58 protein-coding genes and 4 pseudogenes are annotated in these 53608 nt (G+C 68.6%); 22 read left to right on the top strand and 40 right to left on the bottom strand.

All coding sequences use genetic code 11. The features are described 5' to 3' along the window. The 4 genes from AC1DSO_RS10660 to AC1DSO_RS10645 all read right to left on the bottom strand — a co-directional run. The coding region (locus AC1DSO_RS10660; protein ID WP_477068799.1) for a DUF5117 domain-containing protein at positions 1–806 on the bottom strand (806 nt) is incomplete at its 3' end. 199 nt (positions 807–1005) lie between these two features. Beyond that, positions 1006–1170, bottom strand: coding sequence for a DUF1902 domain-containing protein (locus tag AC1DSO_RS10655; protein WP_477068798.1), 165 nt, complete (start codon positions 1168–1170; stop codon positions 1006–1008). Between the two features lie 15 nt (positions 1171–1185). After that, positions 1186–2988, bottom strand: coding sequence for an arginine--tRNA ligase (argS, locus tag AC1DSO_RS10650; protein WP_477068797.1), 1803 nt, complete (start codon positions 2986–2988; stop codon positions 1186–1188). Beyond that, a complete protein-coding gene (locus tag AC1DSO_RS10645) occupies positions 2985–3695 on the bottom strand; it encodes a Tat pathway signal sequence domain protein (RefSeq protein ID WP_477068796.1) in 711 nt (236 codons plus the stop codon). The genes argS and AC1DSO_RS10645 overlap by 4 nt, the downstream gene beginning before the upstream one ends. Before the next feature lie 143 nt (positions 3696–3838). Between AC1DSO_RS10645 and ispH the strand changes: the two genes are divergently transcribed. Further along, positions 3839–4810 (top strand): 4-hydroxy-3-methylbut-2-enyl diphosphate reductase, encoded by a 972-nt coding sequence (gene ispH / locus AC1DSO_RS10640; protein WP_477068795.1) that lies wholly within the window; start codon positions 3839–3841, stop codon positions 4808–4810. Positions 4811–5003: 193 nt separating this feature from the next. Here ispH and AC1DSO_RS10635 read toward each other — a convergent pair whose 3' ends face one another. Both AC1DSO_RS10635 and AC1DSO_RS10630 read right to left on the bottom strand, forming a co-directional pair. Then, positions 5004–5456: a hypothetical protein gene (locus AC1DSO_RS10635; RefSeq protein WP_477068794.1), complete on the bottom strand. Its 453-nt coding sequence runs from the start codon at positions 5454–5456 to the stop codon at positions 5004–5006. 54 nt (positions 5457–5510) lie between these two features. Beyond that, on the bottom strand, positions 5511–5666 hold the full coding sequence (locus AC1DSO_RS10630) for a hypothetical protein (RefSeq protein WP_477068793.1): 156 nt from the start codon (positions 5664–5666) through the stop codon (positions 5511–5513). Between the two features lie 88 nt (positions 5667–5754). On the opposite strand from AC1DSO_RS10630, the gene thrB reads away from it, so the two are divergent. Then, positions 5755–6708: a homoserine kinase gene (gene thrB / locus AC1DSO_RS10625; RefSeq protein ID WP_477068792.1), complete on the top strand. Its 954-nt coding sequence runs from the start codon at positions 5755–5757 to the stop codon at positions 6706–6708. Next, positions 6705–7154, top strand: a complete 450-nt coding sequence (rnhA, locus tag AC1DSO_RS10620) for a ribonuclease HI (protein WP_047411834.1) — start codon at positions 6705–6707, stop codon at positions 7152–7154. The genes thrB and rnhA overlap by 4 nt, the downstream gene beginning before the upstream one ends. A 115-nt stretch (positions 7155–7269) precedes the next feature. Here rnhA and AC1DSO_RS10615 read toward each other — a convergent pair whose 3' ends face one another. After that, positions 7270–7704 (bottom strand): rhodanese-like domain-containing protein, encoded by a 435-nt coding sequence (locus tag AC1DSO_RS10615; RefSeq protein ID WP_477068791.1) that lies wholly within the window; start codon positions 7702–7704, stop codon positions 7270–7272. Between the two features lie 86 nt (positions 7705–7790). On the opposite strand from AC1DSO_RS10615, the gene ftrA reads away from it, so the two are divergent. After that, positions 7791–8759, top strand: a complete 969-nt coding sequence (gene ftrA / locus AC1DSO_RS10610) for a transcriptional regulator FtrA (protein WP_477068790.1) — start codon at positions 7791–7793, stop codon at positions 8757–8759. Here ftrA and AC1DSO_RS10605 read toward each other — a convergent pair. Continuing rightward, entirely contained in the window at positions 8756–9187 is a 432-nt protein-coding gene (locus tag AC1DSO_RS10605; protein ID WP_477068789.1) for a winged helix-turn-helix transcriptional regulator, read from the bottom strand. The two genes, ftrA and AC1DSO_RS10605, sit on opposite strands and share 4 nt — an antisense overlap. 74 nt (positions 9188–9261) lie before the next feature. On the opposite strand from AC1DSO_RS10605, the gene AC1DSO_RS10600 reads away from it, so the two are divergent. Both AC1DSO_RS10600 and AC1DSO_RS10595 read left to right on the top strand, forming a co-directional pair. Further along, positions 9262–10116, top strand: a complete 855-nt coding sequence (locus tag AC1DSO_RS10600) for an SDR family oxidoreductase (protein WP_477068788.1) — start codon at positions 9262–9264, stop codon at positions 10114–10116. Between the two features lie 88 nt (positions 10117–10204). Further along, complete coding sequence (locus AC1DSO_RS10595) at positions 10205–10666, top strand: recombinase family protein (RefSeq protein ID WP_477068787.1); 462 nt, start codon at positions 10205–10207, stop codon at positions 10664–10666. Between the two features lie 190 nt (positions 10667–10856). Here AC1DSO_RS10595 and AC1DSO_RS10590 read toward each other — a convergent pair whose 3' ends face one another. The 5 genes from AC1DSO_RS10590 to AC1DSO_RS10570 form a co-directional block, all read right to left on the bottom strand. Beyond that, the gene (locus AC1DSO_RS10590; RefSeq protein ID WP_477068786.1) at positions 10857–11618 is read right to left on the bottom strand and encodes an ABC transporter permease; all 762 of its coding nucleotides are present in this window, start codon (positions 11616–11618) and stop codon (positions 10857–10859) included. After that, a complete protein-coding gene (locus tag AC1DSO_RS10585; RefSeq protein ID WP_477068800.1) occupies positions 11615–12562 on the bottom strand; it encodes an ABC transporter ATP-binding protein in 948 nt (315 codons plus the stop codon). The genes AC1DSO_RS10590 and AC1DSO_RS10585 overlap by 4 nt, the downstream gene beginning before the upstream one ends. A 108-nt stretch (positions 12563–12670) precedes the next feature. Then, a complete protein-coding gene (locus AC1DSO_RS10580; protein WP_477068785.1) occupies positions 12671–13132 on the bottom strand; it encodes an NfeD family protein in 462 nt (153 codons plus the stop codon). Positions 13133–13135: 3 nt separating this feature from the next. After that, complete coding sequence (locus AC1DSO_RS10575; protein ID WP_477068784.1) at positions 13136–14098, bottom strand: SPFH domain-containing protein; 963 nt, start codon at positions 14096–14098, stop codon at positions 13136–13138. 33 nt (positions 14099–14131) lie between these two features. Further along, positions 14132–14575 carry a TIGR02301 family protein gene (locus AC1DSO_RS10570; RefSeq protein ID WP_477068783.1) on the bottom strand — a complete coding sequence of 148 codons (444 nt, stop codon included), beginning with the start codon at positions 14573–14575 and terminating at the stop codon, positions 14132–14134. A gap of 177 nt (positions 14576–14752) precedes the next feature. Between AC1DSO_RS10570 and AC1DSO_RS10565 the strand changes: the two genes are divergently transcribed. Next, the gene (locus AC1DSO_RS10565; RefSeq protein ID WP_477068782.1) at positions 14753–14980 is read left to right on the top strand and encodes a hypothetical protein; all 228 of its coding nucleotides are present in this window, start codon (positions 14753–14755) and stop codon (positions 14978–14980) included. 4 nt (positions 14981–14984) lie between these two features. On the opposite strand, the gene AC1DSO_RS10560 is transcribed toward AC1DSO_RS10565, so the two are convergent. Beyond that, positions 14985–15527, bottom strand: a complete 543-nt coding sequence (locus AC1DSO_RS10560; RefSeq protein ID WP_477068781.1) for a hypothetical protein — start codon at positions 15525–15527, stop codon at positions 14985–14987. Positions 15528–15635: 108 nt separating this feature from the next. Here AC1DSO_RS10560 and AC1DSO_RS10555 point away from each other — a divergent pair, with 108 nt between their 5' ends. Next, positions 15636–16394 carry a Crp/Fnr family transcriptional regulator gene (locus tag AC1DSO_RS10555; RefSeq protein WP_477068780.1) on the top strand — a complete coding sequence of 253 codons (759 nt, stop codon included), beginning with the start codon at positions 15636–15638 and terminating at the stop codon, positions 16392–16394. On the opposite strand, the gene AC1DSO_RS10550 is transcribed toward AC1DSO_RS10555, so the two are convergent. The 9 genes and pseudogenes from AC1DSO_RS10550 to AC1DSO_RS10510 all read right to left on the bottom strand — a co-directional run bounded on the left by AC1DSO_RS10550 (position 16391) and on the right by AC1DSO_RS10510 (position 22382). After that, on the bottom strand, positions 16391–17356 hold the full coding sequence (locus AC1DSO_RS10550; protein WP_477068779.1) for an NAD(P)H-dependent flavin oxidoreductase: 966 nt from the start codon (positions 17354–17356) through the stop codon (positions 16391–16393). The genes AC1DSO_RS10555 and AC1DSO_RS10550 overlap by 4 nt on opposite strands. A gap of 77 nt (positions 17357–17433) precedes the next feature. Further along, the gene (locus tag AC1DSO_RS10545) at positions 17434–17571 is read right to left on the bottom strand and encodes a hypothetical protein (protein ID WP_477068778.1); all 138 of its coding nucleotides are present in this window, start codon (positions 17569–17571) and stop codon (positions 17434–17436) included. A gap of 185 nt (positions 17572–17756) precedes the next feature. Then, on the bottom strand, positions 17757–18518 hold the full coding sequence (locus AC1DSO_RS10540) for a site-2 protease family protein (RefSeq protein ID WP_477068777.1): 762 nt from the start codon (positions 18516–18518) through the stop codon (positions 17757–17759). A 49-nt stretch (positions 18519–18567) separates the two neighbouring features. After that, positions 18568–18686 (bottom strand): annotated as a pseudogene (locus AC1DSO_RS10535) (hypothetical protein); the annotation flags it as partial. 29 nt (positions 18687–18715) lie between these two features. Next, a complete protein-coding gene (locus AC1DSO_RS10530) occupies positions 18716–19147 on the bottom strand; it encodes an NUDIX hydrolase (protein WP_477068776.1) in 432 nt (143 codons plus the stop codon). Next, positions 19144–20205 (bottom strand): patatin-like phospholipase family protein, encoded by a 1062-nt coding sequence (locus AC1DSO_RS10525; protein WP_477068775.1) that lies wholly within the window; start codon positions 20203–20205, stop codon positions 19144–19146. The genes AC1DSO_RS10530 and AC1DSO_RS10525 overlap by 4 nt, the downstream gene beginning before the upstream one ends. 55 nt (positions 20206–20260) lie before the next feature. Continuing rightward, positions 20261–21058 carry a 3-hydroxybutyrate dehydrogenase gene (locus tag AC1DSO_RS10520; protein WP_477068774.1) on the bottom strand — a complete coding sequence of 266 codons (798 nt, stop codon included), beginning with the start codon at positions 21056–21058 and terminating at the stop codon, positions 20261–20263. Between the two features lie 111 nt (positions 21059–21169). Continuing rightward, positions 21170–21937 (bottom strand): peroxide stress protein YaaA, encoded by a 768-nt coding sequence (yaaA, locus tag AC1DSO_RS10515; protein WP_477068773.1) that lies wholly within the window; start codon positions 21935–21937, stop codon positions 21170–21172. A gap of 46 nt (positions 21938–21983) precedes the next feature. Then, positions 21984–22382 carry a DUF1801 domain-containing protein gene (locus tag AC1DSO_RS10510; protein ID WP_477068772.1) on the bottom strand — a complete coding sequence of 133 codons (399 nt, stop codon included), beginning with the start codon at positions 22380–22382 and terminating at the stop codon, positions 21984–21986. 242 nt (positions 22383–22624) lie between these two features. On the opposite strand from AC1DSO_RS10510, the gene AC1DSO_RS10505 reads away from it, so the two are divergent. Next, a complete protein-coding gene (locus AC1DSO_RS10505) occupies positions 22625–23743 on the top strand; it encodes an epoxide hydrolase family protein (RefSeq protein ID WP_477068771.1) in 1119 nt (372 codons plus the stop codon). Positions 23744–23782: 39 nt separating this feature from the next. Here AC1DSO_RS10505 and AC1DSO_RS10500 read toward each other — a convergent pair whose 3' ends face one another. Then, entirely contained in the window at positions 23783–24457 is a 675-nt protein-coding gene (locus AC1DSO_RS10500) for a helix-turn-helix domain-containing protein (RefSeq protein WP_477068770.1), read from the bottom strand. Positions 24458–24565: 108 nt separating this feature from the next. Between AC1DSO_RS10500 and AC1DSO_RS10495 the strand changes: the two genes are divergently transcribed. Beyond that, positions 24566–24880, top strand: coding sequence for a hypothetical protein (locus tag AC1DSO_RS10495; RefSeq protein ID WP_477068769.1), 315 nt, complete (start codon positions 24566–24568; stop codon positions 24878–24880). Here AC1DSO_RS10495 and AC1DSO_RS10490 read toward each other — a convergent pair. The 5 genes from AC1DSO_RS10490 to AC1DSO_RS10470 all read right to left on the bottom strand — a co-directional run bounded on the left by AC1DSO_RS10490 (position 24877) and on the right by AC1DSO_RS10470 (position 29801). Then, a complete protein-coding gene (locus tag AC1DSO_RS10490) occupies positions 24877–26286 on the bottom strand; it encodes an FAD-binding oxidoreductase (RefSeq protein ID WP_477068768.1) in 1410 nt (469 codons plus the stop codon). The two genes, AC1DSO_RS10495 and AC1DSO_RS10490, sit on opposite strands and share 4 nt — an antisense overlap. 271 nt (positions 26287–26557) lie before the next feature. Beyond that, positions 26558–26875, bottom strand: a complete 318-nt coding sequence (locus AC1DSO_RS10485) for a 1-deoxy-D-xylulose-5-phosphate synthase (RefSeq protein WP_477068767.1) — start codon at positions 26873–26875, stop codon at positions 26558–26560. Between the two features lie 4 nt (positions 26876–26879). Further along, a complete protein-coding gene (locus AC1DSO_RS10480) occupies positions 26880–27857 on the bottom strand; it encodes an L-threonylcarbamoyladenylate synthase (protein ID WP_477068766.1) in 978 nt (325 codons plus the stop codon). Continuing rightward, entirely contained in the window at positions 27788–29062 is a 1275-nt protein-coding gene (locus AC1DSO_RS10475; RefSeq protein WP_477068765.1) for a YceI family protein, read from the bottom strand. Before AC1DSO_RS10475 ends, AC1DSO_RS10480 begins: the two co-directional genes overlap by 70 nt. A gap of 106 nt (positions 29063–29168) precedes the next feature. Further along, a complete protein-coding gene (locus AC1DSO_RS10470; protein ID WP_477068764.1) occupies positions 29169–29801 on the bottom strand; it encodes a YceI family protein in 633 nt (210 codons plus the stop codon). Positions 29802–30027: 226 nt separating this feature from the next. Between AC1DSO_RS10470 and AC1DSO_RS10465 the strand changes: the two genes are divergently transcribed. After that, positions 30028–31785: an acyl-CoA dehydrogenase gene (locus tag AC1DSO_RS10465; protein WP_477068763.1), complete on the top strand. Its 1758-nt coding sequence runs from the start codon at positions 30028–30030 to the stop codon at positions 31783–31785. Between the two features lies 1 nt (position 31786). On the opposite strand, the pseudogene AC1DSO_RS10460 reads toward AC1DSO_RS10465, so the two are convergent. Both AC1DSO_RS10460 and AC1DSO_RS10455 read right to left on the bottom strand, forming a co-directional pair. After that, positions 31787–31905: pseudogene (locus tag AC1DSO_RS10460) on the bottom strand (hypothetical protein); the annotation flags it as partial. A gap of 29 nt (positions 31906–31934) precedes the next feature. Further along, positions 31935–32912, bottom strand: a complete 978-nt coding sequence (locus AC1DSO_RS10455; protein ID WP_477068762.1) for an alpha/beta fold hydrolase — start codon at positions 32910–32912, stop codon at positions 31935–31937. Between the two features lie 125 nt (positions 32913–33037). Here AC1DSO_RS10455 and AC1DSO_RS10450 point away from each other — a divergent pair, with 125 nt between their 5' ends. Then, complete coding sequence (locus AC1DSO_RS10450) at positions 33038–33481, top strand: MarR family winged helix-turn-helix transcriptional regulator (RefSeq protein ID WP_477068761.1); 444 nt, start codon at positions 33038–33040, stop codon at positions 33479–33481. Between the two features lie 143 nt (positions 33482–33624). On the opposite strand, the gene AC1DSO_RS10445 is transcribed toward AC1DSO_RS10450, so the two are convergent. Then, positions 33625–34107, bottom strand: coding sequence for a redoxin family protein (locus AC1DSO_RS10445; protein ID WP_477068760.1), 483 nt, complete (start codon positions 34105–34107; stop codon positions 33625–33627). 127 nt (positions 34108–34234) lie between these two features. On the opposite strand from AC1DSO_RS10445, the gene AC1DSO_RS10440 reads away from it, so the two are divergent. After that, a complete protein-coding gene (locus tag AC1DSO_RS10440) occupies positions 34235–34837 on the top strand; it encodes a YqgE/AlgH family protein (RefSeq protein ID WP_477068759.1) in 603 nt (200 codons plus the stop codon). A gap of 139 nt (positions 34838–34976) precedes the next feature. Here the strand turns inward: AC1DSO_RS10440 and AC1DSO_RS10435 are convergent, their stop codons facing one another. Then, the gene (locus AC1DSO_RS10435) at positions 34977–35222 is read right to left on the bottom strand and encodes a GlsB/YeaQ/YmgE family stress response membrane protein (protein ID WP_477068758.1); all 246 of its coding nucleotides are present in this window, start codon (positions 35220–35222) and stop codon (positions 34977–34979) included. Between the two features lie 83 nt (positions 35223–35305). Between AC1DSO_RS10435 and AC1DSO_RS10430 the strand changes: the two genes are divergently transcribed. Continuing rightward, the gene (locus tag AC1DSO_RS10430) at positions 35306–36466 is read left to right on the top strand and encodes an aminotransferase (RefSeq protein ID WP_477068757.1); all 1161 of its coding nucleotides are present in this window, start codon (positions 35306–35308) and stop codon (positions 36464–36466) included. A gap of 173 nt (positions 36467–36639) precedes the next feature. Here AC1DSO_RS10430 and AC1DSO_RS10425 read toward each other — a convergent pair whose 3' ends face one another. Together AC1DSO_RS10425 and AC1DSO_RS10420 are read right to left on the bottom strand one after the other, a co-directional pair. Then, positions 36640–39207 carry a hybrid sensor histidine kinase/response regulator gene (locus AC1DSO_RS10425; protein ID WP_477068756.1) on the bottom strand — a complete coding sequence of 856 codons (2568 nt, stop codon included), beginning with the start codon at positions 39205–39207 and terminating at the stop codon, positions 36640–36642. Between the two features lie 80 nt (positions 39208–39287). Then, entirely contained in the window at positions 39288–40052 is a 765-nt protein-coding gene (locus tag AC1DSO_RS10420) for an SDR family oxidoreductase (protein WP_477068755.1), read from the bottom strand. Positions 40053–40243: 191 nt separating this feature from the next. On the opposite strand from AC1DSO_RS10420, the gene AC1DSO_RS10415 reads away from it, so the two are divergent. Both AC1DSO_RS10415 and AC1DSO_RS10410 read left to right on the top strand, forming a co-directional pair. Next, complete coding sequence (locus tag AC1DSO_RS10415) at positions 40244–40726, top strand: SRPBCC family protein (RefSeq protein ID WP_477068754.1); 483 nt, start codon at positions 40244–40246, stop codon at positions 40724–40726. A gap of 11 nt (positions 40727–40737) precedes the next feature. After that, positions 40738–40859, top strand: a pseudogene (locus AC1DSO_RS10410) (hypothetical protein); the annotation flags it as partial. A gap of 17 nt (positions 40860–40876) precedes the next feature. Here AC1DSO_RS10410 and AC1DSO_RS10405 read toward each other — a convergent pair. Continuing rightward, entirely contained in the window at positions 40877–41629 is a 753-nt protein-coding gene (locus AC1DSO_RS10405; RefSeq protein ID WP_477068753.1) for an extensin-like domain-containing protein, read from the bottom strand. 160 nt (positions 41630–41789) lie between these two features. Here AC1DSO_RS10405 and AC1DSO_RS10400 point away from each other — a divergent pair, with 160 nt between their 5' ends. Both AC1DSO_RS10400 and AC1DSO_RS10395 read left to right on the top strand, forming a co-directional pair. After that, positions 41790–43166 (top strand): MFS transporter, encoded by a 1377-nt coding sequence (locus AC1DSO_RS10400; protein ID WP_477068752.1) that lies wholly within the window; start codon positions 41790–41792, stop codon positions 43164–43166. Between the two features lie 43 nt (positions 43167–43209). Then, positions 43210–43350, top strand: a pseudogene (locus AC1DSO_RS10395) (hypothetical protein); the annotation flags it as partial. A 19-nt stretch (positions 43351–43369) separates the two neighbouring features. Here AC1DSO_RS10395 and AC1DSO_RS10390 read toward each other — a convergent pair. Continuing rightward, entirely contained in the window at positions 43370–45355 is a 1986-nt protein-coding gene (locus tag AC1DSO_RS10390) for a methylmalonyl-CoA mutase family protein (protein ID WP_477068751.1), read from the bottom strand. 534 nt (positions 45356–45889) lie between these two features. Between AC1DSO_RS10390 and ccrA the strand changes: the two genes are divergently transcribed. Continuing rightward, positions 45890–47164, top strand: coding sequence for a crotonyl-CoA carboxylase/reductase (ccrA, locus tag AC1DSO_RS10385; RefSeq protein WP_477068750.1), 1275 nt, complete (start codon positions 45890–45892; stop codon positions 47162–47164). A 164-nt stretch (positions 47165–47328) separates the two neighbouring features. Here ccrA and AC1DSO_RS10380 read toward each other — a convergent pair whose 3' ends face one another. Then, entirely contained in the window at positions 47329–48513 is a 1185-nt protein-coding gene (locus tag AC1DSO_RS10380; protein WP_477068749.1) for an MFS transporter, read from the bottom strand. Positions 48514–48547: 34 nt separating this feature from the next. Beyond that, positions 48548–49891, bottom strand: coding sequence for a M1 family metallopeptidase (locus AC1DSO_RS10375; RefSeq protein WP_477068748.1), 1344 nt, complete (start codon positions 49889–49891; stop codon positions 48548–48550). 107 nt (positions 49892–49998) lie between these two features. On the opposite strand from AC1DSO_RS10375, the gene AC1DSO_RS10370 reads away from it, so the two are divergent. Then, complete coding sequence (locus AC1DSO_RS10370) at positions 49999–50220, top strand: hypothetical protein (protein WP_477068747.1); 222 nt, start codon at positions 49999–50001, stop codon at positions 50218–50220. Position 50221: 1 nt separating this feature from the next. On the opposite strand, the gene AC1DSO_RS10365 is transcribed toward AC1DSO_RS10370, so the two are convergent. After that, positions 50222–50551 carry a hypothetical protein gene (locus AC1DSO_RS10365; protein WP_477068746.1) on the bottom strand — a complete coding sequence of 110 codons (330 nt, stop codon included), beginning with the start codon at positions 50549–50551 and terminating at the stop codon, positions 50222–50224. A gap of 329 nt (positions 50552–50880) precedes the next feature. On the opposite strand from AC1DSO_RS10365, the gene AC1DSO_RS10360 reads away from it, so the two are divergent. Together AC1DSO_RS10360 and AC1DSO_RS10355 are read left to right on the top strand one after the other, a co-directional pair. Continuing rightward, on the top strand, positions 50881–52359 hold the full coding sequence (locus AC1DSO_RS10360; protein WP_477068745.1) for a M20 family peptidase: 1479 nt from the start codon (positions 50881–50883) through the stop codon (positions 52357–52359). 90 nt (positions 52360–52449) lie between these two features. Continuing rightward, positions 52450–53583, top strand: coding sequence for a Rieske 2Fe-2S domain-containing protein (locus tag AC1DSO_RS10355; protein WP_477068744.1), 1134 nt, complete (start codon positions 52450–52452; stop codon positions 53581–53583). The last annotated feature ends 25 nt before the right edge of the window (positions 53584–53608 follow it).

Genomic DNA, 53608 nt, shown 5'->3' with positions numbered 1-53608 from the left:
GAATAGTCGGCCACCGTGTGGTCGATGACGCCGACGCGCGGATCGTTCTGACGCGGCTGGTAGCCGGGCTCGGGCAGGGCCACGAACGAGTGGTGCAGGGCCAGGGTGACATTGCGCGGGTCGGGGACGATGCCGCGAACCTCCGAACCCGGATCATCGCCGACGAAGGTCTCGACCGCTTCGAGCTCGACGTTCAGCGGGAAGACGTTCACCGCCCCGGTGTCGGCATAGGACAGGCCGTCGTTCAGGCGGAAATCGCCCCGCTTGCTGCGCTTGAGGCTCTTGGCGATCCCCTGGGCGTCGCGGACCAGGAACGAGGTCACGTCGACCAGCAGGCCGCCGTCGGGCGCCTCGGCCTCGACCGTGTTCGACCAGACGCTGGAGACCGGGAACGAGTCGGCCACCGCCTTCTGCTCGTCCAGCGAGCCGCGCGCGGCGTTGAAGCCCCAGTTCTCGAACTGGGCGAGCACCTTGCCGCCCACCCGGCGGAAGGCGATGATCTGGGTGTCGCCGGGGGCGGAGCGGTCGAGACCCGTCGGGTTCGAGCCGAGGCCGGCCCGCAGGTAGGTCTGGTAGAGGTAGCGTCCGGCGATCCCGTCCGCGCCCGGCTTGGGCAGCAGCAGCAGGACCTTGCCGTCCTTCTTGTCGACGAAGACCGGAACCAGGCCGTCCTTGCGCTCGAGCCCCGCGGTGGCCTCGGCGAACTTGTCCTTGGCCGGGGCCTTGGCCTTTTCGGCGAAGGCCGGCGCGGCGACCGCGCCCAGGCAGACGCTGGCCATCAGCATGGCGATCTTGGACTTGTTCATACGCTACCCCGACCCGAATGAGCCGCGACTGTCGGGCTGGTCGTTTGGGATTGCAACGGGCGAGCGGCGGCGCGAGTCCACTTGCCTAGCAACTAAGCGCCCCAACACCGACCTCCCCGGCGAAGGCCGAGGCCCAGATGAAACCCACTAGACGCTCAGGCTGAATCTGGGTCCCGGCGTTCGCCGGGAAGGTCGGGAGTTAGTGTGTGTTCGCGGCCAGCAGTTCAGGCGCGAGCGCACTCGCGATCTGGAAGAACTCTGGCAAGGTCGAGGCCTCGACAACCAGGCCCGCTATGTTGCTTTCCGAAATCCAAACGCCGGCTTCGGCGTCCCACTCGGCGGCGACATAAAACGGATCAGGCATTCCAGGCCTCGCCTTTTACATCCGCTCCGGCGCTTCGATGCCCAGCAGATCCAGCGTCAGCTCCAGCTGCCGCAGCGTCGTCTCGGCCAAGGCCAGGCGCGAGCCGCGCAGCTCTTCGGTTTCGGCGACCACGATCGGGCAGGCGGCGTAGAACTTCGAGAAGGTCTGGGCCAGCTTGTAGGCGTGCTCCGCCACGAAGTTGGGGGCCTTCTTGTCGTAGGCCTCCTGCAGGGCGCCCTCGAAGGCGTCCAGCAGCATGGCCAGGTCGCGCTCGGCGGCCTCGTGGATCACGATCCGGCCGGCGGTGGCGCCGGCCTCGGCGGCCTTGCGCAGCACGCTCTTGATGCGCACCGACTGGTACAGCAGGTACGGGCCGGTCTTGCCCTCGAAGCTGGTGAAGCGGTCGAGGTCGAACACGTACGAGGTGCCGCGGAAGTTCTGCAGGTCGGCGAACTTCAGGGCGGCGACGCCGACCTTGTGGGCGGTGTCCTCGAACTGCTCTTCGGAGAGCTCGGCGCCGAGACCAGCCTCATGCAGGCGCTCGCGGGCCTTTTCGCGGGCCATCTCGATCAGGTCGTGCAGCTTCAGCACGCCGCCGGCGCGGGTCTTGAACGGCTTGCCGTCGGCGCCGTTCATGGTGCCGAAGCCGATGTGCTCCAGCGAGCCGTCGGCGGCGTAACCAGCCAGGTAGGCGGCGCGGAACACGGTCTCGAAGTGCAGGGCCTGGCGCTGGTCCACGCAGTAGAGGATCAGGTGCGGGTCGAACGACTTGCGGCGATCCAGGATCGTCGCCAGGTCGGTCGTGCCGTACATGGCCGAGCCTTCCGACGAGACCACCAGCAGCGGCGGCACGTCCTGCTTGTCGCCCTCGCGGGCCACGCGGACGATGCGGGCGCCCTGGTCCTCGACCAGCAGACCCTTGTCCTCCAGCTGACGGACCATCGGCTCGATCAGGTCGTTGACGTCGCTCTCGCCCTTCCAGAGGTCGAAGTCGACGCCCAGGGCATGGAACTCGCGCTCCAGGGCCACGCGGCTGACCTTGACGAAGTGGCGCCACAGCAGGCGATAGCCGAAGCGGCCGTTCTGCAGCTCGGCGGTGGCCTTGCGGGCCCGCTCCTTGAACGCCGGATCTTCCTTCTGGCGCACCGAGGCGGCCGGATAGATGCGGTCGAGGTCGGCCAGGCTGATCCGGCTCTCGAACTCGGCCATCACCTTGGCCTCGTCGGCCGCCGAGAAGCCGCGCGGCGCCTCCGGCAGCTTCTCCATCAGGGCATTGATGAAGGCGTCCTCGTCCATGATGGCGCTGATCAGCAGGCCCATCTGGAAGCCCCAGTCGCCGAAGTGGGCGTCGCCCACCACGTCGTCGCCGCGGAAGCGGTACAGGCGCTTGACCGACTCGCCGATGATCGAGGCGCGCAGGTGGCCCACGTGCATCGGCTTGGCGACGTTGGGACCGGCGTAGTCGATCAGCACCCGGCGCGGGCTTTCCAGCAGCTGGGCGCCGGTGCGGTCGTCGGACGCGATCTCGCGGGCGCGGGCCGACAGGGCCTCGTCGCTGACGCGCATGTTGATGAAGCCGACCCCGGCGATCTCCACCGAGGCCAGGCGCGGGTCGCCCTTCAGGATGTCGACGACCTGTACGGCGATTTCGCGCGGGTTGCGCTTGGCGCTCTTGGCCGCCGCGAGGGCGCCGTTGCACTGGAAATCGGCCAGGTCGGGGCGGTCGGAGGCGGTGACGCGCCCGAACTCGGGAGGAAGTCCGGCGGCCTGGAAAGCGGCCGCGGCCGCTTCGCTCAGGGACCGCTTCAAATCGTTCATTGCTTGGTAGGCGTCCCTGCTGGGGCTTGGCTCGGCTGGGCTTGGGCCGTCTGGCCCGCATTGACCCGGAAGCGCTTGCCCTCACGGTTGAAGGCGGCCATTTCCGGCGTCACGTCGAAGCCGAGCAGCACTTCGAAATTGCCGCCGCTGACCTTGGAGTCGGCGCGCGGAATGGTGATCTGCTCGATGGTGTCACGCGCATAGGCGCGGTCCTGGCCGGCGGCGAAGCTCACCGGCAGGTCGAAATATTCCTTGGCGATCACGGCCTGGTTCCGCTCGGTGACGGCCACCCAGTAGCGATAGACGTGCTTGTCGCCCTGGGCCTGCGGGCCGCGGCCCAGCTGGAACAGCGCCTCGATGCGGATCTTGATCGGCTCGTCGCCCTTGTAGGCGCAACCCGAGGCGATGCTCTGGATCTCGCCGGTGAAGCCGGCCTGGGCGGCCGATTCCTTGGCCTCCTTGAACTCGACATAGCGGCTGGCGTCGTACAGCACCTTCACATACGGGCACGGGCCGGCGTTGCGCAGTTGCTGCAGCGGAGCCTTGGGCTGGTTCCACTCCTCGTCGCGCTTCTTCTTCTTGGCGCCCTGGTCGTCGTCGCCGCCCTGGTCGCCGCGGCCGGGCCCTTGGGCGTAAACAGTCGTCGCCGTCGCGGCGATCGAGACGGCCATCACGGCGCTGAGAGCGAACGAAAGAGTGCGGCGCATGAAACGTCCGGTCCGAGAAAGAAAGAGCCAAGCGGGACCACAGCGCCCCGTCGGCGTCATGCAGCCTGATAAAGGCATATGCGTGACGTCGCAACGCCGCAGACTCCTGGCGCCGAGCCGTCCGAGCGACTAGTTTCCGCGCCATGAACGCCCATACGCCCGTCCCTACGCCGGTTCGCCGCCCGATCTCGCTCGTGCTGGCCAGCCCGCGCGGCTTTTGCGCCGGCGTCGATCGCGCCATCCAGATCGTCGAGCGCGCTGTCGAGAAGTTCGGCGCGCCGGTCTATGTGCGTCACGAGATCGTGCACAACCGCCACGTGGTCGATCGCCTGAAGGCGTTGGGCGCGGTGTTCATCGAGGAGCTGTCCGAGGCCCCCGACGACCGTCCCGTGGTGTTCTCGGCCCATGGCGTGCCCAAGTCGGTGCCGACCGAGGCCAAGTCGCGGCAGATGATCTATCTGGACGCCACCTGCCCGCTGGTCTCCAAGGTCCATGTCGAGGCCCAGAAGCACTTCGACGCCGGTCGCGAGATCGTGCTGATCGGCCATGCCGGCCATCCCGAGGTGATCGGCACCATGGGCCAGCTGCCCGAGGGCGCGGTCACCCTGATCGAGGACATTAAGGACGCCGCCGCCTGGGTTCCCAAGGACGCGGCCAACGTCGCCTTCCTGACCCAGACCACCCTGTCGGTCGACGACACCGCCGACATGGTGGCGCTGCTGCGCGAGCGCTTCCCGGGCATCGCCGCCCCGCACAAGGAAGACATCTGCTACGCCACTACCAACCGCCAGGACGCGGTCAAGCACCTGGCCGAACAGGCTGAGCTCGTCTTGGTGGTCGGCTCGAAGAACTCGTCCAACTCGGTGCGCCTGATGGAGGTCGGCCTGAAGGCCGGCGCCACCGCCGCCCATCTGATCGACGACGCCAACGGCGTCGACTGGAGCTGGTTCGAGGGCGTGCAGCGCGTGGGCCTCACCGCCGGCGCCTCGGCCCCGGAAGACCTGGTGCAGGGCGTCATCGACGCCATCTCCGCCCGCTTCGACACGACCGTCGAGGAACTGGTCGAGGCCCGCGAGACGATCACGTTCAAGCTGCCGAGGCTGCTGACGGCTTAGGGGTGGCGGACCACTCGCAATCTGCCTCCCGACGAAGGCCGGGCAGGTCGGAGGAGCGGAAGAGGACCGTCGGGATGTCCGCTAAGGGTGGTTAGCCGCCGTGAGCGCCAGCCAAGATTTATCGAGGCTGGCGCAACACCAAGGCGAGCTACTCGCGCGCCATTGACGACTGGCCCAGATCGCGGGCGGAGTCTCAGAATTTCTTTGCGGGCATTGGCGTATATTTCGCCGGCTCGCACTCGGCGGTCACCCAACTCGGAAGGTAGGGATTTTCATCCTTCCCAGAGAGACCACCCGTCGTGCGGTTTATCTCGTAGCCGTTCCAGAACGCTATCCGGGTCTCTGTGGCAACGATATCGAATTGACTCTGGGCGCCAACGACCCAAGCCTTCGATCCTTTGAAATCCATCGAGAAGGCGCGCTCCCACGGCTCTTCCTTCTTTCCCGAGGATGATGAGATAGTGGTCTGCGTCCCTTTGCAAACCAAGCCGATTTGCGTAGGCGCCGCGGCCTTTGCAGAAGCCGCCATAGCGATTACGGACAGTGTGATTGCGAACAAATTTGCCTCCCGAATTTGCGCCAGTCTGGCGTTCGGAGAGCAGGGCTTCAAGCCTACTTTCTTCGGAAGCGCGCGAACCGTCGCCAACCAGCGAGGTCTGCAATGGGTCGAAAGCCGACCTTGGTCGGTGCGTTCTGCCGCTCACTTCGCCAGCGCCTCGAACGTCTCTCGATAGCGCTCAAGGATTTCGAGGCCGAGCTTAAACTGTCGCTCCAACTCGGCGTCGCACGGGGAGACATCGGTGTTCGCTTCCGGACTCGGCAGCGCGGATGTCGGCTTGTCTTCGGGCTCGTCCATGCCGGGTCTCCTTCGTCGCCACCATAACATGCCCACCACACCTTCGCGCCCCCTTGACCGCCAGCGCCTCCTCCCGCATCCCGGCGCCATGGCCGTCTATACCGACATCACCGACCAAGAACTCGCGACCTTCCTGGAAGGCTACGACCTGGGGGCGCCGCTGGCGTTCAAGGGCATCGCCGAGGGCGTGGAGAACTCCAACTTCCTGCTGGAGACGGAGAACGGCCGCTACATCCTCACGGTCTACGAACGGCGGGTGAAGGCCGACGACCTGCCCTATTTCCTCAACATGTTGACCTGGCTGGCCGACAAGGGCTTTCCCAGCGCCCGGCCGATCCCGGACCGCAAGGGCGCGACGCTGGCCAGCCTGCGCGGCAAGCCGGCGGCGATCGTCGAGTTCCTGCCGGGCCTGTCGGTGCGCAAGCCGACCGTCGCCCATTGCCGCGAGGCCGGCGAGGGCCTGGCCTGGCTGCACCTGGCCGGCGAGGGCTATCCCGGCCGCCGCGCCAACGACTTGGGACAACAGGCCTGGTCGCCGCTGTTCGCCAAGCATCGCAAGGCGGCCGAGGACCTGAAGCCGGGCYTGTCGGCGACGATCGACAACGACCTGGCGCAGCTGGCCCTGATGTGGCCCCGGAACCTGCCGACGGGCGTGATCCACGCCGACTATTTCCCCGACAACGTCTTCTTCCAGTCGAACGGCAAGTTCGCCGCGGCGATCGACTTCTATTTCGCCTGCGACGACGCCTACGCCTACGACGTGGCCGTGACCCTGAACGCCTGGTGCTTCGAGCCCGACGGCAGCTTCAACATCACCGCCGCCAAGGCCCTGCTGAACGGCTACGAGCGCCGGCGGCCGCTGAGCCCAGCCGAGAAGCAGGCCCTGCCGATCCTGGCGCGCGGCGCGGCGATGCGCTTCTTCCTGACCCGCTTGGCCGACTGGGGCGCGACCCCGCCTGGCGCGCTGGTCCGACCCAAGGACCCGCTGGAATACGAGCGCAAGCTGGCCGTCCACCGCGAAGGGCTCGTGCTGTTCGCATGACGCCCAAGGTCACGATCTACACCGACGGCGCCTGCAAGGGTAACCCGGGCCCGGGCGGCTGGGGCGCCATCCTGTTCTACGGCGACAAGAAGAAGGAAATCTGCGGCGGCGAGCCGGCGACCACCAACAACCGCATGGAGTTGATGGCCGCCATCCAGGCCCTGGAGCTGCTGAACCGCCCCTGCAAGATCGAGCTGCACACCGACAGCCAGTACGTCATGAAGGGCATCCAGGAGTGGATCCGGGGCTGGAAGGCGCGCGGCTGGAAGACGGCCGACAAGAGCCCGGTCAAGAACGACGACCTGTGGAAGCGGCTCGACGCCGCGCGCGATCGGCACGACGTCGACTGGCGCTGGGTCAAGGGCCACGCCGGCCATCCGCTGAACGAACGGGCCGACGCCCTGGCCAATGAAGGCCTGCGCAAGGCCAATCCGCGCTTCGGCTAATATCCAAATGTCTTCCCGGACGGCCCGAAGGGTCGATCCGGGACCGCCGGAAGCTCTGAGCTCGCCGCGGTCCCGGCTCTCCGCTACGCTACGGCCGGGATGACATCCGTGAGGGCTAAGCCGCCGAGGCGGACGCCACGAGGCTTCCGGGCTGATCGCCGGTCGCGAACGGCAGGCCTTCGTAATGCCAGCCCGTGATGCCGCCGATCATCAGCTTCACCGGCCGGCCCAGCTGGGCCAGCTTCAGCGCCGCGCGGTCGGCGCCGTTGCAGTGCGGGCCCGCGCAGTAGACGACGAACAGCGTGTCGGCCGGCCATTGCGCCATGCGCTCGGCGGTGATCTCGGCATGGCGCAGGTGGATGGCGCCGGGCACGTGCCGGCGGGCATAGGCTTCCGGCTGGCCGACGACGTGCAGCAGCACGAAATCGACCTCGCCTGCCCGCAGGGCCGCGGCGACGTCGGCGCAGTCGGTCTCCAGCGCCAGCCGCGCGGCGAAATGGTCGGCGGCGATCTGCGCGGACGCGGCGGGGATTTCGGATACAAAGCTCATGACGGCCTCCGTGGATGACGGCGGCAGACTTGCCCCACCGGGCCTGCCCGCGTTAGCAGGCCAGACCGACAGCGACCGTAAAGATCATGCCAAACCCTCCACCCAAGGGCCGCCTCGTCGTCGCCCTGGCCTATGACGGCCTCTGCACGTTCGAATACGGGGTGGCGGTCGAGCTGTTCGCCCTGCCGCGGCCGGAGATGGGCCCGGACTGGTACCGCTTCGCCACCGCCGCCATCGAGCCGGGCGAGCTGAAGGGCCTGGGCGGGGTGCGGGTCGTCGGCGATGGCGGGCTGGAGCTGCTGGAACAGGCCAGCGTCATCGTCGCGCCGGGCTGGCGCGGCCCGGACGCGCCCGTGCCGCCATCGCTGGTCGAGGCCCTGCTGGCGGCCAATGCCCGTGGCGCGCAGCTGATGTCGATCTGCTCGGGCGCCTTCGTCCTGGCCGCCACTGGTCTGCTGGACGGCCGCAGGGCCACCACCCACTGGCGCCATGCCGACGCCCTGCGCGAACGCCACCCGGCGGTCACCGTCGAGCCGGACCTGCTGTATATCGACGAGGGGGACGTGATGACCTCGGCTGGCAGCGCCGCGGGCATCGACCTGGGCCTGCACCTGATCCGCCGCGACTTCGGGCCCGAGGCCGCCAACAGCGTCGCCCGCCGCCTGGTGACGCCGCCACATCGCGACGGCCGCCAGGCTCAAGTGGTGCAGCAGCCGGTGCCCAGCGTCCACGAGGCCGCGCGCCTGGGCCCGATCCTCGACCGCATGCGCGCCGACCTGTCGCGCGCCCACACGATCAAGGCCCTGGCCGATACGGCCGGGATGAGCGAGCGGACCTTCCTGCGGCGGTTCGAGGCGGCCACCGGCGACACGCCGGCCCGCTGGCTGCTGGCTGAGCGGCTGAACCGGGCGCGCGACCTGCTGGAGAGCTCGACAGCCGGGATCGCCCAGGTGGCCGAGGCGGTGGGCCTGGGCGCGCCGGCCTTGCGGCATCACTTCCGCCGCCAGTTCTCGACCACGCCCGGCGCCTATCGCGCCAGATTCGCACGCGGCTAGGGGACGGGCGGATATTTCGCCCGATCGGCCTCGCTCCAGTGCGGCAGGATGCGGTCGAGATTGAGCTCGATCCAGTCGGCCAGGCCGCGCACCCGCTCGGCCACCTCCAGGCCTGTGGGCGTGAGGCTGTATTCCACGTGCGGCGGCACGACCTGAAACGCCACGCGCTTGACGAAGCCGTCGCCCTCCAGCTGTTGCAGGGTCTGGGCCAGCATCCGCTCGCTGACGCCGCCGATGCGTCGCCGCAGGGCGCTGAACCGGCAGGTGCGCGTCTCCAGCGCCATCAGCACCAGCACGCCCCAGCGGCTGGTGACGTGGTTGAGCACCTGGCGCGACGGACAGCCGGCGGCCATCAGGTCACCGCGCTCCACCCGCTCGGAAAGCGCGATGGGCGGCGGGGCGGCGGCGATTTCGAGCTCTTCTTCCATACTTACATTCATGTACGTACTTACTAAAAGTAAGCAAGAGCCCTAGATCGCTTCCGTCATCACGGAGAACGATCATGACCATCGCCATCACGGGCGCTGCCGGCCAGTTGGGCCGCCTCGTCGTCGAGAAGCTGAAGGCTCGCGTCCCCGCCGGCGAGATCATCGCCCTGGCGCGCGATCCGGCCAAGGCGGCCGACCTGGGCGTCGCCGTCCGGGCGGCCGACTATGGCGACCCCGAAACCCTGGCGGTCGCGCTGCGCGGCGTCGACACCCTGCTGCTGATCTCGGGCAATGCGGTCGGCCAGCGCCTGCCGCAGCATCGCAACGTGATCGAGGCGGCCAAGGCCGCCGGCGTCAAGCGGATCGCCTATACCAGCGTCCTGCGCGCCGACACCTCGCCCCTGGCGCTCGCCGAAGAGCACAAGGCCACCGAGGCGCTGATCAAGGCCTCGGGCCTGACCTACGCCCTGCTGCGCAACGGCTGGTACACTGAGAACTACACAGGCGCGCTGCCGGGCGCGATCGCCGCGGGCGCGCTGATCGGCGCCTCCGGCCAGGGCCGGATCTCCGCCGCCGCGCGCGAGGACTACGCCGAGGCCGCCGCCGTCGTGCTGGCGACGCCGGATCAGGAGAACCGGATCTACGAACTGGCCGGCGACACCGCCTTCGCCGGCGCGGATCTGGCCGCCGAGGTGTCGCGCCAGGCCGGCAAGGCCCTCCCCTATAACGACCTGCCCGAGGCCGAGTACGCCCGGATCCTGGAGAGCTTCGGCCTGCCCGGCCCGTACGCGGCGATCATCGCCCAGTCCGACGCCTCCGCCGCTCGCGGCGCGCTGTTTGATGACGGTCGCCAGCTGTCGGCCTTGATCGGTCGCCCGACAACGCCGCTGTCGACCGTCGTGGCGGCGGCGCTGAAGGCCGCTGGCTAGAGCCCGCGGGCGCCGGCGGCGCGACGAAGCTGTGGGCGGCGGGAGAAACCCTCTCGCCAAGCCCGCCCGGCTTTGCCAAGCACCTCCAATGAACCTCGTCGGCTACTATCGCGTGCCCCCGGTGCGCGGCGTCTTCTTCAGTCCCGCCCAGGAGGAGCGCCTGCTGCTGATGGGCTGCCAGGAGGTGTTCAGCGACCGCTGCCTGCCGGCTGGCGTGGTCCGGCCCGGCCTCGAGCGGGCCCTGGCGGCGCTGGAGGACGGCGGGACCCTGGCCGTGCTCAGCCTGCACGCCCTGGCGGGCACGATGGTCGACCTACTGGAGGTCGTGCAGAGGCTGAAGGCGCGCGGCCTGCAGCTGGTCGTGGCCCAGCCGGAAATCGACACCCGCACCGACGCCGCCTTCTTCGAGGCCTGCCAAACGCTGGCCAGCTTCAACGGCGAGCGGGCCCTGGTCCGGGCGGCCGAGGCGTCGCTGGTCGCCAACGGCGTCCGGGGCGGCGGCCTGCAAGGGCTGAAGGCGGCGGCGACGGAGGCCAAGGAGGAGGACTAGGGGCCGCGCTCAAATCGGCTTCAAAGCTTCAAATTCCTCGTCATCCCGGAAGCCTCGAAGAGGCTATCCGGGACCCAGGGGCGCCCGCAGTACGCCGCCCCCTGGGTCCCGGGTCTTCCCCCGGCTTTCGCCGGGGTACGCCCGGGATGACGACAAAATGGGTGGTAGGGGCGGGACTCGCCGAAACCCCCTAGACCTTCAGGCGATAGCCCGTCTTGAAGATCCACGCGACGGCCGTCAGGCAGACGGCCAGGAACACGGCGGTCATGCCCAGGCTGACGCCGACGCTCACGTCCGACTGTCCGTAGAAGCTCCAGCGGAAGCCGCTGATCAGATAGACCACCGGATTGAACAGGGTGATCTTCTGCCAGATCGGCGGCAGCATCTTGATCGAATAGAAGCTGCCGCCCAGGAAGGTCAGCGGCGTCACGACCAGCAGCGGCACGATCTGCAGCTTCTGGAAGTCGTCGGCCCAGACCCCGATGATGAAGCCGAACAGGCTGAAGGTGATCGAGGTCAAAACCAGGAACAGCAGCATCACGAACGGGTGGGCGATCTCGAACGGCACGAAGATCCGGGCCGTGGCCAGGATCAGCAGGCCCAGGCAGATCGACTTGGTCGCCGCCGCCCCGACATAGCCGGCCACCGTCTCGATCCAGGCCACGGGGGCCGAGAGCAGCTCGTAGATCGTGCCGGCCCATTTGGGCATGTAGATGCCGAACGAGGCGTTGGAGATGCTCTCGCCCAGCAGCGACAGCATGATCAGGCCCGGCACGATGAAGGCGCCGTAGCTGACCCCGTCGATGGCCTGCATGCGCGAGCCGATCGCCGAACCGAACACCACGAAATAGAGGCTGGTGGACAGAACCGGCGACACGACGCTCTGGGCCAGGGTGCGGAACCAGCGCGCCATTTCGAAGCGATAGATGGCCTTGATCGCGAACAGGTTCATTGCGGGGCCCTCACCAGGCTGACGAAGATGTCCTCCAGCGAGCTCTGGTCGGTCTTCAGGTCCTTGAAGTCGACGCCGTGCTCGGCGAGGCGTTTGAGGAGGTCGGCGATGCCGGTGTCCTCGGCCTGGGCGTCGAAGGTGTAGACGAGGTCGGCGCCGTCATTGGCCAGGCTCAGCGACGGCTGGGCCAGGCCGGCCGGCAGGGCCGTCAGCGGCTCGCGCAGGTGCACGGTCAGCTGCTTCTTGCCCAGCTTGCGCATCAGGACCGACTTGTCCTCGACCAGGATGATCTCGCCCTTGTTGATCACCCCGATCCGGTCGGCCATCTCCTCGGCCTCCTCGATATAGTGGGTGGTCAGGATGATGGTGACGCCGCTGGCGCGGAGCTGGCGGACCATCTCCCACATGTCGCGGCGCAGCTCGACGTCGACGCCGGCGGTCGGCTCGTCCAGGAACAGGATGGTCGGCTCGTGGCTCAGGGCCTTGGCGATCATCACCCGGCGCTTCATGCCGCCGGACAGGGCCATGATCTTGCTGTCCTTCTTGTCCCACAAGGACAGGTCGCGAAGGATCTTCTCGATCAGGGCGTCGTTGGCCGGCTTGCCGAACAGGCCGCGCGAGAAGCGCACCGTGGCCCAGACGGTCTCGAAGGCGTCGGTGTGCAGCTCCTGCGGCACCAGGCCGATCTTGGTCCGGGCGGCGCGATAGTCGCGCACCACGTCGTGACCGTCGGCCAGGATCGTGCCCTGGCTGGGATTGACGATGCCGCAGATGATGCTGATCAGGGTGGTCTTGCCCGCCCCGTTCGGGCCCAGCAGCGCGAAGATCTCGCCCTGCTTGATGTCGAGGTCGATGGTCTTCAGGGCCTGGTGGCCCGACGCATAGGTCTTGGTCAGACCCTTTACCGAAATGATGGAGGTCACGCGCTCTCCCCTAAGCGCGATGTCGAGGCATCGCGCGCCCTTTGCAGAAACATGGCTTATTCGCGCCTCAAATGGTGTGGCTGAGCCGGGATAACAGGGGCGCGGCGCGAACTTGTCAGCAGAGCGCCGTCAGGTGGGGATCTTGCGCACCTTCAAGACCGCGCCGTCGACCCCGATCACGACCACCTCCTGGCTGATCGCCGGGATCGGCTCGTCCGTTTCGGCGGCCCAATCCTTGCCGTCGACGAAGACCCGCCCCCGACCCTGCTCGAAGGTCGAGAGCACCTGGCCGCGCTGGCCGATCAGGCGCTTAAGCGGGTCGTTGAGGTCGGGACTGTTCGGCTCCAGCACCGGCCGCAGGAAGCGCCGGGCCAGATAGGTGGTGGCGATGGTCAGGACCGCGAACAGGCCCAGCTCGATCACCAGACCCGGATGCAGCGCCTGGGCGACCACGGCGACGATGAAGGCGCTGGCCGCCGGCCACAGCAGCCAGCCGCTGCCCGTGCCGACCTCGATGGCCAGGAACAGGGCCGCGATCGCCAGCCACAGCCAGAGCGGATGCATCGCGTAGAAGCCTCCCAGGGCGTCCATGGATCAGGCTCCGCGCTTGCCGCCGGTCGGCGTGGTGGTCGCCGCGGCGCGCTGGGTGTCCGAGCCGAGGCTCTTGATCAGCTCGGTGACGCCGGCGACCGTTCCGGTCAGGCCGGCGAAGTCGGCGGGCACGATCACGGTCTTCTGCTGCGGGCTGCGAGCCAGCTCGCCGAACGCCTCGACGTATTTCTGGGCGATGAAGTAGTTGATCGCGTTGACGTCGCCCTTGGCGATGGCTTCCGACACGAAGGTGGTCGCCTTGGCCTCGGCCTCGGCTTCCCGCTCGCGGGCTTCGGCGTCGCGGAAGGCGGCTTCGCGGCGGCCCTCGGCCTGCAGGATGGCCGACTGCTTCTGGCCTTCGGCGCGGGCGATCTGGGACTGCTTCTCGCCCTCGGCCTCGGTGACCACCGCGCGCTTCTCGCGCTCGGCCTTCATCTGGCGCGCCATGGCGTTGGTGATGTCCGGCGGCGGCGTCAGGTCCTTGATCTCGATCCGCGCCACCTTGACGCCCCAGGGGCCGGTGGCGTGGTCGATCGTCGACAGCAGCCGGGTGTTGATGGCGTCGCGCTGGCTCAGCACCTCGTCCAGCTCCATCGAACCCACCACGGTGCGCAGGTTGGTCTGGGCCAGCTGGGTGATGGCGTAGATCAGGTTGTCGACCCGGTAGGCGGCGGCGGCGGCGTCCATCACCTGGATGAAGACGATCGCGTCGACCTTCACCGACACGTTGTCCTTGGTGATGACCTCCTGCTGCGGGACGTCCAGCACCTGTTCCATCATGTTGACCCGCCGGCCGATCGTCTCGACGAACGGGGTCAGGATGCTGATGCCGGGCTTTAGGGTCCGGGTGTAGCGGCCGAACCGCTCGACGGTGAACTCGCGCCCCTGAGGCACGATCTTGATCACGCTGATCACCAGCACGAAGGCCAGGATCAACAGCACCAGAACGACGATCGACGTACCCAAGACGCCCTCCCCTCACAAACCTTGTGGTTGAGGTTAGCGCGCCCCTTCGCCTTCCGCCACGGAATCCGGAGCCGGACCGACAGGGTGGGCCGGACGCATCGACTGCGACAGCTTCCGGGCCAGGGCCTGGCCCTTGCGGGCGGCCTGCTGCTCGGCCTTGCGGCTGGCCTCGTCGCAGATCGGATATTCGCTGCGGCGCGCGGCGAAGCCGGTGTTGAACCGCTCGCGCAGCTGGACGTCGAAGGCCTGGTCGGCCTGTTCGACCTCGGTCAGCCGCACCATGCGGGCGCGCCAGTACTGGTCGCCCTCGCCTTCGCAGGCCTGGCGCAGGGCGTGGCTCTCGCCCAGCGTATAGGCGATGTCCAGCAGGCGCTGGCGCTCGCCGGCGTCCCGCTCCTGGGCCAAGGCCATGGGAGCCAGAACGGGCGAGGCGACGAGGGCGGCCAGGGCGACGCCGATGAGGAACGGACGCGACATGGCGCTGTTATCGCCAAAGCCCGCCGCCCTGTCACGACCCCGCGCCCAACGGGCGAGCGGCGGGGCTGGAAGCTTGGGGATAAAATGTCTCTCGGTGTCAGAAAAGCCTGAACAATAAAGGCCTTGCGATCGCCACGGATCGGGCGTTCCCTGTGGATACTGCAAGGAGGTCTGCTCATGACTGAGGTGCATTATGGCGCCGAGGTGCATTACGGTGTGGTGCGCGTTGGTGATCGCTGGTCCATCATCGGCGACAACCTGCGCTTCGGCGCCTACGAGACGCGCGGCGAAGCCCGCGCGGCGGCCCGCCGCCTGGCCGAGCATCCGGCCGGCCTGGGCCTGTCGGTGATGCTGCACGAACAGCAAGACGACTGGGTGCTGCCCCGTCCGATCGCGCTGAGCTAAGGCTCTAGCCCGCCTCCTCGAGCTCGTCGCCCGCGTACAGCCACGGCTTGACCACCCGCCACACCTGCAGCACCGAGGCGACCGCGCCGACGATCGAGGCGACGACCTGGAACGCCTGCCAGACGAAGCTGATCAGCGGATCCTCGCCCAGCATGGCGACCAGCGGATAGATCAGATTGCTGACCGCGATGCGGAACTCCGCATAGGCGCGGGAGTACTCGACCGACGCACCGTCTAAGGCGGCCGTGACCACCACGGCCAGGACCGGGGCCCACAGCAGCGGCAGGATCAGCAGCAGGGCCAGGGCGGTGACCAGGGACTTGGTCGACAGGCCGACATCCTGGCTCGCGGTGATCCCGACACCCGCCACCACCGCCAGGCCCAGCAGGGCGAAGGCGGCCGGCAGGGCCAGGTCGGCGGTGTCGGCCAACGGCAGGCGCGCGGCGAACACCGCCAGCGACATGACCGCCAGGGTCACGACGAACGCGCCCAGCCAGAGCGCGCCATATTGGCTGAGCCGCCGCCGCAGATGCCGTCTCGCGATCATCGCCGATCTCCCCTTCGCTTTGAGGGTGCTTCGGAAGACTCTCGCCGTCCACGGGAAACTAAGCCGTGCGCCGTGCGCTTAGACTCACGAGCCTTACGGGAGAACCGCATGACCGTCTTCGCCCGCATCATCCGCGGCGCCGCCGAAGGCGAGGACGCGCCGTCCTATTCGGCCAATCGCCTGCTGGCCGCATTGCGCCCGGACGCCCTGGCCGAACTCTCGCCGCACCTGGTGCTGGTCGACCTGCCCCAGGACGCGGTGCTGTTCGACGCCGGCGACGATGTCGAGCACACCTACCTGCCCTGCGGCCCGACCCAGGCCTCGCTGCTGGTCGTCACCTCGGACGGCCAGGAGATCGAGGCCGCCAGCATCGGCTTCGAGGGCGCGATCGGCGGCGTGGTCAGCGCTGGCTTCAAGCCCGCCTACGGCCGCGCCGTGGTGCGCGTGGCCGGCCGGGCCTTCTGCATCCCGACCAGCCGGCTGGAGGAGGTCAAGGCCCATCACACCGCCGTGGGCGACCTGTTCGATCGCGCCGCCGACGTGTTCATCGCCCAGATGATGCAGGTGGCCGCCTGCAACGCCCTGCATCCGATCGAGCAGCGCGCCTGCCGCTGGTTGCTGTTCGCCCACGACCGCTCCGGCGACGAGTCGATCCGCCTGACCCAGGAGACCTTGGCCCAGATGCTGGGCGTGCAGCGCACGACGATCAGCGCCGTGGCCCGCGCCCTGCAGGACGCCGGCATCATCCATATCGGCCGCGGCCGGGTGACGGTGCTGGACCGGCCGGGCCTGGAAAAGCGGGCCTGCGAGTGCCACGACGCGGTCGAGGCCCACTTCCGCAAGGTGCTGCCGAAGGTCGTCGACTAGATGACGTAAGCGCTCGCCTTGGCCAGCGCCCCTTCCGCCTCGGCCACCAGCCGCGCGACGATCTCGCCGGCCGGCAGGATCTCTCGGACGCCGCCGGCGCTCTGGCCCATGGCGAAGCAGGACCTGGCGGGATCCAGCCCCTCGACCTGGCCGCCGATGCCGCCCATGGCCCCTGCCTGGATCGAGACCAGGGCCTGCTGGGGGAACGGCTGGATGTCGCCGGGTCGGGCTTCCCAGTCGCCGACATAGGGGTTCTTGCGCACCCGCATCGGCTTGCCCGAATAGCAGCGGGTGCGGACGGTGTCCTCGTCGGCGGCCTCGACCACCGCCTGGCGATAGAGCTCGCCCGCATGGGCCTCATGGCTGGCGATGAAGCGGGTGCCCATCCAGACGCCCTGGGCGCCCAGCGTCAGGGCCGCCGCCAGGCCCCGGCCGTCGTACAGGCCGCCGGCGGCGATGACCGGGATGCTCACCGCCTCCACGGCCTGGGCCACCAGGGGCAAGGTTCCGACCAGACCCGTATGGCCGCCGCCCTCGCCGCCTTGGCAGATCACCGCGTCGCAGCCGGCCTGCTCGGCCTTGACCGCGTGTTTCACCGCCCCGCAGACGACCATCACCTTCAGGCCCGCGGCCTTGAGCCGTTCGATGATCGACAGCGGCACGCCCAGGCCGGCGACGAAGGCCGAGGCGCCCTCGGCGATGATGACCTCGACGCTGGCGGTCAGGGCGTCGGGCGTGGCGGCTAGCAGGTCGACGCCGAACGGCCTGTCGGTGAGGCTTTTGACCTCGCGCATCTGGGCGCGGATGAAGTCCGGCGAGGTTCCGGCCATGCCCAGCACGCCGTAGCCGCCGGCCTTGGACACCGCCGCCGCCAGCGGCGCGTAGGACACCCCGCCCATGCCGGCCAGCAGGATCGGATGCTCGATATGCAGAAGATCGCAGAGCGGCGTGCGCAGCCCCATGGCCCTTCCTCCCTCGTTTCCAGGAGGATGCTGGGCGCGCGTCCAGGCCCGCAAGCCTGCCGCGAGGTCAGTCGAACCTAGCGGTGCTTGACCAGCTCGGCTTCGACGTCCGCTTCGCAGGTCCAGAAGCAGCTGGCCATGGCCGTCAGGACCAGGGCGACCAGCATCATGAAGCCGCGGGGCGGGGCCAGGCCGATAACGTCTTGAGGCGTCATCTTTTCGTTTCCTCGTCGGCGCCCGGATCTGATGTCCGGACTGCCGTAAGGAAAAGCTTCTCACCCCCGAAGCGGTTCCGCAAGAGGCTGTTTTAAATGGGTTTTTATTGGACTTCAGAGTCCAGGAAACGCACCGTTAGAAAATCGGGTATCCACCCCTGGTGACAAGGACGGCGCGGTCAAGGTCAAGAGCCCCAAAAGTGGAAGGTCTGCCAGCCCGCGCCAATGGCCGATCGCGAGACGCCCAGCAGGTCGGTGACGAACAGGGCCGCGGCGAAGATCAGGCGGCTGACGCCCGGGACCCAGAAGATCAGAGCGAACAGCAGCAGAAAGCCGACCCGCTCGACCTTGACCATCTTGGCCCGCACGCCGTCCGGCAGGAACGGCCGGATCACGCCGTAGCCGTCCAGGCCGGGGATCGGCAGCAGGTTGAGGACCAGGGCGCTGGCCTGCAGGAAGGCCAACATGGACAGAGCGTTGCGCAACGCGGCCGAGGCGACCGCCGGCAGGGCCAGCGCCAAAACGAGCAGCACCAGCAGCGTTCCCAGCGGCCCGGCCAGCGAGGCCAGCGACCGCCAGCCCCTGGTGCGCATCAGGTCCTCGCGCAGATAGACCGCCCCGCCCGGAAAGCCGATGCCGCCCAGGGCCAGGGCCAGCAGCGGAAAGAGGATGGTGGTGACCAGGTCGGAATATTTCAGCGGGTCGAGGGTCAGATAGCCCTTCTCGACGATGGTCGTGTCGCCGGCCTTGTGAGCGACGAAGGCGTGGCCGAACTCGTGAACCCCGACGCTGAGCACCCAGGTCGCGGCGACGAAGGCGAAGGTCAGCACGCCGACCGGCGGCAGCTCCGCCGCCACCGCCCAGCCGAGGGCGACGCAGGCGGCGATCAGGATCAGGGCGTTGGGGCTGATCGGGCTGCGCGGGGCGCGGGTTTCGATGACGGTCATGACTGTGTTGTTGGGGAGCTTCGGCGGAAGGGCAAGCATGCCTTCATCCTCAAAGCTCCAAACCCTTGTCATCCCGGAAGCCTCGCAGAGGCTGTCCGGGACCCAGGGCCGGCGCAGTGCGGTGGCCCCTGGGTCCCGGCTCTCCGCTGCGCTACGGCCGGGATGACAAGGAAAGGCGGTGACCCGGGCAGGCAAAGTCATCGAGGTTCAACACCCCCGAACCGCCCATAAGTCTCCGCGATCACCCGCCGCGTCTCGTCCCACTCGACCAGCGCCATCGCCTCCTCCCGCGAGACGAACCGCGCCTCGGCCGCSTCGTCGCCGGCCACAGGCTCGCCGGCGGTCCAGCGCGCGGCATAGTCGATCAGCACGTAGTGGCGGGTGATCTCGCCGCCCGGCCTCGCGGGAAAAACCCCGTCGACCACGTCGATCAGGCCCAGCAGCTCGGCCTCGACACCGGTCTCTTCTTTGAGCTCACGCAAGGCGGYGACCTCCAGCGTCTCGCCCCATTCCAGGCGGCCGCCCGGCAGGCTCCACTGGTTCAGCCGAGGCGGCGTGCCGCGGCGGATCAGCAGCACCTCGTCGCCCCGCAGGCAGACGACGCCGACGGTCGGTACAGGATGACTCACGGAAAACCGACCTTCAGATCGACGCTGGACTTGACCCCGATACACGTCCCGCAGTCGGCCAGCCAGGCTTCCGCCGCCGCTCGGCCGCGGTCCTTCAGGTCCAGCAGGAAGCTCCATTCGGTGTTGAACTTGGTGGACAGCGACAGGTCGGCCAGCGGCTTGTCGGCGGTGATCGCGTGGACCAGCATCCGGCGATAGCGGCCCCGGGCGGTGTCCTTCAGCAGCCCCTCGTCCAGCAGCTTCTGCACGAAGCCGATGGCCCGCAGCTCCGAGGCCAGAGAGGCGTTGAAGGTGATCTCGTTCAGCCGGTCCATGATCTCGCCCGGCGACTTGGGCGTCTCGTCGCGGACAAACGGGTTGAGGGTGATCACCAGGATGTCGTCGGGGGTGTCGTCGTAGAACAGCGGCCACAGCGGCGGATTGGCCAGAAAGCCGCCGTCCCAATAAGGCTCGCCGTCGATCTCCACGGCCTGGAACAGCTGCGGCAGGCAGGCGCTGGCCATGATGTGGCGGGCGGTCAGCTCGGTCTCGCGGAAGACCTTGGCCTTGCTGGTCCGGATCGCCGTGGCGGCGATGAACAGCTTGATCGGACTGTTCTCGCGGATCTGGCTGAAGGTGATCTCGGCTTCCAGCGTGTCGTGCAGCGGGTTCAGGTTGAACGGGTTGAACTCGTACGGGCTGAAGGACAGGGCCAGGGTCTCGGCCATCCGCCAGCCTGGGGTGTTCTTGATCCAGTCGGCCCCGCCGCCGAACGCGCTGGTCCAGATCGAGGTGTCGCCGAACACGTTGCGGCCGCCCTGGCGGTTGACCTGCCGCCAGAACGAGTCGAGCCGCTGGCGAGCGCCCTCGCGGCCGTTGTCGATCAGGCCTTGCGCCAGGCAGACGGCGTTCATCGCCCCGGCCGAGGCGGCGGTGACCGCGCGGATCTCGATGTCCTGCTCCTCGAGCAGGCGGTCGAGGATGCCCCATTCGAAGGCGCCATGGGCGCCGCCGCCCTGCAGGGCCAGGCTCAGGCCCTTGGGCCCGGACTTCTTCTTGGTGAAAGGCGGGATCGGCATGGGACGAAGCTCTCCTGAAGGGAGCCCTTCGGCAAGCGCGCTTCCTCCGGTCGGCCTATTGCGCGACCCAACCGCCGTCGATCTGGAACGCCGCGCCGTTGGCCGAGGCCCCGGCGTCGGAGACCAGATAGAGCAGCATGCCCGTCAGCTGGTCGAAGGTGACGAACTGCTTGGTCGGCTGGGCGGCCAGGATCACGTCCTTCATCACTGCCTCTTCCGAGATGCCGCGCGCCTTGGCCTGGTCGACGATCTGGGCCTCGACCAGCGGGGTCTTCACGAAGCCCGGGCAGATGGCGTTGCAGGTGATGCCGTGGGTGGCGACCTCGAGGGCGACGGTCTTGGTCAGGCCCAGGATGCCGTGCTTGGCGGCCACATAGGCGGCCTTGAACGGCGAGGCGACCAGGCCGTGGGCCGAGGCGATGTTGACGATCCGCCCGCGCCCCTGCTCCTTCATGATCGGCACCGCCGCCTTGGTGGCGTGGAAGGCCGAGGTCAGGTTGATCGCGATGATCAGGTCCCACTTGTCGTCCGGGAACTCTTCGATCGGGGCCACGTGCTGGACGCCGGCGTTGTTGACCAGGATGTCCAGCTCGCCGAACTCGGCCTTGGCGGCGCGGACCATGTCGGCGATCTCGATCGGCTTGGTCATGTCGGCGCCGTGATACAGCACCTCGACGCCGTGCTTTTCGGCCATCTCGGCCCGGGCCCGCTCGATGGCGTTCATCTCGCCCAGGCCGTTCATGACGATGTTGCAGCCCTGGGCCGCCAAGCCGTCGGCCAGGGCATGACCGATGCCGCTGGTCGAGCCGGTGACGATGGCGACCTGCCCCTGCAAACCGAAATCGACGGCCATCTACGCGCTCCTGGCTGACGCCCTAATGTTGCTGCCCAAAGATATTGCAATGCAGCATATAGCTCGCCCATGCGAGAGGCGAGCGCTTATTAAATTCATCACTAGATGAATTCACGGTTGCGGGCGAGCGAAAACCCAGTCGGCCGGCGTCGACAGCGCCGGCTTGAAGCGATAGCCGTCCAGATCGAAGCCCTTCAGCGCCTCGGCCCGGTCGACACGGTTGTCGATGATGTAGCGGGCCATCCGGCCGCGCGCCTTCTTGGCGAAGAAGCCTAGCACCCGCAGTTCGCCGTTCTTCTCTTCCTTGAAGTGGCAGGTGACGACCGGCAGCTTCAGGGCCTTGGCGTCGACGGCGCCGAAATATTCCTGGCTGGCCAGGTTGACCAGGGTCGGGTCCGCATGGCCCTCGGCGGCAACGTTGAGGGTCTTGGAGATCGTCTCGCCCCAGAAATCGTAGAGATTATGGCCGCGCTTGGTCTTCAGCCGCGTACCCATCTCCAGGCGATAGGGCTGCAGGGCGTCGAACGGGCGCAGCACGCCGTACAGGCCCGACAGGATCCGCAGATGGTCCTGCGCCCATTCCAGCGCTGGGCGGTCCAGTTCACGCGCCGCCAGGCCGCCATAGACGTCGCCGTTGAAGGCGATCACTGCCTGCAAGCCGTCCTCGACGGCGGCGTCGAAGGCCTGGAACCGCTCGCGGTTCAGCTTGGCCAGGGCGTCGGAGATGTGCATCAGCCGCTTCAGGTCAGGCGCCGTCAGCTTGCGGGTGACCTTGGCCAGCTCGGCGATCTGGGTTTTGAGCTCGGGCGTCGTGAGCGGCAGCACCGCCTCGGGGGCGGTGAAGTTCAGCGACTTGGCGGGCGAGATGACCATCAGCATGGGCGGGGAGATAGAGGGTTCGGCGGGGCTTCGCTAGCGGTGCGCTTCACGCGCCGGCGTCGACGCGCGTCCGCATGTCCCGATAGGCCGCCAGGATAAGGGCGCCGAGCGCGGCCTCGTCGACGGGCCGCCCCCAGTGGAGCTTGACGTGGCGCATCCGCTTGCCGGCGCCTTCGAGCAAGCCGGCTGGATCGTCCAGCGACGCGCCCTCGAAGAACCCGACGTTCACGTGGGCGCTGAAGGCGTCGACATAGGCGAAGGCGGCGGTGTCCACGCAGGCGGTCGGGTGGCCGTCATGCAGCAGCTCGCGGACATCGTCGCCGGCGCCGCGCATCCGCTCGAACCACGCCAGGGCCAGAGCGCGCAACGGCTCGGCCCGGGAGAACCAGGCCTCGACCTCTGGGTGGCGCCGTTGGGCGCTCGGGAAGTGGAAGAGCGAGCTCATCGGCGGAGAATGGCCGCTTCTCCGGCGATGTCGAGGTCGAGGTCGAGGTCGAGGTCGAGCGGGCGGTCCTGCTTTTTTCGCTTTCTTACAATTCGCGCCGAGGCCGCGCCGATAGCCTGATCTCACTCAACAAGACGAGGAGCAGGGACATGAACCGGCGCGAATTTGGCAAGAACCTTCTCGCGGCGAGCCTCCTGAGCGGCCTTGTCAGCCAACCCGCACACTCAAAGGAAAGCCGCGCCATGCAACAGCCGATCCCTTTCAAGATCGCCTTTTCCGACGAACAACTGGCCGACCTGAAGTCGCGCCTTCAGCGCACCCGCTGGCCGGACGAACCGGCCGACGCGGCTTGGATGTTCGGGACCAATCTCGACTACATGAAGTCGCTGACGGACTACTGGCTGACCCAGTATGACTGGCGGGACGCCGAGGCGCGCCTGAACGCCATGCCGAACTACAAGGTGCGGATCGGCGAGGTCGACCTGCACTTCGTCCACAAGCCCTCAAGGAAGAGGGACGCCCCCGCCCTGCTTCTGCTGCATGGCTGGCCGGACAGCTTCTATCGCTATCACAAGGTCATCGACGCCCTGGCCGAGGACTTTCACGTCGTCGTGCCGTCCATCCCCGGGACCGGCTTCTCGGGCCGGACCGCGCAGCCGGCCGACAAGGTCGCCGACATCTTCGCCGAGCTGATGGGGACCGTGTTGGGACACGAGCGTTTCATCGTGGCCGGCGGCGATCTGGGCGCGGTCATCGCCATGGCGCTGACGCAACGCCATCCGGAGATGCTGCTCGGCAGCCACCTGACCGATGTCGGTTACCCCGACCAGACCACCGATTTCAGCGTTCTCAGCGGGGCCGAGCAGGCCTATGCCGGCGCCATTCAGCAATGGTTCTTCACGCACGGCGCGTTCAACCTCGCCCAGGCGACCAAGCCGCAAAGCCTGGCCTTCGCCATGAACGACTCGCCGGTCGGTCTAGCCGCCTGGATCATGAGCTTCATGGCCGGCATGGGGATCGGCGACGAGGCGGACGCCCGCTTCGGCCGCGACGAGCTCCTGACCAACATCATGATCTATTGGCTGACAGAGACGGCCGCCTCGTCCTTCCGCATCTACAATCAGAACGCCATGCAGCCGCCGACGATCAAGGGCAAGAACACCAAGGTTCCGGTCGCGGTGGCGACCGAGGCGCCGATCCCCGGCGGGGTGCGCCTGCCCCGCGAATGGGCGGACCGGCAGACTGCGGGCAATGTCGTGCAGTTCCACGACATGGAGAAGGCAGGCCATTTCGCGCCCTGGGAGGATCCTCGGTTCTACGTCAAGGACATCAACGCCTTCGCCGCGCTGCTGGCCAAGTAAGATCGACGCCACGACCGCCGGGCGACCCTCGCTCGGCGGTCAGATCTTGTGAACGGCGTCGAGATTCGAGGGCAAGGCGCCCATGATCTTCTTGATGGATTTGATCATGTGCGGCTGGTCCGTGTAGCCCAGATCGACCGCCACCCCCGCCRGGGCCTCGCCCGCCTTCAGCCGCCGCACCGCTTCCTGCGCGCGGCGGATCATCTGGAAGCTCTTCTGGGTGATCCCCGTCGTCTGCTTGAAATGTTGCTGCACCGAACGCCTGGAAGCGGCTTTCGGAGTCTCGCCAAAGGCCTTGGCGACCAAGTCGTTGGAGAGCAACAGACCGGCCGCGATCATCGTGTCGACCAGCGGCTCGACGTTTTCAAAGGTCGGCAACGGCAGTTCCACACCGTCCAGCACGAAGACCGCGCCCCGCACGGGCAGCATTCGGGTCTCGGGACCGATCCTCGGCGCCCTGTCTCCGGTCAGATGGACGTGGGCGGCGAACGAGAGGACGACCGAGCTCTCCCCCTCTAGATACGGCACCTCGACCGGTTCGGTGGCCTGGCCGCTCAGGAACACCACGGATTGGCCATCCGGCGCGATGCTGCGGATCAGATCCCACGAGCCGTCCGGCGTGGCCGAATATAACCCGTCGCTGAGGCAGACCGTCTGCCAGACCGTGTCGATCCAGGGGTGAGGCGATGACCGGCTCGTGTGCTTCTGAACCATGATCGTCGATCAGTCCCTTCGCGGCGGCGCTCGGCATCGTGGTTCAGTTCCGACGCCGGTGAAACCCCGCATCTCGACCTTCGCCGCGTCGCCAGCTATCCAGCCCGAATGTCCAACACCCTAGGCCTCGCCGCCGCCCTCGCCTGGCCGATCCCGATGATCGCCGCCCTGTTCCTGGTGGCCCGCGACCGAACGCTGAAGTTCCGTGTCGTGTGGGCGGTCGTCTGCTTCGCTGGCGTCGGGGCGTTCTGGATGCAGCGGAGCACGGGCCAGTGGGGCTTCATCCCCCTGGCGTTCAACCTGCTGGGCCCGGGCTCGCAGCCGGGCTTCTACAAGGCCACGATCCCCGCCGGCGCGATCGTCGTGCTGACCCTGCTCTGGCTGCGCGCCCGAAGGCTCCGCGCCTTGAAGGCCGCCGCCTAGAACAGAACCCGAGGGTTCATGATCCGCTTGGGGTCCAGCGCTCCTCGGATGGCGCGCAGGGCCGCGACCTCGATCGGGTCCTTGTAGGTCAGAGCCTCCAGCGTCTTCATCGTCCCCAGGCCGTGCTCGGCGCTGATCGAGCCCGAGAACGTGGCGGTGATGTCGTGGACGATCTTGGCGCCCGCCTCGCGCAGGGCGTCRTGGGCGTCGTCGTCGCCGCCGACCGGCCGCAGCACGTCATAGTGGACATTGCCGTCGCCGACATGGCCGAAGGCGACGATCCGGGTCCCCGGAAAGGCCTTCTCGATCGCGGCGTTGGCCTGACCGATGAAGGCCGGGATCTTCGAGACCGGCACCGAGACGTCGTGCTTCCACACCGCGCCCTCGGGCTTCTGGCCAGCCGAGTGGCCTTCGCGGATGTGCCAGAAGGCCTTCATCTGGGTCTCGGTCTGGGCCACCGCCGCGTCGGCGATCAGGCCGCCTTCCAGGGCCCCGGCCAGCAGCCGTTCCAGCGCCGCCTCGGCCGCGCCGGGCTCGCCGCTGGCGACCTCGATCAGCACGTACCAGGGATGAACCTGCGGCAGCGGATCGCGCAGGCCCGGCACGTTGCGGACGGTCAGCTCGAAGCCCAGGCGGCCCATCAGCTCGAAGGCCTCGACCGCGCCGCCGGTCTCGTCCTTGGCCCGGGCCAGCAGCCGGATGGCGTCGGCCGGCGAGGCCAGGCCGACGATCGCCACGGCGCGCGAGGCCAGCAGGGCGTGCAGCTTCAGGCTGGCGGCGGTGACCACGCCCAGCGTGCCCTCGGCCCCGATCAGCAGCTGCTTGAGGTCGTAGCCGGTGTTGTCCTTGCGCAAGCGCTTGAGGCCATTCCAGATCTCGCCATTGGGCAGCACCGCCTCGAGGCCCAGCACCTGCTCGCGCATCATGCCGTAGCGCAGCACCGCCGTGCCGCCGGCATTGGTTGAGACCAGGCCGCCGATCGTGCACGAGCCTTCCGAAGCCACGCCGACGGTGAAGCGGCGGCCGACCTTGGCGGCCTGCTGGTGGGCTTCGTAGAGCGTCACCCCGGCTTCCAGCACCATGGCGTCATCGATCGGATCGACGTCGCGGATCGCCTTCAGCTTCTCGGTGGACAGCAGGATCTCGCCGTGCGGGATCTGGCCGGCGACCAGGCCGGTATTGCCGCCCTGGGGGGTGATCGCCACGCCCTCAGCCGCGCAGATGCCGACCACGGCGGCGACCTCGGCGGTCGAGCGCGGGGTGACCAGCAGCGGCGTCTCGCCCTTCCAGCGGCCCCGCCACTCGACCAGCTTGGGCGCGATCACGTCGGGATCCTGGCTCCAGCCGCCCTCGCCGAGCACGGCCTTCAGGCGGGAGACGACATCAGCGGGAACGGGCTTGGTCATGACGGCAGAATACGCCTCGTGCGGGGTTGATGTCAGTAGCGGCTGTGCGCGGAACTAGGTCCGCCCGACATTCACTGAGCTGAATTTACCAGCCTTCCTGGGCCTTGTGCCCAGGACCCAGGGTTCAGCTTCAACGGAATGGGGGGCTGAGTTCACGGTCGTTCGGCCACGCGAACTTAAAGAGTCCAAACCTGCCTCGAACATGGGTCCTGGGCACAAGGCCCAGGAAGGCAGTGGGATCTGTACCTGCCCAGATAGATGTCGATTGGCGCTAGCCCAGGGCTGGGTCAGGCAGGCCGCGGATGTCGCGCCAGTATTCCTCGCGCACGTCGTCGTCGATCACGGGCGGATCGCCCGCGCCCTTGAACAGCCGGTCGGCGCCATCCTTGCGCGCCCGGGCGATCCAGTACGGGTGGCCGGTCACGGTATCCTGGAAATTGGCCTTCAGGCCCGAGTGGCGCAGCGCCGTGAACGACTGGCCGGCATAGTGCAGGGTCTCGCCGCTCTTGGACGATCCGACCCGCCCGATCCGCGCCGGCCCGTTCACGCCCTTGGACTTGTCCTCGACATACATGATCCGGGATTTCATCGGTCTATCCTACGAAGCCGGCGGCGCGACGCAGCCGGTCATTGATCGCTTCGCCCAGGCCGTCGTCGGGCAGGGCCGCCACGGCGATCGCCGTGGGCCGCGTCCTGTCCGCAGCGCGCAGGAACGAAAAAAGGTTCGCCGCCGCCTCGCTCAACGAGCCCGTCGGGCTGAGATTGAAGACGCCCGGCCCCGGTGGCCACGGGCCGAAGGCCAGGAACGCCTCGCCAGCCTCGGGGGCCTTGGCGTCGATCCGCACGGGGGCGTCGGGGGCGTAATGCAGGGCCAGGCGGCCGGGCGAACGCCTGGCGTCGTCCTGCGCCTCGGCGAGCGGGCCGACGATCTGTTGCAGCTGGACGCGGGTCACGGCGCCGGGACGCAGCAGGTGGGCCTGGCCGTCCAGCACCGAGACGACGGTGGATTCCAGGCCGACCGCGCACGGCCCGCCGTCCAGGGCGGCGGCGGCCTTGTCGCCGGTCTCGGACATCGCATCGGCGAAGGTGGTGGGGCTGGGCCGGCCCGAGCGGTTGGCCGACGGCGCCACGACCGCGCCACCGAACGCTTCGAGCACGGCGTGCGAGATCGGATGGCCCGGCACGCGGATGGCCACGGTGTCGAGGCCCGCGCGGGCCAGGTCGCAGACGGCCAAAGTGTCCCTGATCGGCGCGACAATGGTCAGCGGCCCCGGCCAGAATTCGCGGGCCAGGGCCCAGGCGCGGTCGTCCAGATCGGCGATCCGCGCGGCGGTCTCCAGGTCGGCGACGTGGGCGATCAGCGGGTTGAAGCGCGGCCGGCCCTTGGCCTCGAAGATCGCCGCCACCGCCGCCGGATTGGCGGCGTCGGCCCCGAGCCCGTAAACCGTCTCGGTCGGCAGCAGGACGAGCCCGCCGGCGCGCAGCGCGTCGGCGGCCGCGGCTATTTCCGCTTGGCGGTCAGCGCGAAGCTGACCTTCACCTTCGCCGCGATTTCGTCCGTCGACGCCCATTCGCCCTGTCCAACCCCGAACGTGGTCCGGTCGAGGGTGGTTACACCGCGCGCGGTCGCCGTGTCGCCGTCGATCTTCAGCGAGAACGGCAGGCTGAGCGGCTTTTTCACGCCGCGCAGGTCCAGGGTCCCGTCGGCGACGAACTTGCCCTCGCCCGTCTTGCGGAACTTGCTGGCGGTGAAGGTGGCCTTCGGGTGCTCGGCGGTGTCGAAGAAGTCGCCGCTGGGCAGGCTCTGGTCGCGCTGGTCATCGCCCGTGGCGGCCGAGCCCATGTCGACGTTCACGGTCAGCTTCGAGCGGTCCAGGGCCTGCGGCGAGAACAGGATGTCGGCGGTCCAGGTCTTGAACTGGCCCTCGATGGCGCTGCCCGACCAGGTCGCGGTGAAGGCCAGGCTCGAGCCCTTCTGCACCGTCCAGGCGACGGGGTTCTTGAGCTCGGAGACTGGCGAAGCGGCCTCGGCGGCGGGCGGCGTGGCCGAGGTCGGAGCGGCGGCGGGCGCGGGCGTCTCCGTCGGCGCGGTTTCGACGGGCGGCGCGGCGGGGGTGGCCTTGAGGGCGGGCCGGTAGAGGAAGCCGGCGACGATCACGGCGATCACGGCCACGGCGGCCAGCCAGGCGCGCGGCTCCTTCCAGCCCGGGCGGGCGCCGGGGGCCATGTGGCCGAACACCGCGTCGCGGTCGAGCAGCTGGTGCTTGGCCACCGCGCCCAAGTGCAGGGCCAGCAGCCCATAGACCAGCCAGACCAGCGCGTGGTGGCTGGTCTCACCGGTCTTGTACCAAAGGTGCTTCGGGGCCGCCGCCAGCTCCGGCAACAGCGGCAGATGCGGCCACGGCACGGTCCCGTACAGCAGGGTCGGGATATTCACCTTGCTGGCCGAGACCGTGATCCATCCGGTCAGCGGCAGGCCGATCATGATCACGTAGAAGCCGACATGGACCAGCTTGGCCGCGATCCGCTCCCAGCGGGGCTGATCGGCGGGGGCCAGCGGGACGGGATTGACCAGCCGCCAGCCCAGCCGCAGCAGGCTGAGCAGCAGGATGGTGATGCCGATCGACTTGTGCAGCTGGAACAGGGCGTAGGTCATCGGCCCCTTGGGGCCGTCGTCCATCCGCCAGCCCAGGATGATCTGGAAGAAGATGGCCGCGGCGATCAGCCAGTGAATGACGATCGCCACCGTCGTGTAGCGCGTACGGCTCTGCGCCATCAGTCTCTCCAGGATCGTCCCGACGCGAACGGCGCGCCGCGAGGCAAAGAAAACCCGCCGTTCCATACCAGACTGTGTCAGTCCGGAAATGGAACGGCCAGGCCGACTACTTCTTTTCGAACTCGACCTCGATGTTCAAGGTCACGTCGTCGCCGATCAGCGGCGCGTACTTGCCGACGCCATATTCCGAACGCTTGATCGTCGTGCTGGCCGAGAAGCCGGTGCGGGTCTGAAGCGGGTTCATGCCCAGGCCGACGCCGTTGAAGGTGACGTCCAGCACCACCGGCTTGGTCACGCCGTGGAAGGTCAGGTCGCCGGTCACCGAGCCGTGCTGGCCGTCGCCGACATTGATCGCCGTCGAGACGAAGGTGATGGTCGGGAACTTGGCCGCTTCCAGCCAGCCGTCGCCGATCAGTTCCTTGCTGAACTTCACGCCGAACGCGTCGGCGCCGGTGGCGGTGTCCAGCGACGCCGGGTCGACGGTGACGCTGATCTTCGAGGCTTCCGGCGCCTTCGGATCATAGTGGAAGTCGGCGTCCAGCTTGGTGAAGCGCAGGGTGTAGTTCGAGAAACCCATATGCTTGAGCTTGGCGGTCAGCACCGCGTGGGTCTTGTCGAGCACATAGTGGCCGGCGGGCAGATCGGCCGGCTTGACCGACGAGACGCCCGGCGCGGCCAGGGCGGCGGGGGCCGTGAACAGGGCCGCCGTCAGGACGAGGTAAGCGAGGGGACGAGACATCGGAAGGACTCCAGAATTAAAACAGCAGCAGTTACCGTTTCACGGAATTAGGAACTCCACCGTGCGATGGAAGGGGCCGGCGATCACGAGCCCGTGATCCGCCGCACATAGCTGTGGTGAACCTCGACCGTGGCGGACTCGCGGCGGCGGATCGGAACGCGCCGCGCTTGGCGCACGCGGTCGGGCCGCCTAAACAGATCACCGATAACCTGGAGCTCGGCCGACCATGACCTATCGCGCCCCCGTCCGCGACCTCGCCTTTTCGCTGCGTCACGCGGCGGATTTCGGACGGCTGGCCGACGCCTTTCCCGAGGCGGATACGGACACGGTGGCGGCGGTGCTGGAGGCGGCCGGGACCTTCGCGGCCGACGTGCTGGCCCCGCTGAACCGCCAGGGCGACCTGGTCGGCGCCAAGCTTGAAAACGGCGTGGTCCGCTGCGCGCCCGGCTTCGCCGACGCCTACCAGCAGTTCGCGCAGGGCGGCTGGGCCAGCCTGGCCGCCCCGCCCGAGCACGGGGGCCAGGGGCTGCCCAAGACCCTGGAGGTCTGCGTGCTGGAAATGGTCCAGGCCGCCAACATGGCCTTCGGCCTCTGCCCGATGCTGAGCCTGGGCGCGATCGAGGCCCTGGAGCATCACGGGTCGGATCGTCAGAAGCATCTCTATCTTCCGAAACTGGTGTCCGGCGAATGGACCGGCACTATGAATCTCACTGAACCGCACGCGGGTTCAGATTTGGCCGCGCTAACGACCATCGCGGCTCCCGATGGCGACGGCGGCTGGCGGATCAGCGGCCAGAAGATCTTCATCACCTGGGGCGACCACGACGCGGCCGACAACATCGTCCACCTGGTTTTGGCCCGCACGCCCGACGCGCCGCCTGGCGTGAAGGGCATCTCGTTGTTCCTGGCCCCCAAGGTCCTGGTCGGCGAGGACGGAACCCTGGGCGAGGCCAACGGCGTCCGGGTCGGGGGGCTGGAGCACAAGCTGGGCATCCACGGCTCTCCCACCTGCGTGATGCTGTTCGAAGGGGCCAAGGCCGAGCTGGTCGGCGGCCTGGGCCAGGGCCTGCCCAACATGTTCACGATGATGAACGCCGCCCGCCTGCAGGTCGGGACCCAGGGCGTGGCGATCGCCGAGCGCGCCTATCAGCAGGCCCTGGCCTTCAGCCTGGAGCGCGCCCAGGGCCGCTCGGCCTGGACGCAGGCCTATCCCTCACGCCTGTTCGACCATCCGGACGTGCGCCGCACACTGGTGCTGATGAAGGCCCATATCGAGGCGGCGCGCGGCATCTGCCTGTCGACCGCCGTCGCCGCCGACCTCTCGCGCGCCGCCGCCGACGAGGCGACCCGCACGGCCGCCAAGCTGCGCGAGGAGCTGCTGACCCCGATCGCCAAGGCCTGGTCGACCGACATCGGCGTCTGGGTCGCCTCGCAAGGGCTGCAGGTCCACGGCGGCATGGGCTTCATCGAGGAGACCGGCGCGGCCCAGCACTATCGCGACGCCCGCATCGCCCCGATCTACGAGGGCACCAACGGCATCCAGGCCATCGATCTGGTCGGCCGCAAGCTGATGCTGGGCGAAGGCCAGGCGGTCGGCGACCTGATGGACGACATTCGCGACACGATCGAGGTGCTGCTCACCAGCGACCTCAAGGCCGTGGGCCTGCGCCTGGAGGCCGCCCTCGACGCCGCCGCCAGCGCCACCGCCTGGCTGATCGAGCGTCGGACGAAATCGATGCCCGACGCCCTATCCGGCGCGACGGCCTATCAGAAGCTGCTGGGCGACGTGGTCGGCGGCTGGATGCTGGCCAAGGGCGCCCTGGCGGCCTCGGGCGAGGCGGATACGGCCTGGGCCGAGAGCAAGCGGGCCCTGGCCCGGGTGTTCGCCGAGGCGGTGCTGGCCCAGGTTCCGGGCGCGGTGGCCGGGGTGATGCTGGGCGCGGCGGACCTGGAGGCGATGACGCCGGAGGTGTTGGGGGCTTAACTCAACATCCCTTCCCCGTGTCATCCCGGAAAGCCCGTAGGGCTTGTCCGGGACCCAGGGGCCGGCGCATCGCGGTTGCCCTGGGTCCCGGCTCTCCGCTTCGCTGCGGCCGGGATGACATGGAAAGAGAGCTGTCGTTTCGGCCGCCCCTACGCCTTGAAGAACGCCAGCAGATCCGCGTTGATCACCTCCGGGTGCGTCGACGCCATGCCGTGCGGCAGGCCCGGATAGGTCTTCAGCGCGCCCTTCTTCAGCAGCTTGATGGCCAGGTGGGCGCTGTCGGCGATCGGGACGATCTGGTCGTCTTCGCCGTGCATGATCAGCACCGGCACGTCGATGGCCTTCAGGTCGTCGGTGAAGTCGGTTTCCGAGAAGGCCTTGATGCAGTCGTAGTGGGCCTTGGCGCCGCCGGCCATGCCCTGGCGCCACCAGTTGTCGATCAGGCCCTGGCTGACCTTGGCGCCCGGACGGTTGAAGCCGAAGAACGGGCCCTCGGGGATGTCGCGGAAGAACTGGGCGCGGTTGGCGACCAGGGCGGCGCGGAAGTTGTCGAACACTTCGATCGGCAGGCCGCCCGGATTGGCCGCGGTCTTCAGCATGATCGGCGGCACGGCCCCGATCAGCACGGCCTTGGCCACCCGGCCCGGCTTGGCGCGGGCGACATAGTGGGCGACCTCGCCGCCGCCGGTCGAGTGACCGACGTGGATGGCGTTCTTCAGGTCGAGGAAGTCAGCCAGGGCGATGACGTCGGCGGCGTAGGTGTCCATCTCGTTGCCGGTGTCGGTCTGGGTCGAACGGCCGTGGCCGCGACGATCATGGGCGATGACCCGGAAGCCCTTCAGGCGGAAGAACATCATCTGGGCGTCCCAGTCGTCGGCGCTGAGCGGCCAGCCGTGGTGGAACACGATCGGCTGGGCGGTCTTGGGACCCCAGTCCTTGTAGAAGATCTGCACGCCATCCTGGGTGGTGACGAAGCCGCTCTCGGCGCGGTCGGCGGCATTGGCGGCGGCCTTCTTGGCGGGCGTCGCCGCTTGCGCGGCTTCGCCCAGCGAGACGGCGGCGACGGCGGCGAGACCCAGGCCGGCGGTCATCACGCCACGGCGGGAAGCTTGGTTCGACTGGCTCATGATCATCCCTCATTTCCTACTTGCGATAATGTTTATCGCGGTAATGAGATGGGTCTAAGCCCGAGCCGACGCCGTGTCCATGATTTTCTTTATCGCGATATCATTTTTCGTGGTAAGAACAATTCATGACGAACGGAGACGCCACGATGCGCCCGCTGGACCAGCAGATCTGCTTCACCCTGTACGCCACCAGCATGGCGATCACGCGGGCCTACAAGCCCCTGCTCGATGAGCTGGGGCTAACCTATCCGCAGTATCTGGTGCTCAGCGTGCTGGGCGAAAACAACAGCTTGACCATCGGGGGCGTCGCCGCGCGGCTGGACCTGGAGTCCAGCACGGTGACGCCCCTGGTCAAGCGCCTGGAGGCCGCCGGCCTGGTCGCGCGGCGACGCGGCGTCGAGGACGAGCGCAAGGTCGAGGTGACGATGACGCAGGCCGGCCAGGCGCTGCTGGACCGTTCGGGATGCCTGGGCGACCTGCTGCTGGAGCGCTCGGGCATGGACGGCGAGGCGCTGGGCGCGCTGAACAGGCAGGTCCAGGCGCTGCACGAGGCAATCGTGAAGGGGTAGGAAGAATAGCTGCTCCCCCGCATGCGGGGGAGCTGTCGCGAAGTGACTGAGGGGGCTAATGCGGCCTAAGCCCAGCTGCCCCCTCCGGCCCTCCGGGCCACCTCCCCCGCGGCGCGGGGGAGGAGAGACGCCTGAACCCAGCTCTACAGCTGTTCCAGCAGGTACTCGGCCGACGAGACCTTGAACTGGCCGGCTTCCTCGACGTGCAGCTGGGTGACGACGCCGTCCTTGGCGATCAGCGAGTAGCGCTGCGAGCGCGGGCCCATGCCGAACTTGCTGCCATCGAAATCCAGGCCGACCGCCCGGGTGAAGTCGCCGTTGCCGTCAGCCAGCAGCAGAACTTCGTCGGCGATGCCTTGGTCCTTGCCCCAGGCCTTCATCACGAAGACGTCGTTGACCGAGATGCAGGCGATGGTGTCGACGCCCTTGGCCTTCAGCTCGCCGGCCTTCTCCTTGAAGCCCGGCAGGTGCTTGGCCGAGCAGGTCGGGGTGAAGGCGCCGGGCACGGCGAACAGGGCGACGGTCTTGCCCTTGAAGATGTCGTCGGTGGTGATCGGCGCCGGCCCTTCGGCCGTGCTGGTCATGAAAGTCGCCGCGGGAAGCGTGTCGCCAACCTTGATCGCCATGGGCCGTGTTCCTCTTGTGTGCAGTGGGTAGCGTCGCCTCGAATATCCCTCGCCGAGGCGGTCGCCAAGCGCGCTTTCATAACGTGTTCGACTTGAAACCGTCACACCGAAAGCCAATGCTGTCCCGATGGCCAGCTTCATCGACCAAGACGATCCGAATGGCGAAGACGGCGAGTTCCTGACCGGGCGGCTGCTGGTGGCCATGCCCGGCATCGAGGATCCGCGCTTCGAACGCACGGTGCTCTACCTGTGCGCCCACGACGAGGACCAGGCCATGGGCCTGGCGGTGAACCGGCCGGTCGACGGCCTCACCGTGTACGAGCTGCTGGAGCGGCTGGGCGTGAAGTCCGACATCCAGGCGCCCAGCGACCTCGTCCTGCTGGGCGGGCCGATCGAGCGCGAGCGGGGCTTCGTGCTGCACACCGACGATTTCGTCTCGCCGGACTCGACCCTGCCGGTGGCCGATGGCCTGGGCCTCACCGCCACTCGCGACGTGCTGGACGCTATGGCCAGCCGCATGCACCGCCCGCGCAAGGCGATCCTGGCCCTGGGCTACGCCGGCTGGGGCCCCGGCCAGCTGGAGCAGGAGCTGCGCGACAACATCTGGCTGATCTGCGACGCCGACGAGGGCATCCTGTTCGACGAGGACCACGAGCACAAATGGACCCGGGCCCTGGCCAAGCTGGGGATCTCGGCGGACCACCTGTCGGCCCAGGCAGGGCGGGCTTAGGAGGAAAATCAGCTCCCCCGCCGGGGGAGCTGTCGCGGAGCGACTGAGGGGGCTAACGCGGCGTTCGCCCAGCTTGCCCCCTCCGGCCCTCCGGGCCACCTCCCCCGCATCGCGGGGGAGGAGAGATCATCGCGTCCCCTTATTTCTTCACCAGACCCAGCAGCCACAGCAGCAGGATCGCGCCCAGGCTGGAGATGACCAGGCTGCCGATCCAGCCCCAGAAGTGGATGCCCAGCATCCCGGCCAGGAATGCGCCCAGCAGCGACCCGACCAGGCCGACGATCAGGTTCATCCAGAACCCGTGATTGCGGTTCAAGACCTTCTCGGCGATCCAGCCGGCGAAGATCCCGATGATGATGGCTCCGATAAAGCCTACGCCGTGCATGTGACTCGTCTCCCGATGCGTGTTGAAGCCAGGCTATGGAAATCCGCGAGCCGTGCCTAGCTACGTCATGCTAGGCAAACGCCATGGTCCATCCCGTCTTCGACAACCTGCCGACCACGATCTTCGAGCGCATGAGCGGCCTGGCGCGCCAGCACGGGGCGATCAATCTGGGCCAGGGCTTTCCCGACGACCAAGGCCCCCGGCCCGTCCGTGAAGCCGCCGCGCGGGCGCTGATCGAGGACTCCAACCAGTATCCGCCGATGCGCGGCCTGCCCGAGCTGCGGGCCGCCGTGGCCGGACACTACGAGCGGACGCAAGGCCTCGTCCTCGATCCGGACACCGAGGTGACGATCACCTCCGGCGCCACCGAGGCCCTGGCGGCGGCCTTCCTGTCACTGATCGCGCCGGGCGACGAGGTGGTGCTGTTCCCACCGCTGTACGACGCCTATCTGCCGCTGGTCCGCCGGGCGGGCGGGATCCCCAAGCTAGTCCGCCTGTCTCCGCCGCACTGGCGCTTCGACCGGGCGATGCTGGAGGCGGCCTTCTCGGACAAGACCCGGATGGTGGTGCTCAACAGCCCGCTGAACCCGGCCGCCGTGGTCGCCGCCGAGGACGACCTGGCCCTGCTGGCCGAGTTCTGCGTCCGCCACGACGCGATCGCCATCTGCGACGAGGTCTGGGAGGCGGTGGTGTTCGACGGCCGCCGCCATCGGCCGCTGATCGGCTTCCCCGGCATGCGCGAGCGGACGGTGAAGATCGGCTCGGCCGGCAAGCTGTTCGGCATGACCGGCTGGAAGGTCGGCTTCCTGATCGCCGCCCCGCCCCTGACCAGGGCCCTGGCCGCCGCCCACCAGTTCCTGACCTTCACCACCCCGCCCAACCTGCAGGCCGGCGTCGCCTGGGGCCTGGAGCATCACCGGACCTGGTTCGAGACCATGCCCGCCGACCTCCAGCGCTCCCGCGACCGCCTGACCGCCGGCCTGCGCGCGGCGGGCTATGTCGTGCTGGAAAGCCAAGGGACCTATTTCCTCAACGTCGACTTGGCGGCGTCGGGGATCGCGATCGACGACGTCAGCTTCTGCGAACGCTGCGTGGCCGAGTTCGGCGTCGCGGCCATCCCGGTGTCGGCGTTCTTCGCGGAGGACCCGGTGCGGACCGTCGTGCGGCTGTGCTTCGCCAAGGCGGATGCGACGCTGGATGAGGCCGTGGAGCGGCTGGCGAGGGCGCGGGCGGCGCTTAGCTGAAAGACCCCTCTCCCCTTGCGGGAGAGGGTGGCCCGCGAAGCGGGTCGGGTGAGGGGTTGAAGAACGCCTCCGCCGCGACAGGCGGTAGCGGCAGGGCGCCAAGCGGACAGGACTATCGACCCCTCATCCGACCGCCTTCGGCGGCCACCTTCTCCCGCAAGGGGAGAAGGAAATTAAAGCGCCCCGTACCCCGCGGCCAGTTCGCGCGCCGCGCCGCGGGCCAGGCAACGGTCCATGGCCGACAGCAGGTTGCGCAGGTCGATCGGCTTGGCGACGTGAGCGTCGCAGCCGGCGTCCAGGCAGGTCTTGATCTGGGACGACATCACGTCGGCGGTCAGGGCGATCACCGGCAGGCGGGCGAAGCGCGGGTCCTGGCGCAGGCGGCGGGTGGCTTCCAGCCCGTCCATCACCGGCATGTTGACGTCCATCAGCACGATGTCGATCGGCTGGGCCGCCAGGGCGTCCAAGGCCCGCTGGCCGTTCTCGGCCTCGACCAGTTCGCACGCAAACGGCTCGAGGAACAGGCGGATGACCCGGCGGTTGACCGGGTGGTCGTCGACGACCAGCACGCGGCGGCCCTGCAGGGCGACGAAGCCGCCCTCGTCCTCGCCGGCGTCGTCCTCCCAGACCGGGATCTCGGAGACCTCGGCCGCGTCGACGATCATCTCGATGGTGAAGACCGAGCCCAGGCCCTCCTCGCTCTCGACGGCGATCTCGCCGCGCATCATCTCGACCAGGCGCCGGGTGATGTTGAGACCCAGGCCCGTGCCGCCGAAGTTGCGGGTGGTCGAGGCGTCGGCCTGGGTGAAGGGGCGGAACAGCTTGGCGACCGTGCCTGGGTTCATGCCGATGCCGGTGTCGGCGACCCGCAGGCGCACGCGCACCCGACTTGCGCCTTGGGGACCATCATCCGCGGGATAGCAGGCCAGGGCGACCTCGACCTTGCCGTGGGTGGTGAACTTCAGGGCGTTGGACACCAGGTTGGTCAGGCACTGACGCACCCGCACGCCGTCGAACATCAGCGGACCCGGCGGCGGGCCCTCCAGCTTGAAGGTCAGGGCCACGCCCTTCTCGCGGGCCGTGGGCTGGTAGCCGCCGACCAGGCGGGCGCAGGTCTGGACGATGTCGCCGACCGTCGGGGCGATCTCCAGCTTGCCGGCCTCGATCTTGGACAGGTCCAGGATGTCGTTCAGCAGCACCAGCAGCGTGTCGCCGCTGTCCATGATCAGGTCGACCTGTTCTTTCTGTTCAGGTGTCAGCTGGCCGCTGCGCAAGGCCTGGGCCAGGCCCAGCATGCCGTTCAGCGGCGTACGCAGCTCGTGGCTCATCACCGCCAGGAACGAGGACTTGGCCTGGCTGGCGGCCTCGGCGCTTTCCTGAGCCCCCTTCAGTCGGCGCGAGGCGCGGCGCTGGTGGACGGCCCAGGCGACGCCGCCGGCGACCAGCACGCCCAGCAGCACGGCGATGACCGCCGAGGCCCTCGCCAGGCTGCGCGACAGCCGCACTTGCTCGGTCAAGCGGCGGCTCTCGTCGCGCTTGGCCCGCAGCTCGCTGTCCAGGGCCGAGGACATCTCGGCCACGCTGCGCGCGTGGGCGCGCCGCTCCTCGACGGCGTCGGTCTTGCGCCAGGTGTCCAGCTTGCGGAACGCCTCGGCGCCGCGGCCTTCGGCCTGGTCGATATAGGCCTCGATCAGGGCCTCGGCGTGCGGGTCGCGCGGGGCCAGCGCCTCTGGCACGGCCTTCAGCCGCTCCAGGTCGGCGCGCGCCAGGACGCCCTGGCCCAGCTGGGCTCGGGCCAGGGCCCGCTGGCTCAGCATCAACACCCGCAGGCGGCGATCGGGATTGGCCAGATCGGCGGCGGCCGGGGCCAGGCAGGCCAGAACCCGGGCCGGAACTTCGCGATGGGCCGCGATGCGGGCGCACAGGAAGCGGTCCCAGGTCAGCAGGTCCCTGTCGCCGTCCATCGTCGTCATGTGGTGGTGCAGGGCCGCGAAGCGCTCGGCGGCGTCCAGCTCGCCCAGTTCGGCGGCCGTGTAGGCGATGTCGTAGATCCGCTCGATCTTGCGAACATAGAAGGCGTCGCGCTCGTCCAGCCGCGCGGCCTGGGCCATGTGGTCCAGGGCCCCTTCCTTGTCGCCGATGTCCGACAGCGTGTAGCTGTGCACCTGGTGCAGCTCGGCCAGCAGCGGCTGGGCGATGCGGCCGCGCTTCTCCAGATCCGTGGTCAGGTCGGCGGCCAGGCGCGCGGCCTCCGCCCAGCGTCCGACCTGGCCCAGGTGCCGCACCCGCTCGATCCCGGCCATCAGCCGGATGTCGGGGCCGGACCGGCCCATGAACCGGCGCCAGTCGGCGTCGGTGAAGGCGTGGTAGCCGTGGGTCTCGTGGCGATAGGCCAAGGTCTCCACGTCGACCAGGGCGGCCAGGGCCGGGTCGTGGTCGCGCTCGGCCGCCGCGCGGGCCTGAGCGGCCCAGGCGGCGAAGGAGCCCTCGATCTGGTTGCTCTTGTAGGCGTACAGCACCCGCCACAGGCCGTAGAGCCGCGACTGGCCGCGTTCACGCAAGGCGCGCTTGCCGGCCCGCTCGATGTCGACGTTGTCGCGCGGCGGATCGCGCAGCTCGTGCGCGCCGATCTCCTGGCTCAGCTGTTCCAGCCGTTGGCCAAGAGGAGCGCCCGTTTGAGCCCAAGCGACGTCGGCCGTCAGGGCGCCGATCAGGACGAGAAGAGTGAAAAGCCGCCGCAAGTCGGATCCCTGGATACTGCGGCGCAGCCTTCGACGGAACTGATGTAGGACGGGTTAAGCTTACCGCCGAGGTTGCAGGGCTAGATCGTCGCGCCCCCGTCCACCACCAGGGCTTGTCCGGTCATGAAGCTGCCGGCCTTGGACGCCAGATAGACGGCCGCGCCGGCGATCTCGTCCGGCTCGCCGATCCGGCGCAGCGGCACGCCGGTGGTCGAGCGCTTCAGGGTCTCGGGATCGTCCCACAACGCCTTGGCGAAGTCGGTCTTGATCAGGCCCGGCGCGATGCAGTTGACCCGCACGTTGTCGGGGCCGAACTCGTGCGCCAGGTTGCGCGCCAGCTGGAAGTCGGCGGCCTTGGAGATGTTGTAGGCCCCGATCACGGCGTTGCCACGCAGGCCGCCGATCGACGAGACGATGATGATCGCCCCTTCCTTGCGATCCCGCATCTCCGGCGCGACCATCGAGATCAGCCAGTGATTGCTGATGATGTTGTTGTCCAGGATCTTGCGGAACTGGTCGTCGGCGATCCCCGACAGCGGGCCGTAATAGGGGTTGCTGGCGGCGTTGCAGACGCAGATATCGACCTTGCCGAACACCTTGCGGGTCTCGTCGACCAGGTTCTGCAGATCGTCCTTAGAGGCGATGTTGGCCGGGACCGCGATGGCCGTCCCCGCCCCGTGCTTTTCGTTCAACGCCGCCGCCACCGCGTCGCAGGGGCCCGCCTTGCGCGACGAGATCACCACCTTGGCCCCGTGCTCGGCCATCCGCTCGGCGATCGCCTTGCCGATCCCGCGCGAGGATCCGGTGATGATCGCCACCTTGCCGGAAAGGTCGAAGAGGCCCATGGCGCGCTCCCTAAACGTTTGTTTGAATTTTGATCACACTGCGACCGCGAGCAAGCGGGGTCAAGGGTCCTGGAAATCCTCCCCCTAGCGGGGGAGGATTTGGGTCCTGCGAATTTTTTCGCGACCCGTGTCGGGACGACTGGATCAGGCCCGTCCTTGAGGCGAAAGTTCAATCCAACAGGAGAGCCCCCATGCCCCTCGACACCGCCAACTTCCCCGCTGACCGCGAGCTGGTTCTGGAACGCATCATCGATGTGCCGGCCGACAAGCTCTACAAGTGCTGGACCACGCCGGAACTGATGCCGCAGTGGTTCTGCCCCAAGCCCTGGACCGTCTCGGACGTGCGCATGGACGTCCGCAGCGGCGGCAACAGCTACATGGTCATGAACGGCCCCAACGGCGAGCGCATGCCGCAGCCGGGCGTCTATCTCGAGGTCGTGCCGAACCAGAAGATCGTCTTCACCGACGCCTTCACCGAGACCTGGCAGCCGTCCGCCAAGCCGTTCATGGTCGCCATCGTCACGTTCGAGGACCTGGGCGGCGGCAAGACCCGCTACAAGGCCGTGGCCCGCCACTGGAGCGCCGAGGACAAGGCCGCCCACGAGCAGATGGGCTTCCACGAAGGCTGGGGCATCGTCGCCGATCAACTGGCCGCGCTGGCGGCGACGCTGTAGGGCGCGAACTCAAACTAGCGTGTCATCCCGGCCGCAGCGAAGCGGAGAGCCGGGACCCAGGGCAACCGCGATGCGCCGGCCCCTGGGTCCCGGACAAGCGCTGCGCGCTTTCCGGGATGACACTAGATTTTGAGGCGCTAGCCCCTCACCTCACCCGCACTTGTTCCACCCACTCATATCCAGGTGGAAGTGGTCCCGGTGCTCGGCGTTGTAGTCGGGGCTCAGCGTGGTCAGGAACACCTTGCACGCCCCGTCGCGCGCCCGGCGCAGGAACTGGCCGCGCGGGCCGGGATCGGTCCAGTCGCCCGCCACGCTGACCACCTGGCCGTCGGTCAGCTTGAAGGCGGCGATGTCGATGGCGTTGGCGCTGGCGTGCTGGCTGATCGGCCCCTCCTGCAGGCCGTACTGCCGCCGGCAGGCGTAGCTGCCGTAGTGCTGGAAGGCCACCACGCCCTGGCCCAGCAGCTCGTCGGCGGCCGGCTGCACCACCTGGCGCTCCCAGATCGTCAGGGCCAGGGCCTCCTTGCAGGCCAGCGGCGCGTCGGCGGGTTCGAAGCGGGCCAGGCCGGTCTCCAGCCGCACCGCGTCGCGCATCTTGCACAGCTCGCCCTCGGCGCGGTCGGGGACCTCGGCATAGACCACACCGGCCCGGCTCATGATCCCGCGACACAGCCTGGGATCGGCCCCGGCCCGCGCCGCCTTGACCCGGGTGGCCAGACCGACCGGATCGACGACGCTGAGCGGCTTCCACGGCAGGTGCTGGTCGGGGATCTTGCGCTCGGCCACGAAGGCCATCAGCAGCACCAGCAGCCACAGGATGACCAGGCCGGCGTAGCGGGCCAGGCGCGCCCGGTGACGGACCTCGTGCTCGATACGCGGATTGTGCGGAACGCGGTAGCGCATGGGGGCGGGGGAGCGCCTTACGAAAGCGATGCGGAAAGGATTAACGCCGCACCCAAGCACGACCATGGCGACCGGTTCAACCTTCGCATGGCTGTCGGGGTTCAGCGGGCTTGGCCCAGTGGGCTTGGCTACGCCGCCAAAAAGGGCCATGCAGCCCCACATGACTTCTTCCGACGCTCCCACGCGCCTGGTCGACAAGGCGCTCGCCCCCCGCTTCGCCCTGCTGTGCCTGGGCATCTGGCTGAACGCCGCCGACACCTTGGTGACGGCCACCATCATGCCCAGCGTCGCGCGCGAGATCGGCGGCTACCAGTATTTCGGCTGGTCGGTGGCGGCCTATCTGACCGGTTCGATCGTCGCGGGGGCCTGTTCAGGCAAGCTGTCGATGGCCCTGGGCCTGCGCACCGCCACCGCCCTGACCGGCCTGGTCTACGCGATCGGCTGCGCGATGAGCGCCCTGGCGCCCGAGTTCGTCACCTTCATCCTGGGCCGGCTGATCCAGGGCCTGGGCGCGGGGGCCGTGGTCGCCCTGTGCTACGTGGCCATCACCGCCCTGTTCCCCGAGAGCCTGTGGCCGCGGGTCTATGGCGCGGTGGCCGGGGTGTGGGGCGCGGCGACCCTGCTGGGGCCGATGCTGGGCGGGCTGTTCGCCGCCGCCGGCTTCTGGCGCGGGGCGTTCTGGCTGTTCGTGATCCAGGCGATCATCTTCGTCGGCGCGGTGCTGGTCATGCTGCCGGCCGGCAAGCGCGATGAGGGCCGTAGCCGCATCCCGACCTTGCAGCTGATCCTGCTGGTCGTCGGGGTCAGCCTGATCGGCGCGGCGGGCATCGTCGCCTCGCCCCGCTGGGCCGTGGTCCTGGCGGTCGGCGGCGTCGTCGGCATGGCCGCCATGCTGGCCGCCAACACCCGCACCCACGACCGCCTGCTGCCCAGGTCCGCCGCCGACCTGCGCACCGCCACGGGCCTGGGCCTCTTGACCATCTTCGCCTGCGAGGCGGCGGTGATCGGCTTCACCGTCTACGGCCCCGCCTTCATCCAGGCCCGCCACGACGCCTCGCCGCTGACGGCCGGCTATGTCACCGGCGCGATCGCCGCCGGCTGGACCCTGTGCGCCATGGTGTTCGGCCACACCCCCGCCGACAAGGACGGCCGTCTGGTGCGGCTCGGCGCGGGGGTGATCCTGCTGGGGGCCCTGGCCAGCGCCTGGGCCGTGGCGCGGAGCGGGCTGGTCGAGATCACCCTGGCCTTCGGGGTGATGGGCTGCGGCTTTGGCCTGGCCCACGCCTTCATCGCCCGCCGCGCCATCGCCGGCGCCCCCAGCGAGGAGCAGGCCATGGCCTCCTCGGCCGTGCCCACTGCGCAGCTGATCGGCGGCGCCGCGGGTTCGGCCGGCGCGGGGGCGATGGCCAATGTCCTGGGCTTCAGCCACGGCATCGACCTCAGCCTGGCGCCGACCAACGGGCTGGTGCTGTTCGCGGCGTTTACCCCGCTGGCGCTGGTGGGATTTGTCGCGGCTTGGCGGTTGGGGCGACACTAGCAAAAGCTGACCGCGCATCCGCTTGGCGGCGAGGACGGCCGGGCTGACCACCCAATCACCCTTCCGGTGTCATCCCGGCCGCAGCGAAGCGGAGAGCCGGGACCCAGGGGCAACCGCACTGCGCCGGCCCCTGGGTCCCGGACAGCCTCTGCGAGGCTTCCGGGATGACAAGAGTGTATGCTGGCCAGGAAGTTTAGAGGCCCTCACACCCGCTCCAGCGCCGTCGCTTCCACCAGCTTGACCACATCGCCCATGATCTGCGTGATCTTGAAGTCCTTGGGCGTGTAGATCCGCGCCACGCCCATCTGTTTCAGGATCAGGGCGTCCTCGGGCGGGATGATGCCGCCGGCCACGACGGGGATGTGTTCGAGGCCCTCGGCGCGCATCACCCGCACCACCTCCTGCACCAGGTCCAGGTGCGAGCCCGACAGGATCGACAGGCCGACCACGTGGGCGCGGCTCTCCTTGGCGCGGCGGACGATCTCTTCCGGCGTCGAGCGGATGCCGTCATAGACCACCTCCATGCCGCAGGCCCGGGCCCGGGTGGCGATCTGCTCGGCGCCGTTGGAGTGGCCGTCCAGGCCGGGCTTGCCGACCAGATAGGTCAGGGTGCGGCCCAGCACTTCCGAGACCCGCTCGACCTCGCGCTTGACCGCCTCGACGTCCTCGGCCTCGCCCGTCGAGACGACCACCGCGACGCCGGTCGGGCCGCGATATTCGCCGAACACCTCGCGCAGGGCGCCGGCCCATTCGCCGGTGGTGACCCCGGCCTTGGCGGCGACGATCGAGGGCTCCATGACGTTGCGGCCGTCGCGGGCGGCGGCCTTCAGATCGGCCAGGGCCGCCTCGACCGCGGCCGGATCGCGCGCCTCGCGCCAGGCCTTGATGCGGGCGACGACGTCGGCCTCCAGCCGAGGATCGACGGTCTCGATCGAGCTTTCGCCGGCCGAAAGCGGCGAGGCTTCACTGTCCGTCCAGCGGTTGACGCCGACCACGGTCATGTCGCCGGTCTCGACCGAGCGCACCCGCCTGGCGTTTGAGGCCACCAGTTCGGTCTTCATATAGTCGATGGCGCTGGCGGCCCCGCCCATCTCGTCGATCAGGGCCAGCTGCTCCAGCGCCCCCTTGGACAGCTCGGCGACCTTGGCCTCGACCACGTGCGAGCCGTCGAACAGGTCCTCGTATTCCAAGAGATCGGTCTCGTAGGCCAGCACCTGCTGCAGCCGCAGCGACCACTGCTGGTCCCACGGGCGCGGCAGGCCCAGGGCCTCGTTCCAGGCCGGCAGCTGCAGGGCCCGGCAGCGGGCGTCCTTGCTCAGCGTGACGGCCAGGGCCTCGATCAGGATGCGGTAGACGTTGTTCTCGGGCTGCGGCTCGGTCAGGCCCAGGCTGTTGACCTGCACCCCGTAGCGAAAGCGGCGGGCCTTCGGATCCTGGACGCCGTAGCGCTCCAGCAGGATCTGGTCCCACAGCTTGGTGAAGCTGCGCATCTTGCACAGCTCGGTGACGAACCGCACCCCGGCGTTGACGAAGAAGCTGATCCGCGAGGCGACGATCTCGAAGTCCTGGTCGGGGACCTGGCCGCCGGCCTTGACGGTGTCGAGCACGCTGATCGCCGTCGCCAGGGCGAAGGCCAGCTCCTGCTCCGGCGTCGCCCCGGCCTCCTGCAGGTGGTAGCTGCAGACGTTCATCGGGTTCCATTTCGGAACCTCGCGATAGCACCAGGCGATCATGTCGCCGATCAGCCGCAGGCTCGGGCCTGGCGGGAAGATGTAGGTGCCGCGCGACAGATATTCCTTGATCAGGTCGTTCTGGGTGGTGCCCTGAAGCAAGGCTCGGTCGGCCCCCTGCTCGTCGGCCAGGGCCACGTACATGGCCAGCAGCCAGGCGGCCGGGGCGTTGATGGTCATCGAGGTGTTCATCCGATCCAGCGGGATCTCGCTGAACAGCTGGCGCATGTCGCCCAGGTGGCTGACCGGCACCCCGACCTTGCCGACCTCGCCGCGCGCCAGGATGTGGTCAGGGTCGTAGCCGGTCTGGGTGGGCAGGTCGAAGGCCACCGACAAACCGGTCTGGCCGCGCGCCAGATTGGCCCGGTACAGCGTGTTCGACTTTTCCGCCGTCGAGTGCCCGGCATAGGTGCGGAAGATCCACGGCGGATCCGGCGCGTGCTGGTACGGCTTGGTCATGGTCGCTCCCGGGGACTTATCGTTCTTGATTATCAGCGATCATGATCCGGGTTTTGTTGCGACGCAATATGGAGTTCGCGGATGCGAAGCGGCCTTTTGGAACCCCTCTCTCATAGAGAGAGGGAGGGGCCCGCCGCCGAAGGCGGTGGGAGGGTGAGCGGTTTCGCCGCCGGCCGATAGATCGGGGTCTTCTGTACAAAACCACTAGAAGGATCGGATCAGCGCTTCGTTCTGAAAGAGTGTAACCACTCACCCTCCCACCGCTGCGCGGCGGGCCCCTCCCTCTCTCTCAGAGAGAGGGATTTTTGGGGCGCGCCGCCTCACCGCCCCATGCTGCGACGCACAAGATTCCGCTTGCCAGTTTCAAACAACTGTCTCAGCGTAGGGGTCTCCTGGGCCAATTTCTTGCGCTCGGGAGCCAAAAATGATCCGAAGGCGAGGCGTTTTCACCGTTTCGACCGTCGGGCGCGCAGCCGAGTTTGTCCGTCGCGCGTTGTTGCAGCGCGGAATGGCGGGCCAGGAACGGGGAGTGAGATGACGACGCAGACGCTTGAAAAGACCGCGCTGAAAGACCTCTACGAGATCGGCGAGATCCCGCCGCCCTTCCACGTGCCGAAGACCATGTACGCCTGGAGCATCCGCAAGGAGCGCCACGGCAAACCGACCCAGGCCATGCAGGTCGAGGTCGTGCCCACCTGGGAGATCGGCGAGGACGAGGTGCTGGTTCTCGTGATGGCCGCGGGCGTCAACTACAACGGCGTCTGGGCCGCGCTGGGCGAGCCRATCAGCCCGCTGGACGGCCACAAACAGCCCTTCCACGTCGCCGGTTCCGACGCCTCGGGCATCGTCTGGGCGGTCGGCGCCAAGGTGAAGCGCTGGAAGCTGGGCGACGAGGTCGTCATCCACTGCAATCAGGACGACGGCGACGACGAGGAGTGCAACGGCGGCGACCCGATGTTCTCGACCAGCCAACGGATCTGGGGCTACGAGACGCCGGACGGCAGCTTCGCCCAGTTCTGTCGGGTGCAGTCGCGCCAGTTGTTGCCGCGCCCCAAGCACCTGACCTGGGAAGAGGCCGCCTGCTACACCCTCACCCTGGCCACCGCCTATCGCATGCTGTTCGGCCACAAGCCGCACGAACTGCGGCCCGGCCAGAACGTGCTGGTCTGGGGCGCGTCCGGGGGCCTGGGCGTGTTCGCCGTGCAGCTGGCCGCCGTGGCCGGGGCCAACGCCATCGGCGTGGTCAGTAGCGAGGACAAGCGCGAGTTCGTGCTGTCGATGGGCGCCAAGGCGGTGCTGAACCGGGGCGAATTCAACTGCTGGGGCCAGCTGCCCAAGGTCAACGGTCCCGAGTTCACCGACTACATGAAGGAGAGCCGCAAGTTCGGGAAGGCGATCTGGCAGATCACCGGCAACCGCGACGTCGACCTGGTGTTCGAGCACCCCGGCGAGGCGACCTTCCCGGTCTCGGTGTTCGTCGTGAAACGCGGCGGCATGGTCGCCATCTGCGCCGGAACCAGCGGCTTCAACCTGACCATGGACGCCCGCTTCCTGTGGATGCGCCAGAAGCGCGTGCAGGGCAGCCACTTCGCCAATCTGATGCAGGCCAGCGCGGCCAACCAGCTGGTCATCGACCGCCGCGTCGACCCATGCCTGTCGGAAGTCTTTCCCTGGAACGACATCCCCGCCGCCCACGAGAAGATGCTGGCCAACCAGCACCTGCCGGGAAACATGGGCGTGCTGGTCTGCGCCCAGCGGCCGGGGTTGCGGACATTTGAAGAGGTGCAGGAGCTGAGCGGGACGCTCTGACCTCCCCTTCTCCCCTTGCGGGAGAAGGTGTCGGCGAAGCCGACGGATGAGGGGTCGATAGACCTGTCGGCCTGGCGCCAAGCAGCTGTCCTGTTCGTGCGACCCCTCACCCGACCCGCTTCGCGGGCCACCCTCTCCCGCAAGGGGAGAGGGATGAGGTCGAGCTATTTGCGCCCCACCCACGCCAACACCGCCGCCGCCGCGCCGGTAGCCAGGGCCACCGGAACCAGCGCCCCGACCACCGTCCCGCCCGTCGCCCCGCCGCCGATCAGCTGCGCCGCCGCCAGAGGACCGAAGATCGAGCCCAGGCGGCTGGCGGCGATGGCCGCGCCGACACCCGTCCCGCGCACCGCGTCGGCATAGAGCCTCGGCGCCAGGCCATAGAGGGTGAACTGGCCGCCCATCAGCAGGAAGCCGGCGGTGAAGGCCAGGGCGGCGATCTGACCGCCCGCGCCGGCCGCCGCCAGGCCCAGCAGCGCCACGGCCAACCCTAGGAAGCCGCCGACCAGCGGCCAGCGCGGGCCGAAGCGGTCGGCCAGCAGGCCAAAGACGATCCCGCCGCTCGCCCCGCCCAGGTTGAAGAGCGCCGCCGCCCCGAACGCCGCGCTTTTGGGCAGGCCGCGCGCGACCAGGAGGGTCGGCAGCCAGTTCAGCAGCAGGTGCAGGATCAGCGCCGTCAGGGCTACGGCCAGCCACAGGCTGACGGTGACCGGCAGCCGGGCCGGCGCGAACAGCGAGGCCAGCGCCGTCCGGCCCTGGCGCGCGATCGCCTCGGGCCGTCCCAGCGGCAAGACGAGGTGCAGCAGCGGCGCGGCCAGCAGTGGGGCGATCCCCCCGAACACGAAGATCATCCGCCAGTCCTCGGCCAGCGGCGAACGCGCCAGCAAGCCCGCCAGCGCTCCGCCTAGCGGCAAGCCGGCCGTGACCACCGCCACCATGGTCGCCTTGCGCGCCGCCCCCGCCTGCTCCGAGGCCAGGGCGATCAGCATCGGCATGGCCCCGCCCAGGCCCAGGCCTGTCAGGAAGCGCACCGCCAGCAAGGGCTCGAAACCCCGGGCCAGCGGCGTGGCCAGCGAGAACAGGCCGAACGCGACGGCGGAAAACACCAGCACCGGCCGGCGGCCAATGCGGTCGGCGATCGCGCCGCCGCTCGAGGCGCCCAGCATCAGGCCGATCAGGCTGGCGCTGAACGCCCAGCCGGCCTGGCCCGGCGACAGGCCCAGGGCTGGAACCATGCGCGGCGCGGCCACGCCCATCGACTGGATGTCGAAGCCCTCCAGCATCGCCGCCAGCAGGCAGACCGCCCAGATCATCCACGTCCCGCTCGGCGCTCGCCTATCCGCGTCCATGGCCGCCTCCCCGTCAGGGCGAGACTAGGACAGACTAGGGGCGGCGAACAGAACCGGGCGCTTCGGCTCCGAACACCCATTCCGCGAAGAGCGGGCGCAAGTCCCGGCCGCTGGACGCTTCCATGGCGTGCTGGAAGTCCAGGCTGGTGACGACCCCGCCGGCATGGGTTCGGGTATAGCGTCGCAGGCCCGCCCAGAAGGCCCGTTCGCCCAAGGTGGTCCGCAGATGATCCATGAACAGCGCGCCCTTGCTGTATTGGACCGCCCGCCGCGTCGCCAGGCTCGGATAGCGCCCGTCCCAGGCCAGCGGCTTGTCGAAACCCGCGGCCCGCGCCTTGTCCAGCCGGGCTCGCGCCACGGCCAGTTCGGCGTCATAGGCGGCGCGCCCGTACTGGTGCTCCTTCCAGGCGGCGGTCATGAAGGTGGTGACGCCCTCGTTGAGCCAGAAATCCTTCAGCGTCGCGCAGGTGACCAGATTGCCCCACCACTGGTGGGCCAGCTCGTGGGCGATGGCCCAGTCCTGGGCCGGGTCGTCCGCATTGGTCGCCAGCGCGTCGACGCCCAGCACCGAATAGGTCGCCGCCTCCTGCGCCTCGCGGCCCTTGACCAGCAGCTGGCTGTATTCGGCAACCGGCAGCGGCGCGCCGGCCTTGTCGGCGAAGAACCGGACCACGTCGGGCGTTTGCGGAAATCGCTGTTTCAGCGCGTCCGCATCGGCGACCTCGCTCAGATAGGCTAACCGGGCCGACCCGACCCGCTCGCTGGCGAGGGCGAAGCGGCCGACCGCGAAGCCGAACAGGTAGGCCGAATAGGGCCGCGGCGCCGTCCACCGATGAATTTCGCCGCCGTCGGGCGCGACGGTCCTGGCCACCCGGCGGCCGACCGACAGCGTCACCAGTCCGGCCGGCACATGCAGCGCCAGCGAGAACGCCGCCTTGTCGCCGAACTGGTCCTGAAGGCAGATCATCCAGTCGCAGGCGAAATAGCTCGTATAGAGCGACGTCCCCGAGCCGGACAGGCCACGCGCCGGCTTGCCGTGATAGAGCACCTCCAGCCGGACCACGCGTCCGCGCTTGAGCGGCTGGCCCAGCGCGAAGCTGAGACTGCCGTCCTCGGACCGGGCGGTGACGGGGACGCCGTCTAGGGTCGCCTTGTCGATGGTCAGCCCATTGCCCGAGAAATCGAGGCGCTGGAGCCGGTCTTCAGTCGCGCGCAACGTGATGACCTCGCGCCCGGCCACCGTCCCGTTCGGGATGTCTGGTGTCAGGGCCAGATCGTAGCGCGTGACGTCGAAGCCCTTGCCCGGCGCGGCGGCGGCCAGGACGGGGCTGATCAACAAGCCGATCGCCAGCATGGCCCGGACAAGCTTGGTCTTCATGCGCGCCATCGCTGCTCCCTGCTTCGGCCGAAGCTTGGCTTTACGAAAAACTCAACTTCGGCTGGCATTTATCGCTTTGGCCCATTTGGGGGCGAAAGGAAACGACGATGTCGAAGAGAAACCTGGAAGACCTCGTGGCCATCGCCCAGAAGGGCGGCGGCTTTGATCTCAGCGCCAGCGACTACACGGCCGCCGAGCTGGTCACGGTCGCTGACAGCCTCTGCAACGGCGCGACGCTGCGGATTCGTGACGCGTTCACCTGGAGCACGGCGGAGCTCGGCTCGATCGCGCAGCACGGGCCGCCCGGCGCGGTGCAGTTCGCGTTCTAGCTCACAATCGGCCGCGTCCGCCGCCCCTGAGCCGGTCGAGACCGCGTGTCGGAGGGTCTTCGAGGTCGAGATCCCGCGTCGCCAAGGCCGAGGTTGGGGCCGGCGCCGTCGCGAACGCCCCGGCGGTCCGGACCGGCTTGGGCGGGGGCGTCATCGCCGCGATCTTGCGGGCGTTGGCGGCCATCTCGCCGCAAGCCCTGGCCTTGTCGCGGGCCTTGCGGATCAGGAGGGGGTCGTCGCTGAAGGCGATCGTCTCCCAGACCGCGTCGAGCGCCTTCATGAGCTTGGCTTGCAGGTTTTCGCACCAGGTGCGTGAGGAGGATTGGGTCATGCCTCCAGCTTGAGGCCGGTCGGAGCACCGGGGATAAGAAACGTGCGTTCTCCTGCAAGTCATTGAATTCGTTATGATGGGCTCGAAAAAGTACGAGCGTTCAGCTCCTCCCCCGCGATGCGAGGGAGGTGGCCCGGAGGGCCGGAGAGGGCCAGCACGGCCTACGACGCACTAGCCCCCTCAGTCGCTCCGCGACAGCTCCCCCGCATCGCGGGGGAGCAGAGCGCCCAGCGCTCACCCTGTGGATAACTTTCGCCGCGACGGCGGGATTGCCAGTCGCCCTCGCCCGCCGCACAGTCGCGCCCAACAAGTGTTCGGGGAGAGTTGCGATGGGTGTCGGGGGAAGGGTCGCGCTGACGGCCGTGGGTCTGGTCCTGGCCGTGACGGCGGTGGTCGCCGTGCGCACCGCCACGTTCAAGGCCCCGRCCCAGGTCGACCCCGGCGCGGTCAGGCTCGCCGCTGGACGTCCGCTGGACGTCGGCAAGGCCGCCGACCACCTGGCCCAGGCCGTCCGCTTCCAGACCATCAGCCACCAGGACAAGGCCGACGACCAGCCGGCCGAGTGGGACAAGCTTCACGCCTGGCTGCAGGCGACCTATCCGCAGGCGCACAAGGTGATGACCCGCGAGGTCGTGGCCGAGCACACCCTGGTCTACACCTGGCCCGGCTCGAACCCGGCCCTGCCGCCGATCCTGCTGATGGCCCACCAGGACGTGGTGCCGGTCACGCCGGGCAGCGAGGGCCAGTGGAGCCACGCGCCGTTCGACGGGGTCATCGCCGACGGCGCGGTCTGGGGCCGGGGCTCGATCGACGACAAGGGCTCCCTGGTCACCCTGTTTGAGGCGCTCGACGCCGTCGCCGCCAGCGGCTTCAAGCCCGTGCGCACGATCATCGTGGTCAGCGGCCACGACGAAGAGGTGCGCGGCGTCGGCGCCAGGGCCGCCGCGGCCTTGCTCAAGTCGCGCGGGATCAAGGCCCAGTTCGTGCTGGACGAGGGCATGGCCGTGGTCGCCGATCACCCGGTCACCGGCCAGCCCGCCGCCATTATCGGCACGGCCGAGAAGGGCTATGCGACGATGAAGGTCGTGGCCCCCGCGGTCGGCGGCCACTCGTCGGCCCCGCCCAAGGACGGCGGCGGCGTCGTCACCCTGTCGCGCGCCGTGGCGGCGATCAGCGACCACGCCTTCCCGATGAAGTTCCAAGGTCCGGGCGCGGACATGCTGAAGGCCATCGCCCCGCATGCCTCGCCGGTGGTCAAGATCTTCGCGGCCAACACCTGGCTGTTCTCGCCGCTGCTGGTGAAGGTCACGGCCAAGACCCCGGCCGGGGCGGCCATGCTGCACACCACCATCGCCCCGACCATGCTGAAGGGCTCGCCCAAGGAAAACGTCCTGCCGCAGGACGCCACGGCCTGGATCAACTATCGCATCGCGCCCGGCGACACCTCGGCCACGGTGATGGCCCGGGCCAAGGCCGCCGTCGGCGACCTGCCGGTTCAGCTGTCGTGGACCAAGACCCCGGACGAGCCGTCGGCCGTTTCTTCGACCAGCTCCGACGCCTGGAAGACCCTGGCCGGCCTGGCCGCCGACGAGAGCAAGGCCCCGGTCGTGCCGGGCCTGGTCACCGCCGGCACCGACAGCCGCTACCTGGGCGAGGTGGCCAGCGACGTCTACCGCTTCCAGCCGCTGGTGCTGAAGGTCGACGAGACCAAGATCATCCACGGCACCGACGAGCACATCAGCCTGGACAATGTCGCGCGGATGGTGCGCTTCTACCAGCGTCTGGTGGAGACGGCCGCGTCGCGGTGACGCCTAAAGCTTGAGCGTGACGCGGGAACCCGAACGCGCGACATTGGGCCCAAGTGACGGCGTTCACAAACCCACGTTAGAAGCCTCTTCATGCCCCCCGCCGACGACTCTCCGCTCCTGAAGGCCCCCAACCTGAAAACCGGGCTGGCCAAGCCGCTCATCGACAAGTTCGGCGAGGGCTTCGTCTGGGACGCCTGGTACGTGGCCTGCCTGTCGCCCGACCTCAAAGCCGGCAAGATGGACAAGCGCGAGTACCTCGGCGAGCCGGTGCTGCTGGGCCGCACGCGGGCCGGGGCGGTCTACGCCATCCGCGACATCTGCCCTCACCGCGCCGCCGCCCTGTCGTCCGGCCGCGTCCACCGCGAGGCCGACGGGACCGACAGCGTCGAGTGCCCCTATCACGGCTGGCGCTTCGGGCCGGACGGGGCCTGCAAGGCGATCCCGTCCCTGACCGGCGACAGCGACTTCGACATCTCCAAGGTGCGGGTGCGCCGCTATCCGACCGTCGAGCAACAGGGCCTGGTCTGGATCTGGATGTCCTCGGACCCGCGCTTCGACGGCGCGCCGCCGGAGCCGCCGCCGACCATCCCCGGCGTGGTGGGCGGCAAGCCCAAGCTGGTCGACCACCTGGACTACGACATCCATATCGACCACGCCGTGCTGGGCCTGATCGACCCGGCCCACGGCCCCTACGTCCATCAGCAATGGTGGTGGCGGACCAAGACCAGCCAGCACGAGAAGAACAAGCGCTTCGCCCCCAGCGAGGCCGGCTTCACCATGGTGCGGCACGAACCGTCCAAGAACTCCAAGGCCTACGCCATCCTGGGCGGCGAGCCGCTGACCGAGATCACCTTCCGCCTGCCCGGCCTGCGTTGGGAGCACGTGACGGTCGGCGACAAGCAGGTGCTGGCCCTGTCGGCCATGACCCCGATCAACGCTCACAAGACCCGGATGAACCAGATCATGTGGTCGGATCACTGGGCGTTCACGGCGCTGTATCCGATCATCCGGATCGCGGCCCGCGCCTTCCTGCGCCAGGACGGCGCCATCGTCGCGGCCCAGACGCCAGGGCTGCGCAGCAACCCGCCGCTGATGTGGGTGGGCGACGCCGACCAGCAGGCCCGCTGGTACCACCAGTGCAAGCGCGAATGGGYCGCCAGCCGGAAAGAGGGGCGCGGGTTCGTGAACCCGGTCAAGGATTCGACGCTGCGGTGGCGGACTTAGGGGTAGAGATCCCTCTCTCATAGAG

This window comes from Caulobacter sp. P4_E5 (assembly GCF_056401555.1).
This window is presented reverse-complemented; position numbering and strand designations above follow the sequence as displayed.

Coding starts and splice junctions, on each gene's coding strand:
- AC1DSO_RS10655 (WP_477068798.1), bottom strand. CDS start 1,170: ATGCCTGATCCGTTTTATGTCGCCGCCGAGTGGGACGCCGAAGCCGGC.
- argS (WP_477068797.1), bottom strand. CDS start 2,988: ATGAACGATTTGAAGCGGTCCCTGAGCGAAGCGGCCGCGGCCGCTTTC.
- AC1DSO_RS10645 (WP_477068796.1), bottom strand. CDS start 3,695: ATGCGCCGCACTCTTTCGTTCGCTCTCAGCGCCGTGATGGCCGTCTCG.
- ispH (WP_477068795.1), top strand. CDS start 3,839: ATGAACGCCCATACGCCCGTCCCTACGCCGGTTCGCCGCCCGATCTCG.
- AC1DSO_RS10630 (WP_477068793.1), bottom strand. CDS start 5,666: ATGGACGAGCCCGAAGACAAGCCGACATCCGCGCTGCCGAGTCCGGAA.
- rnhA (WP_047411834.1), top strand. CDS start 6,705: ATGACGCCCAAGGTCACGATCTACACCGACGGCGCCTGCAAGGGTAAC.
- AC1DSO_RS10615 (WP_477068791.1), bottom strand. CDS start 7,704: ATGAGCTTTGTATCCGAAATCCCCGCCGCGTCCGCGCAGATCGCCGCC.
- ftrA (WP_477068790.1), top strand. CDS start 7,791: ATGCCAAACCCTCCACCCAAGGGCCGCCTCGTCGTCGCCCTGGCCTAT.
- AC1DSO_RS10605 (WP_477068789.1), bottom strand. CDS start 9,187: ATGGAAGAAGAGCTCGAAATCGCCGCCGCCCCGCCGCCCATCGCGCTT.
- AC1DSO_RS10600 (WP_477068788.1), top strand. CDS start 9,262: ATGACCATCGCCATCACGGGCGCTGCCGGCCAGTTGGGCCGCCTCGTC.
- AC1DSO_RS10595 (WP_477068787.1), top strand. CDS start 10,205: ATGAACCTCGTCGGCTACTATCGCGTGCCCCCGGTGCGCGGCGTCTTC.
- AC1DSO_RS10590 (WP_477068786.1), bottom strand. CDS start 11,618: ATGAACCTGTTCGCGATCAAGGCCATCTATCGCTTCGAAATGGCGCGC.
- AC1DSO_RS10580 (WP_477068785.1), bottom strand. CDS start 13,132: ATGGACGCCCTGGGAGGCTTCTACGCGATGCATCCGCTCTGGCTGTGG.
- AC1DSO_RS10570 (WP_477068783.1), bottom strand. CDS start 14,575: ATGTCGCGTCCGTTCCTCATCGGCGTCGCCCTGGCCGCCCTCGTCGCC.
- AC1DSO_RS10565 (WP_477068782.1), top strand. CDS start 14,753: ATGACTGAGGTGCATTATGGCGCCGAGGTGCATTACGGTGTGGTGCGC.
- AC1DSO_RS10560 (WP_477068781.1), bottom strand. CDS start 15,527: ATGATCGCGAGACGGCATCTGCGGCGGCGGCTCAGCCAATATGGCGCG.
- AC1DSO_RS10555 (WP_477068780.1), top strand. CDS start 15,636: ATGACCGTCTTCGCCCGCATCATCCGCGGCGCCGCCGAAGGCGAGGAC.
- AC1DSO_RS10550 (WP_477068779.1), bottom strand. CDS start 17,356: ATGGGGCTGCGCACGCCGCTCTGCGATCTTCTGCATATCGAGCATCCG.
- AC1DSO_RS10545 (WP_477068778.1), bottom strand. CDS start 17,571: ATGACGCCTCAAGACGTTATCGGCCTGGCCCCGCCCCGCGGCTTCATG.
- AC1DSO_RS10540 (WP_477068777.1), bottom strand. CDS start 18,518: ATGACCGTCATCGAAACCCGCGCCCCGCGCAGCCCGATCAGCCCCAAC.
- AC1DSO_RS10525 (WP_477068775.1), bottom strand. CDS start 20,205: ATGCCGATCCCGCCTTTCACCAAGAAGAAGTCCGGGCCCAAGGGCCTG.
- AC1DSO_RS10520 (WP_477068774.1), bottom strand. CDS start 21,058: ATGGCCGTCGATTTCGGTTTGCAGGGGCAGGTCGCCATCGTCACCGGC.
- yaaA (WP_477068773.1), bottom strand. CDS start 21,937: ATGCTGATGGTCATCTCGCCCGCCAAGTCGCTGAACTTCACCGCCCCC.
- AC1DSO_RS10510 (WP_477068772.1), bottom strand. CDS start 22,382: ATGAGCTCGCTCTTCCACTTCCCGAGCGCCCAACGGCGCCACCCAGAG.
- AC1DSO_RS10505 (WP_477068771.1), top strand. CDS start 22,625: ATGCAACAGCCGATCCCTTTCAAGATCGCCTTTTCCGACGAACAACTG.
- AC1DSO_RS10495 (WP_477068769.1), top strand. CDS start 24,566: ATGTCCAACACCCTAGGCCTCGCCGCCGCCCTCGCCTGGCCGATCCCG.
- AC1DSO_RS10485 (WP_477068767.1), bottom strand. CDS start 26,875: ATGAAATCCCGGATCATGTATGTCGAGGACAAGTCCAAGGGCGTGAAC.
- AC1DSO_RS10480 (WP_477068766.1), bottom strand. CDS start 27,857: ATGGGCGTCGACGGACGAAATCGCGGCGAAGGTGAAGGTCAGCTTCGC.
- AC1DSO_RS10475 (WP_477068765.1), bottom strand. CDS start 29,062: ATGGCGCAGAGCCGTACGCGCTACACGACGGTGGCGATCGTCATTCAC.
- AC1DSO_RS10470 (WP_477068764.1), bottom strand. CDS start 29,801: ATGTCTCGTCCCCTCGCTTACCTCGTCCTGACGGCGGCCCTGTTCACG.
- AC1DSO_RS10465 (WP_477068763.1), top strand. CDS start 30,028: ATGACCTATCGCGCCCCCGTCCGCGACCTCGCCTTTTCGCTGCGTCAC.
- AC1DSO_RS10455 (WP_477068762.1), bottom strand. CDS start 32,912: ATGAGCCAGTCGAACCAAGCTTCCCGCCGTGGCGTGATGACCGCCGGC.
- AC1DSO_RS10450 (WP_477068761.1), top strand. CDS start 33,038: ATGACGAACGGAGACGCCACGATGCGCCCGCTGGACCAGCAGATCTGC.
- AC1DSO_RS10445 (WP_477068760.1), bottom strand. CDS start 34,107: ATGGCGATCAAGGTTGGCGACACGCTTCCCGCGGCGACTTTCATGACC.
- AC1DSO_RS10440 (WP_477068759.1), top strand. CDS start 34,235: ATGGCCAGCTTCATCGACCAAGACGATCCGAATGGCGAAGACGGCGAG.
- AC1DSO_RS10435 (WP_477068758.1), bottom strand. CDS start 35,222: ATGCACGGCGTAGGCTTTATCGGAGCCATCATCATCGGGATCTTCGCC.
- AC1DSO_RS10430 (WP_477068757.1), top strand. CDS start 35,306: ATGGTCCATCCCGTCTTCGACAACCTGCCGACCACGATCTTCGAGCGC.
- AC1DSO_RS10420 (WP_477068755.1), bottom strand. CDS start 40,052: ATGGGCCTCTTCGACCTTTCCGGCAAGGTGGCGATCATCACCGGATCC.
- AC1DSO_RS10415 (WP_477068754.1), top strand. CDS start 40,244: ATGCCCCTCGACACCGCCAACTTCCCCGCTGACCGCGAGCTGGTTCTG.
- AC1DSO_RS10405 (WP_477068753.1), bottom strand. CDS start 41,629: ATGCGCTACCGCGTTCCGCACAATCCGCGTATCGAGCACGAGGTCCGT.
- AC1DSO_RS10400 (WP_477068752.1), top strand. CDS start 41,790: ATGACTTCTTCCGACGCTCCCACGCGCCTGGTCGACAAGGCGCTCGCC.
- AC1DSO_RS10390 (WP_477068751.1), bottom strand. CDS start 45,355: ATGACCAAGCCGTACCAGCACGCGCCGGATCCGCCGTGGATCTTCCGC.
- AC1DSO_RS10380 (WP_477068749.1), bottom strand. CDS start 48,513: ATGGACGCGGATAGGCGAGCGCCGAGCGGGACGTGGATGATCTGGGCG.
- AC1DSO_RS10375 (WP_477068748.1), bottom strand. CDS start 49,891: ATGAAGACCAAGCTTGTCCGGGCCATGCTGGCGATCGGCTTGTTGATC.
- AC1DSO_RS10370 (WP_477068747.1), top strand. CDS start 49,999: ATGTCGAAGAGAAACCTGGAAGACCTCGTGGCCATCGCCCAGAAGGGC.
- AC1DSO_RS10365 (WP_477068746.1), bottom strand. CDS start 50,551: ATGACCCAATCCTCCTCACGCACCTGGTGCGAAAACCTGCAAGCCAAG.